Below are 52784 nucleotides of genomic sequence, written 5' to 3'. Positions count from 1 at the left end.
CTCGGCGATAGACCGCTGCTCGTCCAACACGAACGCGACCGCGCTGGCCTTGTACTCATCCGTGAAACTCCGGCGAGTCGATCCCACTGTACTGCCTCCCTTGTCCACGGCAGCTAACCCAACTGTCCACCAAACCGGGGACGGTCCAGGTGCCCGGACCTGAGCGAACACTCGTTGGTTGCTGGGACCCGAGCGAGCAGCGGACCAAGAATGTGGCGCTCCACCGGTGTGCGAGATGCGGGCGATGCCGTCGCGCAATGTGTGGGCATCGCCTGCCGTCCGGGGTGGATGTCGGTGCTCGGTTCTAGGGTTGTTTCATGAGCACGAAGGCGGCCCGGCAGATGCGAGCGAGGCGAGCGGAGATCGCCTCGCTCGCCTCCGAGGACGCGGTACTGGACCGGGTCCGCCAGGTCCGCAAGGTCCAGGCGGGCGCGGAGGCCGATCTGTTCTTCCTGGCGATCGAGATCGCCCAACGCAGCCCGGTCACCGAAGACTGCGGGGCGTGGTCCTGTCACACCGATCTGGCCCTGGGGGTCTCGTACTGTGATTCGGCGGCGAACTGGTTCGCGGCCGTGACCGGCTTCTCCACCGACGCCGCCCAGGCGATGCTCCTCGAAGCCCTCGAGGTCGCCGAACGCCTGCCGCTGCTGTACGGGCGCGTGCTCGATGGGCGCACCCGGGCGCACACGGCCCGGCTCGTGGCCGAACAGACCCTCGGCCTGAATGATGAGGCGGCCCGGTTCGTCGATGTCCAGGTCGCTGCCGCCGGGGCGATCCGGGGCCGATACGCCATCAAGGGTCTCGTGCGGGAGGCGATGATCACCCACATGCCCGACCAATACGCCGACCTGCAGCGGGCGCAGGCCGATCCGCGCCGGGCCGATGTCCACATCGGCACCGACGGCACCGGCCGCATCGACGCGATCGTGTCCACCTTCGCGGCCCTCGATCTGGAACAGAGCCTGGCCTTCGGGGCCGCCCAACTCAAGGCCGCCGGATCGGGTGAGGTCCTCGACGCCCGACGCTCCCTCACGTTCGAGGGCATCATCGCCGCCACCCACCACCCCGCACCGGCCCGGCAAGACGGCTTCGACCTCACCAACGGACAATCAGGCCAGCAGGCACAGGAGGCCCAGCAGACCCAGGGACCGGGGGTGCCGGACTGCATGGGCGGCACGGACGGCACAGTTGGCACCAGCAGTGCTGTGAGCGTGGCTGCGGCCGCTGCAGTCGATCTGACTCCCGATGAAGCCGCGGGCCAGTTCGACGGCTCGATCGTGCGCACAGCCGCGGGCCCCGCTGCCGGAACGGCGGTGGGCGAAGCTGCGGCGGCCGGAGCTGCGGCGGACCCGACCGGCGAGGCGCCTGCGACGGCTGCGGGCGGTGGTGTGTCCTGCGGGCCTGCGTGGTCGGGTCGGGGCGTGCCGCGGGCGAAGGTCGTCATGTACCTGCATATGAACGCCTCCGCGTTCTGGCCCGACGGCAGGCCACCCGACCGTCCCGACTGTCATTCTGGAAACCGACCACCCGATCGCCATCCCGGCGACCGGCCTCCTGGTCATCCCGATCGTGATCCCGGTGGCCCGCCCGACGATGGCTTCTGCGCGGGCCCGACCCACTCGGCCTATGTCGCGGGGCGGTTGTCCCGTGAACCCGTGCGCATCGAGGGGCCGGGGATCCCGCCCGGGCTCGTGATCAGCGCCGCCGAGATCGCGGCCATGTTCACCACACCCCACGGCCCGGCCATGCCCGACAGCGCGCCCGCTGACGGACCGCGCGGGCCTGGTGGTCCTGGCGGGCCGCGCGGGTCTGGTGGGCCGTGGGGGCCGCAGATATTCGTGCGTCCGGTCATCGACCTCGAGACCGAACACGAAGTCGCCGGCTATGCCGCCGGGGACGTGATCAAGGACCACCTCCACCTACGGGATCGAACCTGCGTGTTCCCCAATTGCGCCCGCCCGGCCCGGGCCTGCGATGCCGACCACATCGACTCCTGGAAGACCGATGCCCAGGGCGATCCGGTCGGCGGGCCGACCTGCACCTGCAACCTCGCCAGCCTGTGCCGCCGGCACCATCGCTGGAAGACCCACAACCACCCCGGACAGCCGCAGGGCCGCGGCTCCTGGTCCTACGTCATGCTCGGACCCGGAACCTACTACTGGAGCGGCCCCATGGGCCTACGGTTCCTACGCACCCCGACCGGCACGAGCGAGGTCACCGACCAGGCCTGGCACCGCCACGACCTCGCCGCACTCCAGGGCCCCCAGGGTCTCGAGACCCTCCCGGGACTCGAGGAGGTCCCGAGCCATGAAGCGTGCCCGGACTCCCGGGCCCGCCGCGACGACCTCGACGAGGCCTTCATGGACGCCCTCGACTACGAATACGGCAATGCCGACAGCGAGGTCGACCCCAGCGAAGCCGACCTCGAGGCCATCCTCGCCGACCGGCCCCCGCAGCCGCCGTCCAGGTAGCCGCCTGACGGAGGTCCCGCCCGGCCGCGCGAGCATCGGCGCGGCCGGGCGAACATCGGCGCGGCGAACATCGGCGCGGCGAACATCCGCGCGGCGCGCGAGCATCGGCACGCTGCGCGGGCACTGGTCCGGATGGGCTCGATCCAAGCCGCGATGGCCGCGGCCACGGCGTCGGCGACCGGTGGGCGTCACGCGGCGGCAGCGACAGGCCGATTGCGACACCGGCCCTGTTCGGCGCGGCGAGCTCCTAGGTCAGCCCTCGCCCGCGCGCCTCGTCGAGGGTGAGCCGCCGGGTGACCGCGCGGTCCCAGGGAACGGTCCAGCCGAGCTGATCGAAGACATAGTCGAGGAGATTCCCCGTGAATCCCCAGACCCAGCCGGTGGGCGCTCGAAATCCGGCGGATCGGTGCCCCATGAAGGTGATCGTTGCCCGGTTCGCCGGGTCGAGGAGCGCCGTGACCGGTACGCGTAGCGGCTCGAGCACCTCGGCGGTGTCGGTGTGCGGCAGGTGTCCAGGGTCGTCGCACCAGCCGACCACGGGCGTGACGATGTTGTCGCTCACCGGCACGGTCACGGTGCCAAGCCTGCCCACGATCTCGATCCCGGCGGCGGGAACGCCCGTCTCCTCCTCCCCCTCCCGCACCGCGGCCTCGAGGATGCTCTCCCCGGGGTCGATGCCGCCACCGGGCAGCGCGATCTGCCCGGGATGATGGAGGAGATGGGGTGAGCGCTGCACGAGGAACAAGTCGATGCCGGAGCCCGGCGGCGCCGCGCTCGGCGTGAACAGCGCGAGCACGGCCGCGCGCCGGAATCCGCGCGCCTCCGCCGGGTCGTAACGATGGGGCCCCTCGAGACCCGGGAGGTCACCCGCGCGGTAGCGTCCGACGAGCGAATCGAGGTCGGCCCGCCATGTCCGGGAGCCCGCCTCACCCACGGTGCTCGGGTTCTCGGGCATGGCGGGCCCGGCCGTCATTCGGGGCGCCCGGCACCCGTGGCGTGCAGATCGTCCTGGAACGGCGCGGTCTCGGGGCCGCCCGTGGTTCCCGCCGGCGGGCCGGGCGGCACGGGCGGGCCGGGCGGCTGCGCCGGCGCAGCAGCTCCCGGCGCCGCCGGAGGATCCGTCGGCCCCGACTGCTCGATCGGGCCCGGTTGCTCGATCGGGCCCGGTTGCTCGATCGGGCCTGGTTGCTCGATCGGGCCCGGCTGCGCGATGGGGCCCGACTGCTCCGGGGTGGCGGCCACGTGTCCGAAGCGGTGCAGCGTGCGGCTCACGGCCTGTTCCCGCAGGAACACGAGGAGCTCCCGCCGCCCGGACGTGAGCACCGGTCCCGAGAACAGGGTCACGTCGGCCACCTCGGAGTTCATCGCACGCGCGAGCCCGCCGAGCTCACGCTCCCCGAGCACGCGCACTCGGCCGGTCACCTCGCGAGTGCTCACGCGTCGGGCGAACTCCTCGCCGGTCTCCACGCGCCACACGTGACTGAGGCGGGCCGGGATCTCCGGGGTCGGAACACCGTCGGCGGTGCCCGGCCCGCTCGCGGGCGGCGGGTCCGAACGACCGGCGTGGCCGGGCCGGGCGTCCTCCGGAAGCGACTGTGCGATCGCCGGGGCGACGCTCACCTCGATCGGCACACCGACGCACGCCGCCGCGAGCATGATGCGCACGACCTGAGCGGGGGTGACGTCCGTGCCCGCACGCACGGTCGCACCGGGGACGGTGCGGTACCGCAGCACGTTGGACTCCGCGGCGAGCCCGCTCGGATCCCGGTCGATCGAGTAGTCGTCGCGGGCCGCACCGTCGGAACGGGCGGCGTTGTGCAGCACGGACTGGTCGACCGGGGAGACCCAGCCGGCCACGTCCTCGAGCATCGCCGCGACCCGCGGCCCGACCCGGCCGAGCACCTGCGGGTCGGCGGTCTGGCTCCACGTCCCCAGCTGGGCCACGTACGTCGGCCCGCCGGCCTTCGCGCCGGGCCCCACGGCCGATCGCTTCCAACCGCCGAAGGACTGCCGCTGCACGATCGCTCCGGTGATGTGCCGGTTGATATAGGCGTTGCCCACCTCGACGCGCTCGAGCCACGTTCCGATCTCGTCCGGGTCGAGGCTGTGCAGCCCGCCGGTGAGCCCGTAGGCCACCTGGTTCTGCCACTCGATCGCCTCGTCGAGATCCCGGGCGTGCATGACTCCGACGACCGGGCCGAAGCACTCGGTGTGATGGAACCACGAACCCGGCCGGACGCCGTCCTTGAGCCCGGGCGACCACAGCCGGCCCGACTCGTCCAGGCGCCGGGGCTCGACCCACCACGACTCGCCCTCCTCCAGGGAGGTGAGCGCGCGCTCGAGCTTGCCGCTCGGGGCCTCGATGACCGGGCCCATCCCGGCTCCGAGGTCCGTGGGCATCCCCACGCGCAGGGAGGAGACGGCGTCGATGAGCTGGCGGCGCAGCTGCGAGGACCGGCCCGCGGAACCGACGAGGATGAGCAGCGAGGCGGCCGAGCACTTCTGGCCGGCGTGCCCGAACCCGGAGCGCACGGCATCGGCGACCGCGAGGTCGTAGTCGGCGCTCGAGGTGACGATCAACGCGTTCTTGCCGCTCGTCTCCGCGTACACGCGCGGGCCGCCGGGGCGGTCGGCCCGCCACTCGCTGAACCGGCGAGCCGTCTCGTAGGCGCCCGTGAGGATCACCGCGTCGACGCCCTCGTGCGCCACGAGCGAGCGGCCGCGGTCGTCCTCGGCCACGCGGACGGCCTGCACGAGATCGCTCGGCTGCCCCGCGGCGGCGAGCGCCTCGTGGATCGCGGTCACGACCACCTGCCCGCAGGCGGGCACCTGCGGTGCGGGCTTGAGCACGACGGCGGCCCCGGCCGCGAGCGCGGCGAGCACTCCCCCGGCGGGGATGGCGACCGGGAAGTTCCACGGCGGGGTCACGAGCACGAGCGTATGGGCCGTGAACGTGAGTCCCTCGGCCGCGGCGAGCCCGGGCAGGTCCTCGGCGCGGTCGGCGTAGTAGCGGGCGAAGTCGATCGCCTCGCTCACCTCGGGGTCGGCCTCGGCGACGGTCTTGCCGCCCTCGGCGGCCATGGCGGTGACGAGCTCCCAGCGATGTGCCTCGAGCCGGTCGGCGATCGCACGCAGCACGGCGGCCCGGTCGGCGGCGGGCAGCGCGGACCAGGCGGCGCCGGCCTCCCGGCCCCGAGCCACGACCCGGTCGACCTCGGCCGTCGTCTCGAGCTGCGGGATCGTCACCTCCGGCGCCGGTTCCGCCACGGCTCGACGGGCACGCTGGCGCACCGGCGCGAGGGCGGGGTCGGAGTCGCTGGTGTTGGCGAACGCGGGGCCGGCCGGCGGGCGCTGCAGGGACCGTCGGGGGCGGTCCCCGGTGCCCTCGAGCGAGGAGGCCGCGAGCCGGAAGGCGACCTCCTGGTGGGTCATCGCCTCCGGGTCGGAGGTGAAGTGGGCGTGGAGGAAGTTCTCGGGCTCGGCGTTCTCCTCCAGCCGGCGCACGAGATAGGACACCGCGACGCCGAAGTCGGCCCTGGCCACGACCGGCGTGTAGAGCACGATCGGGTTGGGCACGCTCGCCTGCACGGCCCGCACCTGCGCCGGCGCCATCCCCTGCAGCATCTCCACGTCGAGGGCCGCGGCGATGCCCCGTTCCGCGGCGAGCAGGTGGGCGAAGGCCACGTGGTGGAGGTTGTGGGAGGCGACCCCGAGCCGCACGGCGTGCGCGTTCTCGGGCCGCAGCGCCCGCTCGATCAGGCGCAGGTAGTTCGCGTCCACCTCGCGTTTGCGCTCGTACGGCGCCTGCGCCCAGCCGTGCAGCTCGGCCTCGACCTTCTCCATGGCGAGGTTGGCGCCCTTGACCAGGCGCACCTTGATCGGAGCCCCGCCGGCGTCGTACCGGGCCAGGGCGAACCCGATGAGCCGGTCCATCGCCTCGACCGAATCGGGCAGGTAGGCCTGGAGGGCGATCCCCGCCTGCAACGACATGAACTCCGGCTCGGCGAGGAGGTGCTCGAACACCTCGACGGTCAGGGCCAGGTCCCGGTACTCCTCCATGTCGAGGTTGACGAACTTCTGCGGATCCGAGGCCTGGGCCGCCCGCAGCAGCGGCCGGAGCCGCTCGATGACGCGCTCACGGGCACCGGCGGTGTCCCACGTGCTGATCTGGGAGACGAGGGAGGAGACCTTGACCGAGACGTAGTCCACGTCGTCCCGCCCGAGTAGCTCGATCGTGCGGTTGGTGCGGGAGGCCGCCTCCGCCTCGCCGTGCACCTCCTCCCCGAGCAGGTTGAGGTTGAGCCGCTGGCCGCTCTGGGAGCCGAGCGCGAGGTGATTCGCGAGCGCCGGGTCGGCGGAGTCGACCACGAGGTGGCCCACGAGGTGGCGCAGCCGCGTCCGCGCCGCCGGGATGACCAGGCGCGGCGCCATCCCGGCGAGCGCCGATCCCGCGCCGAGCAGGACCCGGTCCGCCGCGGACAGGAAGGCCGCACTCCCCCGCAGCTGCGCGAGCGCGCGCCCCGCGGCGAGCGGATCCTCGGGGCGGGCCACCCGGTCCACGAACCGGACCGCCAGGTCGAGCCCGGCCGGATCCGCCACGAGCGTGGCGAGCTGGCCGGACGTGCGGCGCTCCCGCGCGGACTGCGGGCCGGAACTCGCGCTCGCCCATTCCCGGGCAAGCTGGATCGCGGGGTCGATGAGCTGGTCCACGATGTTCAACGGTGCCCTCCTGATTGATGGCCGCCCGGTGACTCTCCCCGATGCGGGTGGCTCGAGACCGCCGAGGTGGATCGGTGCCGGCCGCGACGGTCTCACCGTCTAATGTAAGTGCTACCGAACATGAAAGGGGAGAAGCATGGCCGACCCGACCGATACTCGAGCGCCCGTCGGCGAAGCGCACGGCCCCGGCGCGCTACCGGTGCTCTCGCCGCGGCCGGGTGACCCGCTCCTCGAGGCCTCGGCGGGCGCCGTCCGCACGCGGATCGCGCGGATGCGCTCGGCGTATCCGGAGGCGAGCACCGGTGACCTGCGCTACATGCTCACCCAGCGGTACCTGTTCGCCGCAGCGGCGTCCGGCGGGCTGACCGGGGCGGCGGCCGCGGCGCCACGGTTGCGCGGCGCCGGCGCGCTCGCGCTCACCGCCGGGCACGTGGGGTCCTTCGTCGGCGCCTCCGCCGCGTTCGTGCTCGCCGTCGCTGAGCTCGAGGGGATGCCTGTGGACGACGTCGCTCGCCGCCGCGCGCTCGTGCTCGCCGCGCTCCTGGGCCGGGAGAGCGGGACGTTCCTCTCCGAGGAACTGCGGGTGACGCCGCCGACCTGGGGACGCACCCTCCTGCTCGACCTGCCGGTGACCACGGTCGCGCGGGTGAACAAGCGGCTGTACGGGCGGGTGCTGCGGCACAGCATCACCCGCGTCGGTGCCGTGACCGCGGGCCGCCTCCTGCCGTACGGGGTCGGGGCCGTGGTCGGCTACACGGGGAGCCGGGCGCTCGGGCGCATCGTCGTCGACGGCGTCGAGGAGGCCTTCGCCTAGCATGGGCGCCATGGCGGACACCCAATACGAAGCGCTGCTCTCCCACGTGCTGACCACCGGAACGCCGAAGTCCGACCGCACCGGCACCGGCACCCGCTCGATCTTCGGCCACCAGTTGCGCTACGACCTCGCGGCCGGGTTCCCGCTCGTCACCACGAAGCGGGTGCACCTGAAGTCGATCGTGGGTGAGCTGCTGTGGTTCCTGCGGGGCGAGTCGAACATCGGCTACCTGCAGGCGCACGGGGTGCGGATCTGGAACGAGTGGGCCGACGAGGCGGGCGAGCTCGGACCCGTGTACGGGGTGCAGTGGCGTTCGTGGCCCACCCCGGGCGGCGGGCACATCGACCAGATCTCCCGCGTGCTCGACCAGTTGCGCACGAACCCGGACTCGCGCCGGATGCTCGTCTCCGCCTGGAACGTGGCCGACCTCGATGCGATGGCGCTGCAGCCCTGCCACGTGCTCTTCCAGTTCTACGTCGCCGGCGGCAAGCTCTCCTGCCAGCTGTACCAGCGCAGCGCCGACCTCTTCCTCGGGGTGCCGTTCAACATCGCCTCCTACGCGCTGCTCACCCACATGGTCGCCGCGCAGGTCGGGCTCGAGGTCGGCGACTTCATCTGGACCGGTGGCGACTGTCACATCTACGACAACCACGACGCCCAGGTGCGCGAACAGCTGAGCCGCGCCCCCTACCCGTTCCCGCGGCTCGAACTCGGCCACGCGCCGTCCCTGTTCGACTACACGTTCGAGGACGTGCACGTGTCCGGCTACGAGCACCACCCGGCGATCAAGGCCCCGGTGGCGGTGTGATGCTCGGCATGATCTGGGCGCAGGCCCACGACCGGGTCATCGGCGCAGGCGGCGACCTTCCCTGGCACGTGCCCGAGGACCTCGCGCACTTCAAGGCGACCACCGGCTCCGACCCGGTGATCCACGGGCGCACCTCGTTCGAGGCGCTCCCGGCGAAGTTCCGGCCGCTGCCCGGCCGCCGCAACATCGTGCTCACCACCCGACCCGACTACGACGCGTGCGGCGCCGAGGTCGTCGGCTCCCTCGCCGAGGCGCTCGCCCTCGTCGCCGGCCGGGACGCGTGGATCTGCGGCGGCGGCCAGGTCTACGCCGATGCCCTGCCGTACGCCGACCGGCTCGTGGTCACCGAACTCGACCTGCGTGTGGACGGCGACGCGCACGCCCCGCGGATCGGTCCCGAATGGCACGTGGTCGCCCGCGGCGAGTGGCGCACCTCCCGCACGGGCGTCTCCTTCCGTATCAGCGAGTACCGGCGCCGCTGACCCGGGAAGACGACATCGTCGCGCCCCTCTCGCTGCACTCGAAGCGACGTGCGTCGTCGACCTGTGCCGGGCCGAGTTCGTAGCGGTCGGCCAATGCCTCACGACTCGTGCCCGGGTCTGGCGCATCTGCGTGGGACACCCGATCCCTCAATGCGTTCAGGCCCGGAGATCCGTGGATCTCCGGGCCTGAACCTTGGTGGCGGGGGGAGGATTTGAACCTCCGACCTCCGGGTTATGAGCCCGGCGAGCTACCGAACTGCTCCACCCCGCGTCGGTATGGCTCTACTGTACGGGCTGGCGACACTCCATGCAAATCGGCGTGATTCCGCGGCGAACGCCCCGGTCGGCGGGGCCGGCACGGGCCCATCGAGGGCATGGCGGGCATCAAGGGCATCAAGGGCAGCGAGGGCACGGAGTGATCGGAGTGATCGGAGTCCGCCCGCGAGACGTTGAGGGCGGATCCAGGTTCATGCGTTAGCGTCGGGGCGTTCCGTGCCCACGCCACGTGACTGGCTCGCCCAGACCGGGCGACCCATCCCCGGTCCCCCACCCAGGAGTCCCTCCATGCGGATCACACGTTCCCTCCTCGCGGCCTCGGTCGCCGCCGTCATCGTGCTGGCCGGCTGCAGCCCCGAGGCCGACGGCGGCGAATCCCCGGAGGCCTCCGAGAGCGCCTCCGCCGGCGCCACGGACGGCAGCGGCGAGAACGCGCTGCCCGAGGCCGACCTCGACGGCATCCCGGACGTCGTGGCCCAGGTGAACGACACCGAGATCTCCAGCGACGACTTCGTGCCCGCCTTCGAGGCCCGCCTCCAGCAGGCCGCGCAGCAGGGCGGCGAGATCGACCAGGACCTGCTCAAGCTGCAGGTCGCCGACCTGCTCGTGGACAACGAGCTGCTCATGCAGGCCTCCGCCGACATCGAGGTGACCGACGCCGACATCGACAGCACCCTCGCGGAGCTCGCCGCCCAGTTCGGCATGGGCTCCGCCGACGAGGTGATCGCCGCCTTCACCGAGCAGGGCATGACCGAGCAGGAGATCCGCGACGAGGCCTCCTCCCAGTTCCGGGTCGGTTCCTACCTCGAGTCCGAGGTCTCCGTGCCCGAGCCGACCGAGGAGGAGCTGCGGGAGCTCTACGACGCCGTGGTGGCGCAGATGGGCGAGAGCACGGAGGAGATCCCCACGTTCGAGGAGACCCGCGAGCAGCTGGCGAGCCAGGCGACGAGCGAGAAGCAGAACACGGCGATCGAGGGAGTCCTCGCGAAGCTGCGCGACGCCGCGGACGTGACGATCAACCTGTGACGCTCCTGCGATAGGCGCGCTGCGCCGTCCCCACGCGAACGCCCACCGGACCACTCGGTCCGGTGGGCGTCGACGTATCCGCTCGCGGCGGTCGGCTAGTCGGTGGCGCGCTCGTCCACATCCTGACGTTCCGCGACGTGGTCGGCGTACTCGGGATGATGGCGCACGTAGGCGGCCACGTAGGAGCAGGCCGGCACGATCACCCCGCCGACGGCGACCGCCTGGTCGAGGGCGTACCGCACGAGCCGGCCCGCCAGGCCCTGCCCGCCGTGGGCCGGCTCGACGACCGTGTGGTCGAAGACCCAGCGGTCCGTGCCGGGATCGCGGTGGTAGGCCGCGACCCCGACGTCCTCGCCCTCGACGGCGACGACGAACCGCGACCGCTGCGGGTCGTGGCGCACGGTCACGCCGTCGCTCATCCCTGCGAGTCCTCGCTCGGCTGGTCCGTCGGCTGGTCGGTCGGCTGCTCGTCGCCCGCGGGCGGAGTCGTGCCGGTGAGCTCGGCCTCGGCGGCGAGCGCATCCTGCAGGGCCTGGTCCAGTGCCTCCTGAGCGGTGCCGTAGGCGGCCCAGTCCCCCGCGGACATCGCCGAGCTGGAATCCTCCATGGCCACCCGGGCGCGCTCGAGCGCGGCCGTGAGCCGGGCCTGGGCATCGAGGGTGCCGGTGTCGCCACCGGAGGACCCCTCGCCCGAACCCTCGCCGGTGCCCTCACCCGAGCCCTCGCCGTCCGGCTGGGCATCGGGGGTGGTCACGCCCGAGTCGCCGCCGAAGACCTGGTCGAGGGCCTCGTTCAGGGTCGAGGCGTACCCGATCGCGTCACCGAAGGAGACGAGCACCTTGCGCATGAGCGGGAACTGGGTCCCGCCCGAGGCCTGCACGTACACGGGCTGCACGTACAGCAGGCCGCCGCCCACAGGCAGGGTCAGGAGGTTGCCGTGGATGACCTCGGAACCTCCCCGGGCGAGGATGTTCAGCTCGTTCGCGGCCGGTGCGTAGGAGTCGAAGTTGTTCTGGACCTGCCCCGGACCGGCGACGGTCTGATCGCGTGGGAGCTCGAGCAGGCGCAGTTGCCCGTAGTCCTCGTCGATCTTGCCCGGCTCGGATCCGGGTTCGGCGTTCACCGCGAGGAACCCGCTGAGCACGTTCCGGTCCGAGGTGTCGAGGATGAACGAGCTCGTGAGCGAGAACTTCGCGCTGTCCTGGCTGGGCATCCGCAGCGAGAGGTAGTACGGGGGCTGCTTGACCTCCTGGGTGCCGCTGGCGACCGGGTCGTTCGGCACCCGCCAGAAGTCGCCTCCGGAGTAGAAGGAGCTCGCGTCCGTCACGTGGTAGCGGGTGAGGAGCTCGCGCTGCACCTTGAACATGTCCAGCGGGTAGCGCAGGTGACTCATGAGGCTCCCGGAGATCTCCGAGATGGGCTCGAGCGAGTTCGGGAAGATCTCGTTCCACGTCTGCAGCACCGGGTCCTCGGTGTCCCAGGCGTACAGGGTGACCGACCCGTCGAAGGCGTTGACCACGGCCTTGACCGAGTTGCGGATGTAGTTGACCTCGTTCGGCTGGGTCGCCTCGACGACCCCCATCCCGGGCCGGCCGTCGGCGGTGAGGGAGTCGGTCACGGCCGAGGAGAGCTGCTGCCGGGCCGAGTACGGGTACTCGTTCGAGGTGGTGTAGCCGTCGACGACCCAGACGACCTGGTCGATCTCGCCCTCGTCGCCCGCGACGACCGCCGGGTACACCTTCCCGTCGAGGGTGAGGTAGGGCGCGACCGCCGCGACCCGCGCGACCGGGTCACGCTCGTAGAGGATCTGGGACTCGGGGGTCACGCGGTCGGAGAACAGGATCTCCGGCGAGCCCATCCGCGCCGCGAACAGCGCCTGATTCCAGATGTTGCCCACCGACGGTCCGCCGTCCCCAGTGTAGGTGCTGAGCACCTGACCGTTCGGGGCGTCGTCGTCCGGGTAGTCGAGCTCCCACGGGTCCGTGCCCTCGGGCGCGCCGACGATCGAGTACTCGGGCGCCTCCGGGGAGAAGTAGATGCGGGGCTGGTACTTGGGCAGGTCGCCCTTCGAGGGGATGCCCCCCTCGAAGAACTTCGGGGAACCGTCGTCGGTCACCGTGTTGCCGTAGGCGGCGACGACGCCGAAGCCGTGGGTGAACACGGTGTGGTCGTTCACCCAGCTGCGCTCGCTGCCGGAGGAGAGGTCGAGCTCGCGCACGGCGATGACCGTGTCGGTCTTGCCCTGAGTCTCCCCGTTCAGGTCGTAGCGGTCGACGGCCAGCTCCTCGGGGAACTGGTAGTACTGCTTGTTCTGCTGCAGCTGCCGGAACGTCGCGGACACGATGGTCGGGTCGAGGAGGCGGATCGAGGCGGTCGACTCGGCGTCCTCGCGCAGCTGCCCCTTCTCGGTCTCCGTGCTCGCCGCATAGGGCTGGGTGTCCAGGTCGTCGAGTCCGTAGGCGTCCCTCGTGGCGTCGATGTTGCGCTGGATGAACTCGCTCTCGAGCACCTGCGCGTTCGGGTCCACCCGCACGCTCTGGATCACGGCCGGGTAGATTCCGCCGACGACGACCGCCGAGGCGACCATGAGCGCCACGCCGATCGCCGGCAGCTTCCAGCTGCCGCGGGCGCTCGTGTAGAAGAACAGCACCGCCACGAGCACGCCGACGACGGCGAGGATCGCCTTCGCGGGCAGCACGGCGTTGACGTCGGTGAACGAGGCGCCGTCGAAGCGGTCGCCCTGCTTGGCGAGCAGCGAATACCGGTCGAGCCAGTAGTTCACGGCGATGAGGAGCGTGAACACCCCGGCGAGGACCGCGACGTGGATCCGCGCGGCCCGCGAGATCCGCTCGCCCCGGTTGCCGCTCACCTGCAGGCCCCCGTAGAGGTAGTGGGTGAACACGGCGACGAGCGCACAGAAGAACGTGATCGTCATGAGGAAGGTGATGGCCATCCGCACGGCGGGCAGCGTGAACAGGAAGAACGACAGGTCGATCCCGAACTGGGGATCCTTCTCACCGAAGGGCTGGCCGTTGAGCGCCACGAGCACGGTCTTCCACTGGCCGCTGATCGCGGATCCGGCGAACAGGCCCGCCACGATCGGCGCCGCCACGAACACGAGCCGGCGCACCGGATCGAACGCCTCCCGGTACCGGTCCAGGTCGTTCTGCTGCGTGGTCACCGGCACGTACATCGGCCGGTTCTTGTAGGCCAGGTGCAGGTTGAGCCAGATGAGCGCGCCGCCGATCCCGCCGGCCACGAGGAACAGCAGGCTCCGGGTGATCCACTCCGTGCGCAGCACCTCGGTGAAGCCGAGCTGACCGAACCACAGCCATTCGGTCCAGAAGCGCGCGAGCACGAAGAACACGATCACGAGCCCGACGATGATCCCGATCGTCGGCAGCAGCGGGCCGCGAGGGCGGGTTCGGGCGGGGGCGGGGTGGGGAGCGTTACTCACGGACGGGGCACCTCAAGACCTCGGGAAGGGACGCGGGGGAACACGGCTGGGCGGGACGTCTTCCAGGTCGCAGTTTCGCACAGTTATCTGAACCTGGTTCCATGGAGCCATGACTACCAGTCCCGAACACCCCGCCGACGCCTCGACCGAGCACGCCGAGGCCACCGACGAGAACGGACGGCGACGCGCACTGGCGAGCGCCGTCGTCGACCTGGAGCGCCACGCGGCCGCCGCCGGCTGGGACGGGCCGGTCACGGTGTGCGCCCTCGTCAACACCGCGGCGGCGCTGGCCCAGAACCCCGGACTCGCCGACGAGATCCCGCCCGAGGCGCTCACCGCGGCCGGGCTGGACGGCCACCACCTGCTCACGATCGAGCAGGACGGCCTGCCCGAGGCCGCCAACCTCGAGGAACTGCTCGCCCAGCTCGCCTGGCCGGACTCCGTCGACGGTGCGGCCGTCGTCGTCGAGCGGATCGTCGTTCCGCCGGAGGCGGAGGCGGATCTGCCCGCGGACCCCTCCCAGCAGCTCGAGACCCTCCTGGCCCATCCCGGCCGCGAGGACGTGCGGATCGCGGTCGGGGTGCTCCGCAGCGGGGAGACGTGGTGCGCGCTGCGCTCACGCGCGCACGACGCCGACGACCAGGTGGCCGGCTCCCCCGACGCCGTACCCGGGCTCGTGGCGGCCCTGACCGCGACGCTCGCGTAGCGGAACTGCCGGAACCACGGGGACTAGCGGGAGCAGCCCGGCAGTTCCCGCCCGTCGCCCGCGGCGATCGCCTCGACGGCGTCACGCGCCTCGGCGGCCGTGCTCACGGCGGCGACGTGCAGGCCGTCCGGGACGTTCCCCACGACCTCGGCGCAGTTCGCCACCGGCGCCAGGAAGAATTCGGCGCCGTCCCGGTGCGCACCCCACAGCTTCTGCACGATGCCACCGATGGGGCCGACCCGCCCGGTGAGGGAGATCGTGCCCGTTCCGGCCACGACGTGCCCACCGGTCAGGTCCCCGGGCGTGAGTCGATCGATGATGCCGAGCGTGAACATGGTGCCGGCCGAGGGGCCGCCGACGTCCTCCACGTCGACCGTCACCTGCACGGGCAGATCGAACTCCGGCTGGAGATAGACCCCGAGTGTGCTGCCGCCGTAGCCGTCGTCTCCGGTCATGACGACCAGGTCCGTGGCCACCCCGTCGCGCTCGACGGTCAGCGTGACCGGGGTGCCGGGAGGTGTGGCCGCGAGCGTGTCGGCGAGGTCCGCATACGTGTCGATCGCGGTCGTCGACTGTCCCCGGGGGGTGATCGCCGTGAGCACGTCGCCCTGCTCGACGATGCCCTGGGCACCGGTTCCGTGCACGGCGCCGGTCACCGTGAGCACGGCCGGCACGTCGTAGCCGAGCGCGGTCAGGGCGACGACGGTCGCGTCCTCCTGCGACCGGCGCATCTGGGCCTGCCCCTGCTCGGCGACCTCCTCCCGCGTCTGCTCCGGGGAGTAGACGGCCTCGCGCGGCAGCACGGTCGAGTGCCCGGAGATCCAGCCCCGCAGCACCCCGGCCGGCAGCACGGGGTAGCCGGGCCCGCCGAGCGCCACGACCGTCGTCAACCGCAGCTGGCTGTCCGGGTCCTCGACCGGATACGTCGGCGCCCCCTCGATGGTGATGAGCTGGACATCGCGGTACTCGCCGAGGGTGTCGATCGTGGGGCCGGGGGATTCGACGGCGTAGGGCGCCGCCGAGAAGAGCATGGCGCCGAGGCCGATGAGGAACACCGCACCGCTCGCGACGGTCGTGACTGCACGCGGCGTGATCCCCTCACGCCACCCCCGGGTCTGCATCGGGTGCTGCTCCTCCTGTTGCTGCGCCATGAGCGAAACGGCCTGGGTGCACCCTACTCTGCCGTGCCGGCGCACCGTACGGTGTGACCATGAGCCAGGAACCCCAGCCGCACGATCAGCCTCGCGACCAGTGGCGCAAGATGCTCGAATCCATGCTGGGGCCCGAGGGCGCGCAGGAGGCGCTCGAGGCGCTCGAGGCCAGCGGGGTGGACCTGGAACAGCTCGCGGCCTCCGGCGTCCTCGACAACCCGGCCCAGGTGCAGGCCGCGATCGCCCAGATGCAGCAGGTGCTCAGCGCCGACGACGGCGGCCGCACCCGGTGGCGCTTCGCCCACGATGTCGCCCGGCAGGTCGCCCACACCGGCGGCGACCCGATGGTCACGGCCGCGGAGGCCGCCAAGGCGCGCTCGATCATGTCGACGGCGGATCTGTGGCTCGACGTGGCCACCGAGTTGCCCCCGGCGCCGGGTGCGGTCCGGGCGGTCTCGCGGGCGGAGTGGGTCGAGGCCGCGCTGCCGGCCCTGCGCACCGTGGCCGAGCCCGTGGGCACGAGCGTGGCGGCCGCGCTGTCCACCACCCTCGCCCAGCAGTTCGGCGACGAGATCGCCCCGCCGACCGCGCTGCCGATGGGCGGCATGGACCTGCCGGCGATGATGACCGGGCTGGGCGAGCTGAGCTTCGCGATGCAGGTCGGCCAGGCCGCCGGCACGCTGGCCCGGGAGGTCTTCGGCGCCACCGACACGGGCCTTCCGCTCGCGGACGAGGGTCGCCTGTTCGTGCCGGCCAACGTCGCCGAATTCGCCCACGGGCTCGACGCCCCCGAGGACGAGGTCTGGCACTTCCTCGCCGTCCGGGAGACGGCCCACGCCCGCCTCTTCGCCCATGTGCCGTGGCTGCGTTCGCACCTGTACGGGGCGGTCGAGGCGTACGCCCGCGGCATCGAGATCGACCTCGGCCAGCTCGAGGAGAGCCTGCGCGACATCGATCCCACGAATGTCGATCAGCTCCGTGACGCGCTCTCCGGGGGGATCTTCGCCCAGCACCGCACCGAGGCGCAGTCCCGGGCGCTCGAGCGCCTCGAGACCGCGCTCGCGCTCGTCGAGGGTTGGGTGGAGGAGGTCACCGCCCAGGCCGTCGCCCCGCACCTGCCGCACGCCGTGCCGCTGCGGGAGATGCTGCGGCGCCGCCGCGCCGCCGGCGGGCCCGCCGAGGACACGTTCCGCACCCTCGTCGGCCTCGAGCTGCGGCCGCGGCGGGCGCGGGAGGCCGCGCGGCTGTGGCAGCTGCTCGCCGCCGACCGCGGCGTCGAGGCACGCGACGAGGCCTGGTCGCAGCTCGACCTCATGCCCACCGCCGCGGACCTGGACGATCCGGCGGCCTTCGTCCGGGGCGGCGCCGCGAGCGAGGTGAGCGGCGACCTCGAGACCGAGCTCGCGAAGATCCTCGGCCGGGATCCGAAGGCCGGCGACTCCCCGGACACTCCCGACACGCCGGACACTCCCGACACCCCGGACTCGGCCGAGTCCGGCGACCCGGGGCCGCAGGCGCCCTGAGCCGGCCCCTCTGGTCGACCGCCAATCGACCGCTAATCGACGTGGTCGGTCGGCTCCCCGTCGCCGTCGCCGCGGCTCTGGCTGTGCGACACCCCCTCGAGGAAGCCGCGGGCGCGCTCGGTGCGCGGGTATTCGTCGACGATCCGCCAGAACCGCTCGGAGTGGTCGGAGACCACGAGGTGGGCGAGTTCGTGTACGAGCACGTAGTCGAGCACCCAGGCGGGCATGCCCTGGACCCGGCGGGAGATCCGGATCACCCCGGTCAGTGGCGTGCACGACCCCCAGCGGGTGTTCTGGTTGTCCACCCACGTGACCGCGGCCGGCACCACCCCCTCGGGCAGGTACTCCTCGGCGAGTTCCAGCGCCCGGGCCAGGAGTCGGTCGGCGGAGACGCGCCGACGGGCCTCGCCGCGCCGAACGCGCTCGGCCATGCGCTCGATCCACTGGTCCTCCTCCCGCCGGGTGAAGCGGGCCGGGATCGCCACGACGAGCACGCCGGACTCCCGGAAGGCCGAGACGGTGCGCCGCCGGCGCGCGCTGCGGCGCACCTCCACCGGCCCGATCCCATCGAGCTCCCTGATCGTCGACGTGCGCCCGTCCATGTCAATACTGTGGCAGGTCTCACCCGCGGTCGCGACTTGTCCACAGGTTCGCCCATCCCGTGGTCGGCCCCGCCCCGACGATGCACAGTGGAGGCCGGACCTTCGAGGAGGGGGCGACGATGCGATGGCGACCGGGTCTCACGGTGTACTGGCGGGCGCCGGGCGAGTCCCAGGTGGGGATCGAGGGCGCCCACATCCTGACGGGCCTGAGCCCCGGTGAGCAGGAGCTCCTCGACCTCCTCGCCGCGGGCGCGACCGAGCCGCTCGAGGTCGTCGCCGCCCGCCGCGGGTGGACGGGCCGCCAGGTCGCCGCACTCGTGACCCGGCTGCCGTCCTGGGCGCTGATCGAGGACGGCGCCCCCGTGGTCGCCTCTCCCCCGGCCGCGGCCTGGTCGCGCTGGGAGGCCGCGGGCGTCGAGCGCCCGCGTGACCGTGCCGGCGTGTGCCTGCAGGTCGACGGCCTCGACGCCCTCGGACTGAGGATCGCCTGCCTGCTCGCCGAGGGCGGGATCGGGCGGCTGGTGCTCGCGGACGAGGAGCCGGTGCGGCCGAGCGACGTGCGGCCCGGCGGGTATCGCGGCAGCGAGGTGGGCGGGCCGCGCGCGCCGGCGGCCCTCGCGCTGCTGCGGCGGCTCTTCCCCCACCTCCCGCTCGCGTCGGCGGACGCCGCGGGCACGCCCTGCGGCGACGAGGGGGCCGCGGACCTCGTCGTGATGATCGACCACGGCGTGAGCGATCCGCTGCGGTACCGGCGGTACCTGCACACGGACCTGCCGCACCTGGCGGTGGTCGTGCGGGAGCTGGACGTGTGCGTGGGGCCGCTCGTGCGTCCGGGACACGGCCCCTGCCTGCGATGCATCGAGCTCACCCGCACCGATGCCGACGATCGATGGCCGGTGCTGGCCACGCAGCTGCGCGGGAGCGGCTCGCCGGTGCCGCTGGAGTCGGCCTCGGCCGCGCTCGCAGCGGCGCTGGCCGCGCATCAGGCGCTCGCCTTCGCGGACGCCCGCCCGGTGGCGCTCGCCGCTACGTCGTACCTGGTCGATGCGATCCATCCGGTTCCCCGGTTCCGGACCTGGCCGGTCCACCCGGCCTGCGGCTGTGCCCCGGAGTCGCTCGACTCCGGGGCACAGCGGGCCGGTCACCGAGGAGGCTGAGGAGATCGAGGACCGGTATAGCAGCCCGAGATCATCGCGGCCTCCCACGCGGCCCCGCCGAACGCCTGCGGGATCGTGTGATGGGCCAGGTGCTGCTCGGTGAGCGGATCGAATCGGCCGGGGTGACGCCGGCGGCGCCAGTTCACGGGCTTCATGCCGCCTCCGTATCGGTCGGTGTCGGGTTCTTGCGTGGCCGGCCCCGTCCGCGCTTTCGGGCGACGACACGCCCGTCGACGAACGCCTCGCCGCCCCAGACGCCCCACGGTTCCGCGCGGGAGATCGCACCGTCGAGGCATTCGGAGCGGATGGGGCAGGCCGCGCACAGCGCCTTGGCGGCTTCGACGTCGGCGGTCCGCTCGGCGAACCACAGGTCGATGTCCGCCGCGCGTTGGCAGGGCAGATCGAATGCCTCGGAGGCCGGGACCTCCGGCAGCGACATGCCGGGTCGGCCGGGTCGCTCCGGTCGGGTGAATCGGGTGGGTTGGATGTCCTGATCGGACAGTGTCATGGACGAAGACACGGGAATGCTCCTGCAGCACTCGTGATGGTCAGCCGGTCGGTCGGCCGTCGCACTCCGTGGTGGAGGTGCGGGCCGGACGAGGCGCCGCCTCCACCACAGCGGTGGTCAGCGGAGTCTCAACGCGTGGCGGCGATGCCTGCGGCGCGGCACCCGATCGAGAGGGGCAGCCGCAGCCGGAGATCGCTCGACGTGGCTCGAATCTTCATCTGGGGCTCACCTCCTTCATGATCGGGACCGGATGGTTGGCTAGACCGTGGTCCATTGCTGTCAGGGACGTGCGTCACCCTACGGACCCGACGCGGACCTGTCGAGTTGTTTTCCGATCGTTTCTCGAATCGGTCCGACGTGCCTCAGCCGCGCAGGGGGTCCTCACCGCGGACGACCGCGAGGATCTGGGGACCGTAGGCGTCCAGTTTCGTGGGGCCGATGCCGCGCAGGATCGCGAGCTGGCGCAGCTCCTTGGGCTGGGCGGAGGCGATGGCGGCCAGGGTGGTGTCGTGCAGCACCGTGAACGCGGGCTTGTCGAGCCGGCTCGCCACCGACACCCGCCATTCGCGCAGCCGCGCCAACAGCTCCTCGTCGATGTCCTCGTCCTGCTCGATCTCGCGGCGACGCCGCGTGGTCGCCCGGGCCCGGCGCTGCTCGGCGGGCCAGATTCCGTCGAGGAACCTCGAGCGCTTGCGGGTGCCCCGGCCGCCGTTCGAGCGGGACCGCGAGTAGGAGAACTCCAGGTGCTCGCGGGCACGGGTGACGCCCACGTACAACAGCCGCCGCTCCTCCTCGATCGCGGCGGGCGTGTCCGCGAACGAGATCGGCAGCAGCCCGTCGGTCACGCCGACGAGGAACACGGCGTCCCACTCCAGCCCCTTCGAGGCGTGCAGCGAGGCGAGGGTGACACCCTGCACGGTCGGCGCGTGCTGGGCGTTCGCCCGTTCGAGCAGCTCGTCGACGTATCCGGCCATGTCGACGCCCCGAGCCTGGAACAGGTCGTCTGCGAGGGTGGCCAGGGCGTTGAGGGATTCCCACCGGTCACGCAGCGAGCCGCGGTTCGGCGGCGGTTCGGGCGTCCAGCCGGCGCCGGTGAGAACGTCTCGCACGTGCTGCGGCAGGGACAGCTCCGTGGTGGCCCGCACGGCCCCGCGCAGCAGCACGATCGCCTCGGTCACCTCCCGGCGGGAGAAGAACCGCTGCCCGCCGTGCACCTGGTAGCCGATCCCCGCCTCGCTCAGCGCCTGCTCGATCCCCTCGGACTGGCCGTTCGTTCGATAGAGCACGGCGATCTCGGCCAACGGCACACCGGCGGCTCGGAGCCGCCCGATCCGGGACGCGACGCCGCGGGCCTCGGCGGCGTCGTCGTCGTAGGAGGTGTAGGCGGCCGGCGGGCCCGGCTCGCGCTGGGCCACGAGTTCGACGGCGCCCGCGGCACGGTGGTGGCCCGCCGCGGCGAGCACCTGGTTCGCCACGCCGACGACCTGCGGGGTGGAGCGGTAGTCGCGCACGAGCCGGACGACGTGCGCGTCCGGGTAGGTGCGAGTGAACTCGGTCAGATACCGCGGGGAGGCGCCCGTGAAGGAGTAGATGGTCTGGGAGACGTCCCCGACCACGCAGACCTCCTCGCGGCCGCCGAGCCACAGGCCGAGGAGCTGGTGCTGCAGCGGGGAGACGTCCTGGTACTCGTCGACGACGAAATGGCGATACTGGCTGCGGACCTGCGCGGCGACGTCCTCGTGCTCGGCCAGGATGCCGACCGTGAGCAGCAGCACGTCCTCGAAGTCGATCACGTTGCGTTCGGTCTTCACGTCCTCGTAGACCGAGAGCAGTCGGGCGATGGTCGTGGGGTCGAAGCCGGCCACGCCGCCGCGGCCGGAGCGCGTGGCCGCGGCCGCGTAGTCGTCCGGGCCGAGCATCGAGACCTTGGCCCATTCGATCTCACCGGCGAGGTCGCGGATGGTCAGCCGGTCGACCTTCATCCCCAGGCGCCCGCCGGCCTCGGAGATCAGGGTGGCCTTGTGCTCGACCAGCCGCGGAAGCGGGCCGCCGACGACCTTGGGCCAGAAATAGGACAGTTGCCGCAGCGCCGCCGCGTGGAACGTGCGGGCCTGCACCCCGGGGACGCCGAGCCCCCGCAGCCGCGAGCGCAGCTCGGCCGCCGCCCGGGCGGTGAAAGTGACCGCGAGCACCTGGTTGGGCCGGTATCTGCCGGCCGCGACGCCGTGGGCGATCCGGTAGGTGATCGCCCGGGTCTTGCCCGTGCCGGCGCCCGCGAGCACACACAGGGGGCCGGTGAGCTGGGAGGCGACGGCACGCTGATCGGCATCCAGGGCGGCGAGGAGTTCGTCGGCGGACGGGGGCGAGGGGGGAGGAACAGACATCGAGGCGATTGTCTCAGGGGCGGCCGACATCGCCCTCGGCCGGCGACCGGACGACCGGAAGATCGTCGCCGAACCAGTCCCGGATGAGGGAGTGGGCGATCGAGGTGGCGGTCGGGAGGGTCAGCTCGCCCCGGTGGACGCGGTCCCGAAGGCCGCCCCGGTCGACGAACTCGGCGGCGGTGAGTTCCCGACCGTCGGGCACCGGTTCGGTGGTCAGGGCACGGCCGCGGAAACCGACCATGAGCGAGGCCGGGAAGGGCCACGGCTGCGACCCCTCGTAGGCCACGTCGCCGACGACGACCGCGGTCTCCTCGAGCACCTCCCGGCGCACGGCGGCCTCGAGGGACTCCCCGGGTTCGACGTAGCCCGCGGGCACCGAGTATCGGGTCGCGGGCCAGAGGGCGTTGTGGGCGAGCAGGAGTCGGTCCGCGTCGTCGACGATCGTCATGATGACCGCCGGGTCGGTGCGCGGGTAGTGCTCGGATCCGTCCTCCGGGCAGCGCTGCACCCATCCCCCTGGGTCGAGGTGGTGCGGGCACCGCACCGGGGGCAGCGGGTGTGGGTCAGGTGCCAGTTGTGCAGCGCGATCGCGGCGGTCGCGGCGCCGGCGTCGCGCGCCGACAGGAGGGAGCCGACGTCGCGCAGGGAGAGCCATCGTCCCGCCCGGGCGACGGCTTGGTCACCGTCGTCATCGTCGTCATCACGGGTGCCAACCGATCCACCGGAGGAGGCGACCTCGGCCACGAGGGGGCCGTCGCCGTCCTGGCCGAGGTAGTACCGGATTCCCGGCGCCGGCGCCCGCTCCCCCGCGCCGACGGCGGTGAACACGAGCCGGTCCGCCGCGGGGTCGACGAGCACGCGGCCCGAGTCCACGTGCAGGATCCGCCCACGCGGATCCGCGAGGGCGGCGCGGAGCGCGCGCGGGTCGGCGCGGGTCGTGGTGTCGCGATCGAGGGTCGTTCGGGAGAGCGGGAGGTCATCGGTGCGCACTCCCCTACCGTAGCCACGGCCGTGACCGGGGCGGGCAGATCCTCGACGCGCCCGCGCCATGATGGCACCTTCGGTGCGGGTGTCCTACCGTGTGTCCGTGCCCTCCATGCCGCGTTCCCCGCTCGCCCTGGCAGCCCTGGCCACCGTGGCCGTGCCCGGATTGCGGCCGGTCGCGGCGCGCGCACCGCACACGGCCGGAGCGGACTTCGACGTCGCCGGCGTGCTCGATGCCGACGGCGGCCGGTGGATCGTCCGGGCACCGCGCAGCGACGCCGCGGGTGCGGCGATGGAGGGTGAGGTCGCCCTTCTCGCGGCCCTCGCCGCGGCTCGGGACGACGGGCGGCTGGCCGTCGACGTGCCGCGCCCGAGCGGCTTCGCGCCCCTGCCCGAGCACGGGCGCGCGATGGTCTATCCCGAGATCCTCGGCGACGAGCTCCGGGTCGACCGGCTCGGGGCGGGGCCGGGGATGTCCGCCCAGGTGGCCCGCGCGATCGCCTCCCTGCACGAACTCCCGGTGGCCCTCGTCGCGGATGCCGGCCTGCCCGCCTACACCGCCGAGGAGTACCGGCGCCGGCGGCTCTCCGAGCTCGACGAGGCGGCCGCGACCGGGCACATCCCGACGCGCCTGCTCGGCCGGTGGGAGAGCGCCCTCGAGGACGTGCGGCTCTGGCGCTTCAGTCCGACCCCGGTCCACGGCGACCTCGCGGCCGAGCACGTGCTCGTGCGGGAGGCGCGGGTCGTGGGCATCATCGACTGGTCCGATGCGCGGGTCGCCGATCCGGCCGACGACCTCGCCTGGCTCCTGGCCGCGGCCCCGGAGCAGGCGCTCGACTCGATCCTCGAGGCGTACGCGCTGGCCCGCACCGAGGGCGCCGACGAACAGCTCCTGCCCCGCGCTGTGCTCGCGAGCGAGCTGGCCCTCGTTCGCTGGCTCATGCACGGCGTGCGGGTCGGCGACGACGAGGTCGTGGCCGACGCCGTCGCGATGCTCGCCGATCTCGACGCCGCGACGGCCGGCGCCGCCCCGATCTCCGGCCTGAGCCGGCGACACGCCGACCCCGCGCAGCCCGTGCAGCCGGACGAGCAGCTCGGTGATCCGGATGTGGCCGCCGAGCCGGCGGCGGTGCCCGGGCCGAAGACTGCGTCCGAACCGGAGGCGCTCACCGCGGAGATTCCGGTGCGCGCGGGGGACGACACCCCGACGACCGAGTTCGAGTTGCCCCCCGCCTCGGCGGACGAGCCCGAACCGGAGCCCCCGGCCGGGCCTCAGTCCCCGGCCTGAACCGGCTCACCGAGCCGGGCGAGGACCTCGAGGATCGCGTCCTCCCCGAGGTCGGAGCCGGCCACCGTGCGGTTCGCCGCCACGTAGTGGTAGGAGGCGCGCACCCGGTCCAGGGGCAGGTCGTGGGCGCGTGCCCACGCGAGTCGGTACAGCGCCAGCTGCAGGTCGCGTGCCTCCTGCTCCTCGGCCGTGCGGGCCGGCGCGCCCGTCTTCCAGTCGACGATGTGGTCGGCGCCGTCCTCGTCGCGGAACACCGCATCGATCCGGCACCGGATGATCCGGCCCCCGATCGGCGTGTGCAGGTCGGCCTCGACCCGGATCGGGCTGCGCGCGGCCCAGGCGGAGGCGTGGAAGGCCGTGATGAGCTCCTCGACATCGGACTCGCCCGCGGTCTCGTCGTCCGCCCCGGGCAGCACCTCCCAGTCGAGCAGGGTCGAGGCACCGAAATAGCGCTCGACCCACGCGTGGAAGGTCGTGCCCCGGCGGGCGTGGGTGCTCGGCTCCATCGGCACGGGCCGGCGCCGATTCCGCTCGAACGTCTCGGCGTCCTGGGCGAGGCGCACCACGGCCGAGGCGCTCAGGTGGCCGGCGCCGGTCGCGGCCGGCGGTGCGGCGGCGTCCCGTTCGGCCAGCAGCAGCTCGGCCTCGTCGCGCCACGCGTCGATGAGCGGATCGGCCGCCGGCGCCTCGCCCGCGAGGAGCCGCTGCCAGTAGTCGCGGGACGGCCCCGGGCCGGGCCAGCGTGCCTCGGCCCCCGCGGACGTCGCAGGGTCGCCCTCGTGGACCGAGGCCACCGGCCACGGTCCCCCCGTGTCGGCGCCCGCACGCACCGCCTCCCCCAGGAACAGCGAGGGCGTGTTCGCCTCCTTGCGCCCGCTCCAGAAGGAGCCGGTGAGCAGCAGGTGATCGCGGGCCCGGGTGAGCGCGACGTATGCCAGTCGGCGGTCCTCACGCACGAGGCGGTCCCCCTCGGCATGGAGGAAGTCCGCCCAGACCCCGGCCAGCTCGCCGTGGGTGAGCGCCTGTTCGTGGTCGAACGCGGGCAGGTGGTCGACGTCGCCGCGCAGTTCGTACGGCAGCAGCGAGGCGTGGGTCAGCCAGCCCTTCGAGAGCCGGTCGCCCTGCCGGTTCGGTGCGGTCTTGGGGAAGTCGCCCTCGTTGAGCCCGGCCACGACGACCGCATCCCATTCGAGCCCCTTGGAGGCGTGGATCGTCATCACCTGAACGGCCCTCGGGTCGGGTTCGATCTCGGCGGTCGCAAGCCCCTTCTCCTCCTCGTACGCGACGTCGAGCCACGCGAGGAAGGCCGCCAGCGTGCTGCCGCCGCCCACGTGCATGGAGGCTCCGGCGAACCGCTGGAAGTCCGCGGCGACGGCGACGAACTCGTCGAGGTGGGTCCGCGGGTTCCGCGTGCCGGCGGCGGCGTGGGCGAGCACCTCGATGTCCAGGCCCAGAAGCCGTTCGGTCGCGAGCACCAGTTCCGGCAGTGGGAGCTGGGCCAGCGAGCGGATCGCCCGGAGCACACCGGCGAGGTCGCCCAGCCGATCACGGGCGGGGTCGGAGAGGTCGTGCCCCGCCGGAGAGACCCATCCGGGTGGGGGCGGGTGCTCGATCGCCTCGACGATGCTCGCCTGCTCGGCCTCCTCCCGGTCGGTGTGCTCGCGCGCTCGATCGACCTGCCTGCGCGACCAGTGCGACAGCGCCATGAGGTCACGCGCGCCGATCCCGACGCCGGGCCCGGTGAGCAGCCGCATGAGCACGTCGCCGCGGCTGGGATCGTGGGCGACCTGCAGGGCCGCCCACAGGTCGTTCACCTCGGGGGTGTCGAGGAGCCCGCCGAGGCCGCCGACCTGGAACGGGATCCCGGCGGCGGCGAGGGTCCGGGTGATCTCCGGGAAGAAGGCGCGCTTGCGGCACAGGATGGCCGCGGTCGGCGGGGCCGAGCCGCCGGCTCGCCCCCACCCGAGGCCGGTGAGGAAGCGGGTGATCGTCTCGGCCTCGTCGGCGGCCGTCTCGGGGTAGCGGGCGTGGACCTCCCCGGCGGGGGCGTCCGGCCGGGGCCGCAGCGCGGGCACGACGGCCGCGAGCTCGGGTGACGCCTCCTCGGAGCGCAGCGGCGCGGCCACCTTGTTCGCCACGGCGAGGACGGCCTCGGCGTTGCGCCACGCGGTGCTCAGGGTGGCGATGTCGGCGGCAGCCCCGTCCGCCCGGGGGAACGCGCGCGGGAAGTCGAGCAGCGTGCCCGCGGCCGCCCCCCGCCAACCGTAGATCGCCTGGTTCGGGTCGCCGACGGCGGTCACGGGATGACCGCGGCCGGTCTCGACCTCCCCGGAGAACAGCGCCCGCAGGAGTTGCACCTGCGCGATCGAGGTGTCCTGGTACTCGTCGAGCAGCACGACCCGATAGTGGTCGCGTTCCGCCCGACCGACGGCCCCGACGCGCTGGGCGATGGTCGCCGCCGTGCGCACCTGGTCGCCGAAGTCCACGACGTTACGCTCGTGCTTGAGTCGCTGATACGCCTCGACCATGGCGAGGATCTCGATCCGTTCCCCGAGCGAGGCGATCAGGTGGCGGATCTCGGCGCGGGGAGCGCGCTGACGGCCGGCGGCCTCCTTACCCGACAGGTCGGTGGCGAGGGTGCGCAGATACGCCGTCGCCTCCCGGGTGGTGAGCCCGTGTTCGGCGAGTTCACCCGAGAGCGCCGTGACCGCGGCGACGAGGGTTCCCGGCGCGGCGCCGCTGCTCAGCGGCTCCGCCCAGGTCTGCACGACCTCGGCCGCGAGCTGAAAGGTGCCCGCCTCCCCGATGAGGGTGGTGTCGGGGTCGATCCCCGCCCGGAGCGCGTGATCGGTCACGATCCCGGCGGCGTAGGAGTTGTAGGTGGAGATGCGCGGCTGGTCGTCCAGGTCCAGCTCCGGGTCCAGGTCCCGCACGGAGCGCAGCCGCCGCCGCACCCGGTCGGCGAGTTCGGCCGCGGCCTTGCGGGTGAACGTGAGGCCGAGGATCTGCTCGGGCGCGACGAGTCCGTTGGCCACGAGGTAGACGACCCTCGAGGCCATGGTCGCGGTCTTGCCGGAGCCGGCTCCGGCGATGACCAGCTGCGGTTCGAGGGGAGCCTCGATCACCGCCTGCTGTTCGGGCGTGGGCGGGTGCTCCCCGAGCGCGACCGCCAGCTCGAACGCGTTCCAGCGCACCATCAGGCCTCCTCCGTCGTGCCGGGGCGGCCCAGCCGGGCGCCCGCGTCCTGCACGGGGCAGGAGCGGCGCACCGGGCACGACCGGCACGTGTCGTTCACGCGGGCCGTGAACTCGCCGCCCGCCATCGTCTCGGCCACGCCCTCGACCATCTCCCGCGCCCAGCCGGGGTCGACCGCATCGGCGAGCGGGCCCTGTTCGCGCACGGACGCGCTCTTGTGGGTGCTGCCCACGTAGACCAGGGAGGCGCCGGCGGCGGGCCGGTCCGCGTCGAAGGCGCCGGCGTCCACGGCGAGCTGGTATGCGCCGAGCTGGGGATGGTGGGGCACCTCGTCCGCCGGGACCACCACCTTGCCCGTCTTGAGATCGACGATGTGCGGGCCGTCCGCGCGGTGCTCGATCCGGTCGACCCGCCCCCGCAGCACCGTGGCGGGCTCCGTCGGCAGCCGCACCTCGAAGGCCCGCTCGGTCTCGACCTCGTATCCGTGCGAGGCGACGTACCCGGCGAGCTTGTGCATCATCACCTCGGCGCGGGCGCGCTCGCGGCGTGCGAGGGCCGTCTCGGGCAGTCCGAGCTCGGGCCATCGCCGCTCGAGTTCGGCGAGGAGCTCGGACTCCGCCGCGCGGGGCAGGTCGGCGGCGATGTCGTGCACGAGGTCGCCGACGTGCTGGGCGTTGCTGCTGCGCGCCTGCCCGCCCGCGGCGGTGAGGAACCACCGCAGCGGGCACGTCACCGCGGTCTCGATCGCCGACGGCGAGACCGTCACGTGCGCATCGGGCTCGCCCGTCACGACGAGCGGGAGGTCGCTGCTCCAGGGCACGAGGCCCGGCCAGCGGGCCGGATCGGCCTCGCGCACCTGTGCCCGGGCCAGGTCGCGCAGCAGTCCGCCCGCCGCCCGGGCCCGCGCGCTCGGCACCCCCGTGGTGGCCCCGACGGCGCCCTCGGCGGGGCGGGCGGCGGCCCGGAGCCGGCCCACGAGGCCGCGCAGATCGAGCGGCGGCTCGACCCGCGTGATCGGCGGGGCGTCGCCCGCCGGCAGGAGGGTGTCGAGGAAGCCGGAGGGGCGGGTGTCGGTGTCGAGCACGCAGGTGAGCAGGAGCCGGGAACGGGCACGCGAGCAGGCGCTGACGAACGTGCGCAGCTCGTCGTCGCGGACCTGCCTGCGGGCGAGGCGCCACCGGTCGACGTCGGCGGTGGCCGTCTCGGGTCCGTGCCGCTGCGAGGCGATATCAGCCAGGTGCGCGGCCCCGAGCACGGTGTCCCGGATGCGCAGGTCGGGCCAGACCTCGTCCTGGACGCCCGCGACGATCACGACCTCCCACTCCCCGCCGGCGGCCGAGGCGGCCGTGTGCACGGCGACGGTGCGGCCCTGGGTCGCGCGGGCCGCGAGCGTGTCCGCGGGGAAGTCCTGGCCGGCGAGGTGGTGCAGGAAGGCCGAGGGCCCGGCCCCGGCGGTGCGGTCGGTGAACTGCTCCGCCGCCGTGAACAGCGCGACCATCGCGTCGAGGTCGGCGTCGGCGCGGTCGGCCCCGGCCCCGCCGGCGAGCGCCCGCTCCTGCCACGTGTCGGCCAGGTCGAGGGCCTGCCACATGCGCCACAGCACCATCTCGGTGCCGAGCCCGCCGGCGTGGGCGGCCCGGCCCGCGGCGAGCATGGCGGCCATCGCCGCCGGGGCCGCGCGCACCGTGGGCGGCAGCCCGGCGAGCAGGTCCGGATCGGCGAGGGCGGCGGCGAGGAGGTCGGCCGAGTCGGTGGCGCCGGCCGCGCGCAGCTCCCGTCGCAGGCGGCGCAGCCCGACCGGGTCGACGCCCCCGATCACGGAGGTGAGCAGGCCGATCGCCTCGGGCCCGGTGAGACTCGGTTCCTCCCGGGTGACGACTTCGAGCGCCAGCAGGAACGGCAGCACCGCGGCCTCCTCCCGGAGCGGCCGGTCGGGCGCCTGGGTCTGCAGCGGGATCCCCGCCAGCCGCAGCTGCCGGCGCACGGGGACGAGCTGCTGATGGCCGCGCACGATGACGGCCAGCCGTGACCACGGCACGCCCTCGAGCAGGTGCGCCTCCCGCAGCCGGCGCGCGATATAGGCGTGCTCCTGCGCCGGGGATCCCAGCACGCGCAGCTCCACCGCACCGCCCGCTCGCTCGACGCCGGCTGTCGCCCCGGCCTCGGCGCCATCCGCGGCATCGCCGGTATCGCCAGTATCGGCGGTATCGGCGGTATCGGCGGTATCGGCGGCATCGCCGGGGGGCCCGACGGGAGGCCGGCGCCGAGCGGGCACGGCGATCGGGGGAAGCGGCAGGCTCAGCCGATGCACGAACCCGGCGAGTTCACCGCCGTGCCGGTGCCGGGTGGCGAGCAGGTGGGTGCGCGCCCCGAGGGCCCCCTCCCCCGAACCGACCGGCCGGGTGGCGGTGTGCACGAGGGCGGGCACGGCGCCGCGAAACGACTGCACGGCCACATCCGGTTCGGCGAAGGCGGCGACCCGCGCGCCGGTGCCGTCCAGCTCGCCCAGGAGCCGCGCGGTGGCCAGGGTGGCGTCCTGGTAGTCGTCGTGGACCACGAACTCGAGGTCGCCGAGGGGATCTCCGGCTCGGGCGAGGACCTGCACCGCCTGGTCGAGGATCGTGGACGCGTCGTAGCGGGCCCCCCGATCGGGGGTCAGCTCTCCGAGGACGGTCACGTCGGTGTACTCCGCGAGCACCCGCCCGGCCGCGACCCATTCGGGGCGGTCGTGCCGGTGGCCCCATTCCTGCAGGGACGGCCCGTCGAGCCCCGCCTCGGCGGCGCGCATGAGCAGGTCTCGCAGTTCGTCGCGGAAGGCCCGCAGCCGCTGCATCTGCGGGGTGATCGCATCGGGCCAGCCGACCCGCGCCCCCTCCCCCGACAGGTGCCCCTCGATCAGGTCGCCGAGGATCTGATCCTGATCGGGACCCGTGAGCAGGGTCGGCGCGGGCCGGCCCGCCCGCTGGGCGGCGAGCCGCAGGATCGTGAAGGCGAGCGACGCCGGCGTGCGCACGAGGGTGCGCGAGGTCGTGCGGCCCAGCCGGGCGGAGACCTCCTCGCCGATGAGGGCGGCCGCCCGTCTCGAGGGCACGAGCAGCACGGCCCGGTCGGGGTCGTTCGCACGGCACCAGTCGAGGAACACCTCGACCGCCGTGGTCGTCTTCCCCGATCCGGGCGGGCCGAGCACCACGTGGTTCCCGCCCGCGAGCACCGCGTCGTGCACCTCCTGCTGGGCGGCGTCCAGCCGGAGGCCGGATCTCGGGGGGGCGAGCTGCGTGGTCATGTGGACATCACAGCAGACCCCGCCGACACGGGCTCGACGGCACGGCAGCACCGTCGCTATGGCTCACGGGCGGCTCACGGGCGGGGCCAGCCGTTCGGCTCGCAGCCTCCCAGGGTGATGGTCTGCTGCACCATGACCGGCGCGAGGACCCCGGCGGCGGGGCAGGTGCGGTGCTGGTGGCCGAGCAGGTGCCCGACCTCGTGGTTGACCAGGTACCGGCGGTACTCGGTGATCGAACCGCCACCGTCGGCGAAGGGCTCGGCCCCGTCGATCCACCGCTGCGCGTTGAGCGCGGCGTGCCCGTAGCGGCCGCACGAGTACAGGCTGTTCGTGGCGAGTGGGGCGCACAGGTCGTCGACGGTCCCCGGACTCGCCACGAGCACCCGCAGGTCGGGGTCCTCGCCGTCGGTGCGGGCGAAGCTGAGCGAGCCGTCCCCACCCCAGGAACGGTCGTCATTGAGCGTGTCCATGACGAAGTCGCCGAAGTCGGACAGGAGCATCGGCAGGCCCCACTCCATCTCGATGCGCACGGTGCGCACCTCCCGGTCCGGGTGCGGCGCGGGCTCACTGCCCGGAAGCACGACGAGCTCGCCGTCGAGCCGGTCCGGCACGTCGTGGGTGAGCACTCCCGCGAGCTCGTCCGGGGTCGGCGGCGGGGGCGTCGTCGGGCTTGGGGACGGCGTCCGCTCGCCCGCGCTCGCCCGTGCCGTGGGCGAGCGGGTCGGCTCGGGCGTACCGGTGGGCTCGGGCGTTCCGGTGGGCTCGGAGGTCGCCGTGGGCTCGGCCGCCGTGCCGGCAGTGTCGGACGTGCCGGCCGTGTCGGCAGTATCGGCAGTATCGCCCGTGTCGGTGTCGGAATCACGCCCGAACGCGAACCACGCGAGCACCACCGCGAGGACGACCGCGAGGGCGACCACGAGGATCGTGCGGGGGGTCCGTCGAGTCGGCATGACTTCCATCGTGCCATCAGTTCGGGGGCAGCACCGCCGCGGGCCTACGATGGGGACTCGTGCGCCGAGCGGCGCACGGATTCGAAGGAGCCGAGGCAGCCATTCCTGCCGGCCAGGAAGCGATGAAGGTGGAGAGCGTGCGGATCACTATCGGAGTGCAGAACGTCGCCCGGGAGCTCAACGTCGAACTCGACGACTCGACCGGCGGCGCCACCGACCCGGCGGCCGTCGCGGCGCAGGTGAGCGAGGCGGTCGCCACGGAGGACGGTGTGCTCGACCTCACCGACGCGAAGGGGAACCGCATCATCGTTCCGGCGCGCTCCCTCGCGTACGTGCACGTCGGGGTCGACGAGCAGCGGTTCATCGGCTTCAGCGCCTGAGGCCGTCCAGCCCGCATCCGGGCCGAATCCGGGCCGCATCCGGGCGACACCCGGCCAGACAGACCGCCCGGGTCACGCCGCACCGGTGGCGGTGGGCCGGGCCACACTTACCCGCCGTCCGGGCTATTTCGGTGCGCCCGCGCTACAGTGGACCCGTACGGGTTGCCCGGTCGCAACGGTCGAACACGTCGCCACTATGAACTCCCGCCTCCCCCGGTCCCGTCCGGACGGCGCGGAGAGCTCGGTTCCCTTCTCGATTCTTCGCTCGCTCCTGGAGCACATGAAGCACACGGAGCACACGGAGAATTCCGCGGAGCAGGAGCCGGCAGGAAATCTCGCGATCGGCTGCCGGCAGCAGCACGCGTCCGACCGGGCGCGTCCCAGCGTTCCGAGGGACTATGACCGATACCGATCTGCAGGCGAGCGAGCCTGCCACCACCACCGTCGCCGATGACATCCTCGCGCGCCTCGACGAGGCCGCCGTGACCGAGTCCGTCGACGTCACGACCGATTCCGACGCCGTCGAGATCAGCCAGGACGGCGACCTGCCCGAGCGGTCGTTCGCCGACTTCGGCGTGAGCGAGCCGATCGTCACGGCGCTCTCCGAGGTGGGCATCACCCACCCCTTCCCGATCCAGGCGCTCACCCTGCCGGTGGCGCTCGCCGGCCACGACATCATCGGCCAGGCCAAGACCGGCACCGGCAAGACCCTCGGCTTCGGCATCCCGCTGCTCGAGCGGGTCGTCGGCCCCGGCGAGGAGGGCTGGGACGACCTGCCGGACGCCGGCAAGCCGCAGGCGCTCATCATCGTGCCGACCCGCGAGCTCGCGGTCCAGGTCGCCGGCGACCTCGTCACCGCCGCCCGCAAGCGGCCCGTGCGCGTCGCACAGGTCTACGGCGGTCGTTCCTACGAGCCGCAGATCGAGGCGCTCACCCGCGGGGTCGAGGTCGTCGTCGGCACTCCCGGCCGGATGATCGACCTGCTCAAGCAGCGTTACCTCGTGCTCAATCAGGTGCAGGTGCTCGTGCTCGACGAGGCCGACGAGATGCTCGACCTCGGCTTCCTGCCGGACGTGGAGACCCTGCTCTCGCGCACCCCGGCGAACCGGCACACGATGCTGTTCTCCGCCACGATGCCCGGGGCGGTCATCGCGATGGCCCGGCGCTACATGACCCGGCCCACGCACATCCGCGCCCAGGATCCCGAGGGCTCCGGGGCGGCCGTCGACCTGGTGAGCCAGTTCGTCTACCGCGCCCACGCGATGGACAAGACCGAGATGCTCTCGCGCATCCTCCAGGCCGAGGGCCGGGGTCTGACGATCGTGTTCACCCGCACCAAGCGCACCGCGGCCAAGGTCGCGGACGAACTCGTCGACCGCGGCTTCGCGGCGGCACCGCTGCACGGCGATCTGGGCCAGGGAGCCCGCGAGCAGGCGCTGCGCGCGTTCCGCCACGGCAAGGTGGACGTGCTCGTGGCCACCGACGTCGCGGCCCGCGGCATCGACGTCGACGACGTCACCCACGTCGTCAACTTCCAGTGCCCCGAGGACGACAAGACCTACCTGCACCGGATCGGGCGGACCGCCCGCGCCGGCAACACGGGCACCGCGGTCACGTTCGTCGACTGGGACGACGTGCCTCGCTGGACCCTCATCGACAAGGCCATCGGCCTGAACAAGGGCGAGCCGGTCGAGACCTACTCGTCCTCACCCCACCTGTACACCGACCTGTCGATCCCGGAGGGCACGAAGGGCCGGCTCCCGCGGCAGGCCCGCACCCGCGCCGGGCTCGAGGCCGAGGTCCTCGAGGATCTGGGCGAGACCGGCGGCGGGGCGAAGGGCGCCGGCGGCCGGGGACGCCAGGACCGAGGCGGGCAGTCCGGCCGTCAGGGCGGCCGCTCCGGTCGCCAGGGCGGCCAGTCGGGTCACCAGGGTGGTCAGTCGGGTCGCCAGGGTGGTCAGGGTGGTCAGGGTGGTCAGGGTGGTCAGGGCGGTCAAGCCCAGCGCCGGCAGGCCCCCGGCGAGGGCCAGGGCCGCTCCCGGCGCCGTCGTCGCACACGCGGCGGCAAGCCCGTCGCCGACTCGGGCAGCTGAGACCCACTCCTCCGCGGGTTCCCCGCAACCACACCGAAGCACACCGGATCACACCGGTCCCCGCCCGGGGCGCCCATGCGGCGCTCCGGGCGTCGCTCGTTCCGGGCCGTGCTCGGTCCGGGACCCGCTCAGGCGAGGGTCGCGTCGAACCACTCGCTCACGGGTGCACCACGCCGAGACGCCCCTGGGCCGTGATCGCGGCGAGGACCTCCGGCGAGGTGGTGTTCTCACCGAGCCGGTTCGGTTTGCCCGCCCCGTGGTAGTCGCTCGATCCGGTCCGCAGCAGGCCGTGGCGACCCGCGAGGGCCACGAGTTCGGCCCGCTCGGCGGGAGTGTGGTCGCGGTGGTCCACCTCGAGTCCGGCGAGCCCGGCCTCGACCATCCGCGCGATGACGGCGTCGCTCACCACCCGCCCGCGGCCGCTGGCGCGCGGGTGGGCCATGACCGGCACCCCGCCCGCCGCCCGCACCGCGGCGACGGCGGCGACGGCCTCGGGCGCCGTGTAGCGCACGTAGTAGGGGCTGTGGGGGCTGAGCAGCCCCGCGAACGCCGCGGTACGATCGGGCACGATGCCCAGTCGCACGAGTGCGTCCGCTATGTGGGGCCGCCCGATCGTCGCCCCCGGCGCGGCCTCGGCGAGCACGTCGTCCCAGGAGATCGGCAGGTCCCGGCCGAGTCGGGCGACCATGTCCGCGGCGCGGGTGGCCCGATGGCTGCGGGAGTCGGCGAAGACGCCCGCGAGCGCCGGGTCGGCCGGGTCGTGGAGGTAGGAGAGCAGGTGCACGCTGATGCCCCCGGCGGTGCAGGAGATCTCGGTCCCCCGCACGAGGCTCACCCCGGAGCCGGGCACGGCGGCCTCGGCCTCGGCCCACCCCGCGGTCGTGTCGTGATCGGTCAGCCCCACCACCGTCAGCCCCGCCCGCGCGGCCGCCGCCATGAGCTCGGCCGGGCTCTCGGTGCCGTCCGAGGCGCGCGTGTGGGTATGCAGGTCGATCACTCCGTCAGGGTAGGGCACCGGTTCGCCCGGCGTGGCGCTCGGGATGAGACGATGGGGGCATGTCTGGCGAACACAGCGAGGACGATCCGTCGGCCGATCGCGGTGGCAACCGCTCCCAGCGCCCCGAATCGGCGGCGTTCCGGGAGTTCATCGCGGCCGACTGGGCGCCGCCGGCGAGCACGGTGAGCACAGCCGCGGGCCCGGACGAGGTCGCGGCCTACGCCGCCGCGCGCCGGCGCCGCCTGTCCGAGCAGTTCCCCGGCGAGCGGCTCGTGCTCCCGGCGGGTGGGCTCAAGGTGCGCTCGAACGACACGGACTACCGCTTCCGGCCGCATTCCGCGTTCGCGCACATGACCGGGCTGGGCACGGACGAGGAGCCCGACGCCGTGCTCGTGCTCCATCCCCAGCCGGCCGAGGCGGGCGAGCCGGCCACGGAACACGAGGCGGTGCTGTACTTCCGCCCCCTCGCCTCCCGGGAGAGCGAGGAGTTCTGGGCCGATGCCCGCTACGGGGAGTTCTGGGTGGGCGCCCGCCCGACGTTGGCGGAGCTCGAGACCCGCCTGGGCCTGCCGTGCCGGCACATCGACGAGCTCGCCGACGCCGTCGGAAAGGACGCCGGCGAGGTGACCGTCCGCGTCGTCCCCGGGGCGGACGAGGCGGTGAGCGCGCTCGTCGAACGCATCCGCGTGCAGAACGGCGTGACCTCCGACAGCGAGCACGGCGCGGACGCCGTCCTGGCCGAGTCGCTCTCGGAGCTGCGTCTGACCAAGGACGAGTGGGAGATCGGGCAGCTGCGGGCCGCGGTGGCGGCCTCGGTCGCGGGCTTCGAACAGATCGTGCGGGCGCTGCCCCGTGCCGCCGGGCACCCGCGCGGCGAACGGGTGATCGAGGGCGCCTTCGCCGCCGTCGCGCGGGCGGAGGGCAACGGCACGGGCTACGAGACGATCGCGGCGGCGGGCAACAACGCCACCACCCTCCACTGGATCCGCAACGACGGCCCGGTGCGCGCGGGCGAGCTCGTGCTCGTCGACGCCGGCGTCGAGGCGGACTCGCTCTACACCGCCGACATCACCCGCACGCTCCCGGTGAGCGGGGAGTTCTCCGGCGTGCAGCGCCGCGTCTACCAGGCGGTGCTCGATGCGGCCGACGCCGCGTTCGCCGTCGCCCGCCCCGGGGTGAGGTTCCGCGAGATCCACTCGACCGCGATGGGCGTGCTCGCCGCCCGGCTCGAGGAGTGGGGGCTGCTGCCGGTCGGCGCCGAGGCGGCCCTCGCGCCGCGCGGCCAGCAGCATCGGCGCTGGATGCCGCACGGCACGAGCCACCACCTGGGCCTCGACGTGCACGACTGTGCCCAGGCCCGCCGGGAGATGTACCTCGACGCGGAGCTCGCCCCGGGCATGGTGTTCACGATCGAGCCGGGCCTGTACTTCAAGGAGGACGACCGGGCGATCCCGGCCGAGTACCGCGGGATCGGCGTCCGGATCGAGGACGACGTGCTCGTGACCGGCGACGGCGTGGTCAACCTGAGCGGAGCGCTGCCGCGCCGGCCCGACGACGTCGAGGCGTGGATGGCCTCGCTCCGGCGCGGGTGAGCGCGCCCCCGGCGCACCCGGCGGCCCTCGTGCGGGCGCGGGCGGCGGTTCGAACGACGTGGCCCGCCTGGTCCGTCGGTGCGCTCATCGCCGCGATCCACACGGTGTGGTCGTGGCGGCAGTGGGCCCGCTTCGACTCCCCGAGCTGGGATCTGGGCATCTTCACGCAGCTGATCCAGGACTATTCGCGCCTCGAGGCCCCGATCGTGCCCATCAAGGGCGAGGGCTATTTCCTGCTGGGCGATCACTTCCACCCGCTGCTCGTCGTGCTCGCGCCGTTCTACCGGATGTTCCCGTCGGGCTTCACGCTGCTCGTCGCCCAGAACGTGCTGCTCGGGATCTCGGCCGGGATCCTCACGTGGCTCGGCGTGCGACTGCTCGGTCGCTGGTCCGGGATCGCGATCGGTCTCGCCTACGGCGCGTCGTGGGGCCTGCAGACGGCGGTCGCGAGCCAATTCCACGAGGTCGCCCTCGCGATGCCGCTCCTCGCCGCCTCCCTCACGGCCCTCGTGCTCCGGCGGCACCGGGCGGCCGCCCTGTGGGCGCTGCCGCTGCTCGGGGTCAAGGAGGACCTGGGGCTCACGGTGGCCGCCATCGGGGTGGTCATCGCCCTCCAGGGGGGTCGCCGGCTCGGGGCGGCGCTGGCCGCCGGCGGTGTCGCCGCCTTCGTGCTCGTCACCTCGGTCGTGCTGCCCGCGCTCAACCCCGACGGGGTCTGGGCCTATGCCGAGGATTCCGTCCTCTCGCGGCTGCTGAGCGACCCGGCGGCCACGCTGGCCGGGTTGACGGACGGCGCCGGCACGAAGGCGGGGATGGTCACGCTGTCGCTGGCGATCACGGCCTTCCTCGCACTGCGCTCGCCGATCATCCTCGTCGCGGTGCCGACGTTCGCGTGGCGGCTCACCTCGGACGTCCCCTACCACTGGGGAACCGATTGGCACTATTCCGCCCCGCTCATGATCATCGCGATGGTCGCCCTCGTCGACGGACTGCACCGGCTCGCCGAGCGCACCGAGGCGAGGAGGCGGGCGGGCGGGGCACCGGTCCCCGCCACCGGCCCGGGCGGGAGGTTCCTCGCGCTGCGCGCCCCCGTGCGGGTGCGGGAGGTCGCGACCGGGGTCCTGCTCTTCGCGATCGTGGCGAGTTCCCAGTTCCCGTGGTCGCGACTGGTCGAGCCGGAGTTCTACCGACCGAGCCCGACCGCCGCCGGCGCCCGCGGCGCCCTGGCCACCGTGACTCCCGGCGACCGTGTCGTGACCGACATCACACTCATGGCCTACCTCGTGCCGACGGCCCGCGTCTACTGGCTCGGTCACGACAACCCCGTACCCGACCTGATCGTGCTCGACCGCCATTCGGGCGTCTGGGGCGGCGAGCCTCCCCGGGATGCCGCGGAATGGGGCGAGGATCGGTTCGACGGGTCGACGTTCACCCAGATCTACGACCGGGACGGCTTCCTCGTCGCGGAGCGCGACGGGTGATCGCGGCCGCCCCGAGAAGGGCCGGTTCCATGCCCACCGACCCCATGCAGGTTTGTGCTCACTAGACATTCTTATGTGTCATCTACAATCATGGGTGCCATGACTCAGACTCCAGACACGACAACGACGGTCAGCGGCGCCCACATGGAGGCCGAGCTGATGAGCCAGCCCGACACCTGGGCCCGGGCCGTGGAACTCGCCTCCGACCATGCCGACCTCTTCCCCACCGCCGGACAGCGCGTCGCCGCGATCGGCTGCGGCACCTCCTGGTTCATGGCCCAGAGTTACGCCGCGCTGCGCGAGCGCGCCGGCCTCGGGGAGACCGACGCCTTCGTCGGCTCCGAGCCGCTGCTCGAGCGCGACTACGACCTCGTCGTCGCGATCTCGCGCTCCGGCACCACCTCCGAGATCATCACCGCGATGTCCGCCATCGCCGGCCGTATCCCCGTGCTGGCGATCGTCGGCGCGGCCGACACCCCGATCGGGCGCGCCGCCGACCGGGTCATCGAGACGCCGTTCGCGGACGAGACCTCCGTGGTGCAGACGCGGTTCGCGACGACCGCGCTGACCCTGCTGCGCGCCTCCCTCGGGGAGGACCTCGGCGCGGCGATCGCGGACGCCCGCACCGCCACGACCGCCCCGCTGCCCGAGGCGGCCGTCACCGCCGAGCAGACCACCTTCGTGGGCCTGGGCTGGACCATCGGGCTCGCCCACGAGGCGGCGCTGAAGAACCGCGAGGCCTCCCAGTCCTGGACCGAGTCCTACCCCGCCATGGACTACCGGCACGGCCCCATCGCCATCGCCGCCCCCGGCCGGGTCACCTGGAGCTTCGGCGCCGCCCCCGAGGGTCTCGCCGCCCAGGTGAGCGCCACCGGAGCCACCTTCGTCGAGCATGCCGAACTCGACCCGCTCGCCGATCTCGTCATCGCCCAGCGGGTGGCGCTGGCCCGTGCCCGGGCCGCCGGCCTCGACCCCGACCACCCCCGCGGCCTCACCCGGTCCGTGGTCCTGGACGGCTGAGACCGCCTTGCCCGCCCCCGCGCACTCACCGGCCGCCGCCACCCCGACCGGGGCGGCCGGTGACGTGACCCCGCCGCCGGTCGCCGCCCGCACCGGCGGATTCACGTTGCCCGGACCGGTCGCGGCCTTCGACGTCGGCGGCACCGACATCAAGGCGGGCCTCGTGCACCCGGACGGCTCCATCAGCCACCGCTCGACCACCCCGACCCCGCGCGATCCCGCCCGTCCGGCCGCCGCCGTCGTCGATCGGACGACGCAGCTCGCCGCCGCGATGCCGGGGGCGGTCGCGCTCGGGGTCGTCGTGCCGGGCCTCGTCGACGACGTCCGCGGCGTCGGCGTCTACTCGGCGAACCTCGGCTGGCGCGACGCCCCGTTCGGCGAGCTCCTCGCGGCCGCCACCGACCTGCCGGTCGGATTCAACCACGACGTCACCGCGGCGGCGATCGCCGAGACCACCTTCGGGGCCGCCGCCGGCATCGCCGACGCCGCGGTCGTGGCGATCGGCACGGGCATCGCCGCCGGCCTCATCGTCGACGGCCGCCCGCACCGCGCCCGCGGCTATGCGGGCGAGCTCGGGCACACGGTCGTCGATCCGAGCGGTCCGCTCTGCCCGTGCGGCGCCCGTGGCTGCCTCGAGGCGATCGCCTCGGCCGCCGCCCTCGCCCGCCGCTACACCGAGGTGAGCGGCCGCCCCGCCGCCGGGGCGAGGGAGGTGCTCGCCGCCCGCGCGGCCGGCGACGAGACCGCCGCCCGCATCTGGCAGGAGGGGATCCGGGCACTCGCCGCCGGCCTGCGACAGCTCTCGGCGCTGCTCGCCCCCGAGATCGTCGTCATCGGCGGCGGCCTCATGCGCGCCGGCGACGACCTCTTCACCCCGCTGCGCCGCGAGGCCGAACGCACGTTCACGGTCCATCCCGTGCCGCCGATCGTCGCCGCCACGACCGGACCCGACGCCGGACTCCTCGGCTCGGCCCTCATCGGAGCCGGCGCCCTCACCGGGGACGCCGCATGATCCTCACCTTCACCGCCAATCCGGCCCTCGACGTCACGTACTCCGTGCCGACCTTCCGGCTCGGCTCCTCGCACCGGGTCGACCCGCCGCAGGTGCGCGCGGGCGGCAAGGGCGTCAACGTCGCCCGCGTGCTGCACGAGCAGGGCCGGACCACCTGTGTCATCGCGCCCGCGGGCGGTGGACCGGGCGTGCGGTTCCGGACCGACCTGGACGCGGCCGGTCTGCGCCACCACCTCGTCGAGGTCGCCGCCGACACCCGCACCACCCTCGCCCTCGTGGGCGAGGACACGACGAACATCAACGAGTCCGGCTCGCCGCTGAGCCCGGCCGAGTGGGCCGCGCTGTCCGGGGCGGTCGCCGCCGAACTGGGCGCGCCGGCCGGCCCGGGGGTCGTGCTCGTCTGCTCCGGCTCCACGCCGCCGCACACGCCGCTCGACCTGTTCCCGGGCCTCGTCGAGGCCGCCCACGCCGCCGGGGCGACCGCGATCGTCGACACCTCGGGCCCCCATCTGCTCGCCGCCGCCGACGCCGGGGCCGACGTGCTCAAGCCGAACGACGAGGAGATCCTCGCCGCCCTCGGGGGCACGGACCCGATCGTCGCGGCCCGGCGGCTCGCGGCCCGATCGGGCGGGCTCGTGCTCCTGTCGATGGGACCCGACGGTCTCGCCGCGGTCCGCGACGACGGACCCTGCCTGCACGCCCGCCCCGGACGCCGCCTGCGCGGCAATACGACCGGCGCCGGGGACGCGGCCGTCGCCGCCACCGCCGCCGCGATCGCGGCCGACCCGGACGCGCTCACCACCGGCCTCGACGAGCTCCTGCGCCAGGCGGTCGCCTGGTCCGGCGCCGCGGTCCTCGCCCCGCTCGCGGGGAGCATCACCGACCCCACCCCCCTCCTGCCCGGTATCTCTATCACGGAGTTCTGACATGCCCCTCGTCACCACCGCCGAGTTGTTCACCCGCGCCCGGAACCGGGGGCAGGGCCTGCCCGCGTTCAACGTGCTGCACCTGGAGACCGTCGAGGCGATCGCGGCCGGCGCCGAGCGCACCGGGACGGGCGTCGTGCTGCAGATCTCCCAGAACTGCGTGCGCTACCACGGCGGCCTCGCCCCCCTGGCCGCGGCGAGCCGCGCGGTCGCCGAGTCCTCGAGCGCCCCGCTCTCCCTCCACCTCGACCACGCGGAGGATCTCGACCTCGTGCGCGAGGCCCTCGACCTCGGCTTCTCCTCGGTCATGTACGACGGCGCCACGCTCGACTACCCCGAGAACGTCGCCCGCACGGTCACCGCGGTCTCGGCCGCGCACGCGGTCGGGGCGATCGTCGAGGCGGAACTCGGCGAGATCGGGGGCAAGGACGGCGCCCACGCGCCCGGCGTACGCACGGACCCCGCCGAGGCGGCCCGGTTCGCGGCCGACACGGGTGTCGACGCCCTCGCCGTCGCCGTCGGCAGCTCCCACGCCATGCTCGAACGCACGGCGGAACTCGACACCGACCTCATCGCGGCCATCGCCGCGGCCGTTCCGGTGCCGCTCGTGCTCCACGGGTCCTCGGGGGTGCCGGACGCGTCGATCCAGGCGGGTATCCGGTCCGGTATGGTCAAAGTGAACATTTCCACGCAGTTGAACAAGATGTTCACCGCCGGGGTTCGGGAACGGCTCGGGGCGCAGCCCGACCTGGTCGATTCCCGCAAGTACCTGGGCGCCGGGCGGGACCGCCTTGCGGACGAGGTGGCCCGGCTCGTCGATGTGCTGACCATGGTGACCACGGCTTGAATTGGAGCTGAATAGATGAATCGAGAAGATCGTCTCATTGCGATCCTCGACCTGCTGGGCGAGAGCGGAAGCCTCGGGGTCGGCGACCTCGTCGACACCTTCGGCGTCTCCCCCGCCACGGCCCGCCGGGATCTCGACGTGCTCGCCGATCGGCAGCTCCTCAACCGCACCCACGGCGGGGCGAGCGCGCAGTCCGTCGCCTACGACCTGCCGCTGCGCTACAAGCGCGGGCAGGCCGCCGAGGCGAAGACGGCGATCGCGATCGCGGCCTCGGAGCTCGTCCGGCCGGGGGCCCGGATCGGCCTGACCGGCGGCACGACGTGCACGGCCATCGCCACCCAGCTGAGCCGGCGCAGCGATCTCGAGGACGCCCGCCCAACCGTCGTGACGAACGCGATCAACATCGCCGCCCAGCTCGTGCTGCGCCCGCACATCAAGGTCGTCATGGTCGGCGGGGCGGTGAACCCGCGCTCCTACGAGCTCGCCGGGCCCCTCGCCGAACCGATCCTGCGGCAGATCCGGCTCGACATCGCCTTCGTCGGCATCAACGCCCTCGACCTCAAGGACGGCCCGTTCGTGCACGACGAGAAGGAGGCGCGGGTCAACGCGCTCCTGGCGGGCCGGGCCGGCGAGGCGTGGATGGTCGCCGACTCCTCCAAGCTCGGCAACCAGGCCTTCGCGGCCGTCGGTCCGCTGAGCGACTTCCGCGGCCTCATCACCGACGACGGCATCGCCGATGCCGAGCGCGACGCCCTCCGGGAGCGGGGGCTCGAGGTGCGGATCGTCCATCCCTGAGGGAGTCGTGATGTGGGCCACGGACGAGGCCGCGGGCCCGCCCTAGACTGGCGCCATGACCAGCGTGACCGTCGAGACCATCCGCAGTGCGCTCGAGGGGGTCCTCGACCCCGAGATCCGCCGACCCATCACCGAACTCGACATGGTGCGCGGCGTCGAGCTCTCCCCGACCGGCGCCGCTCGCATCACGATCGCCCTGACCACGGCGGGCTGCCCGCTGCGCGACACGATCACGCGCGACGTCACGAACGCGGCCCTCGGCGCGGGCGCGACCGAGGTCCACGTCGAGATGACGGTCATGACCCCCGAGGAGCGCACCGACCTGCGCACGAAGCTGCGCGGCGGGGTCGCCGAGCCGGTCATCCCGTTCAACGAGCCGGGCAACCTCACCCGCGTGCTCGCCGTCGCCTCCGGCAAGGGGGGTGTGGGCAAGTCCTCGGTCACGGCGAACCTCGCGGCGGCCATGGCGGCCGACGGTCTCAAGGTCGGGGTGCTCGACGCCGACGTCTACGGCTTCTCCATCCCCCGGATGCTCGGCGTCACGATGTCCCCGACGAAGGTCGACGACATGATCCTGCCGCCGCTCGCGGGCGACATCAAGGTCATCTCGATCGGGATGTTCACCCAGCCCGGCCGCCCGGTCGTGTGGCGCGGCCCCATGCTCCACCGCGCGCTCCAGCAGTTCCTCGCGGACGTCTTCTGGGGCGACCTCGACGTGCTCCTGCTCGACCTTCCGCCCGGCACCGGCGACATCGCCATCTCGGTGGCGCAGATGCTGCCCGGCGCGGAGCTGCTCATCGTGACCACTCCCCAGCTCACGGCCGCCGAGGTCGCCGAACGGGCCGGGATCATGGCCCGCCAGACCCAGCAGCGCATTGCCGGGGTCATCGAGAACATGTCGTGGCTCGAGCAGCCCGACGGCTCCCGGCTCGAGGTCTTCGGCTCCGGCGGCGGGCAGCGCGTCGCCGACCGGCTCTCGGAGATCCTCGAGACCGACGTGCCCCTCCTCGGGCAGGTCCCCCTCGAGGTGGCCCTCCGCGAGGGCAGCGACTCCGGCGTGCCCGTGGTCACGAGCGGATCGACCGCCGGCGACATCCTCACCGAGATCTCCCGCAGCCTCACCCACCGGGCCCGCGGACTCGCCGGCCGCAATCTCGCCGTCACGCCCCTGTAGCCGGGTCGCCTGTAGTCGGGTCGCCTGCAGTCAGGTCGCCTGCACAGTCGGGTCGCCTGCAGTCAGGTCGCCTCGGAGTCGAACGGCGCGGGCGGGAGGTCGCTCAGGTCGAGGCCGGCCGGCTCAGCGGGCACCGCGGGCACCGTGGGCGCCGTGGGCTCCGCGGGCTCGGCGAGGAGCGCCGTCGCGACCCCGCCGCCCGCCGGGGCCGTCTCCACTGCGGCGCCCCCCGCTGCGACAGCGGAGCCTCCCGGGGCCGCGCCCACGGCCGGCTCGGGCGGCGGGAGCGGCGCGGACGGTGCCGATGCCGCAGCGGCCTCGCCTGCGTCCGCATGCGTCCCCGGGCCGGTCACCGCGGCGGCTCCGGCGGCTCCGGCAGCCACGGCGGCTCCGGCGGCCCCGGTACCCGCGGCCCGAGCGGCCTCCGTCGCCGCCACGTGCTGGGCGGCCGCGGCCCGGGCCGCGCGCCGCTTCTCGGCCTCGGGGTCGGGCTGCGCGTCGGCGCTCTTGCTCGACGGCAGCACGTCGTCCAGGAGCGCGTCGCGGACGATCCGGCGGGGGTCGTACTGGCGCGGATCGAATTTGGAGAAGTCGAGGTCGGCGATGTCGTCGCCGAGCTCCTCCCGGAGCGCGGAGGTCGCGCCCGTGGCCATGTTCTTGAGGTTCTTCACCAGCCGTGCCAGCTGCTCGGCGTAGTGGGGAAGCCGTTCCGGTCCGATGACGACAACGGCTAGGACGAGGAGGATGAGAATCTCGTCACCGCTGATGTTCATGCGCGTCAGTCTAAGCGATGCGTGCCCGGCTCGGGCGCGCTGCCACCGCCGGGGGCCCCGGTGGCGCTACCATCGCCCCTGACGGCTCAGCCACGACACGGGAGGCCTACCATCGCTGCCGACAAGATCCAGAGTTGGGCCTACACCGAGGAGTTCGCGCTCGAGGATTCCGACGCGCTCGCCGCGGCGCACGCCCGGTCCGCCGAATTCGGCCTCGACCCGGTCTCCGCGGGCACGGGTGCGACGCTGCGACTCATCGCCGCCCTCCTCGACGCCCGGGCCGTGGCCGAGGTCGGCACGGGCACCGGCGTCTCGGGGCTGTGGCTCCTCGGAGGCATGAATCCCGAGGGCGTCCTCACCACGATCGACGCCGAGATGGAGCATCAGCGCGCCGCGAAGGAGGCGTTCGCCGCCGCGGGCGTCAAGTCCACCCGAACCCGCACGATCTCCGGGCGGGCGCTCGAGGTGCTCCCCCGGCTCGCCGACGCCGCCTACGATCTCGTGGTCATCGACTGCGACCCCGACCGCGCGGGCGACTATTGCGAGCAGGGCCTGCGGATGCTCCGCCCCGGCGGGGCGATCGCCGTGGTCAACGCCCTCTGGCACGATCGGGTCGCCGACCCGGCCCGCCGAGACGAGTCGACCGTGGCCATGCGCGAACTCGGCAGGCAGTTCCGTGCGGACGAGCGCCTCGTCACGGGACTCCTCCCGGTCGGCGGGGGCCTCCTGACCGCCGTGCGTCAGTAGTCGCGCAGGAACCGCAGCAGGGTGCGCGCGCCGAATCCGGTCGCGCCCTCGGTGAGGATGCCCGTGGTTCGCGCCGCCCGCCCCGGGCCGGCGATGTCGAGGTGCGCCCAGGGCACGTCCCCGGCGAAGTGGCGTAGGAACAGGGCGGCCGTGATCGAGCCGCCGCCCACGTGCCGGTCCCGGCTGATGTGGCTCAGGTCGGCCACCGGGGAGGTGAGCGCGGCGGCGTAGTCGTCCACGAGCGGCATGCGCCACAGCGCCTCGCCCGTCTGCTCGCCCGCGCTCTCGAGGCCGTGCGCGAGTCGGTCGGCGGTGGCGTACAGGGCGCCGTGCTCCTTGCCGAGGCCGAGGCTCGCCGCCCCCGTGAGGGTGGCGACGTCGATCATCGCCTCGGGCTCGTAGTGTGCGCGCGCCCAGGCCATGCCGTCGGCGAGCACCATCCGGCCCTCGGCGTCGGTGTTCCCGATCTCGACCGTGGTGCCGTCGGCGATCGTCACGATGTCACCGGGGCGGTAGGAGCCGCCGGAGAACGCGTTCTCGGCCATGGGCAGCACGCCCACGACCGAGGTGGCCACGCCGGCCTCGGCCGCGCCGAGGACCGCGGCGAGCACCGCCGCCGCCCCCGCCATGTCGGTCTTCATCGGGACCATCGCGGCCCGGGGCTTGATGCTGATGCCGCCGGTGTCGTAGGTGATCCCCTTGCCCACGAGCACGATCCGGCCCGGCTCGGCGCCGGCGGGGGTGTATTCGACCACGACGAGCCGCGGCGGCGTGGCCGAGCCGTTCCCGACGGCCGCGAGGCCGCCGAGCCCGTGCTCGCGTATCCACTGCTCGTCGTGCACGCGCACCCGCGTGGTGGCGGCACTCCCCCCGGAGCGCCGCCCGAGGGCCTCGACCGCGTCGACCGCCTGCTCGGCGAACCACTGCGGGTTCTTGACGTTGCTCGGCGTCGCGGCCCACCGGCGGGCGACGACGGTCGCCTCGGCCGAGCAGAGCCCGCCGGCGAGCGCGTCCGGGTCCACGCCGACGAGCCGGAACTGGTCGGCGGGCCCCGTCGGGCCCGGGCCCGCGCCGCGGAACGGGTGCCGGTAGGAGGCGAGCACGAGCCCCTCGACCAGGGCCGTGGCCGCCGGGTCCGTCAGCCCGGCCAGGTCGGCGATCGCCACCACCTGGCCCGGGCGCGCCGCCCGGGCGATGGCCGCGCCCGCCCGCCGCGCGTCGACGGCGGAGCCGTCCCCGACTCCGGCGAAGAGGAGCAGGGGCGGAAACTGGGCCCAGCGGTCGTCGTCCGCAATCACGGGCAGGGGCAGTGAGACCGCCTGCCCGGCCGCGCCCGTGACCTCGAGCCGCGCGAGCGTGCCCGCCAGGTCGAGGCCGAAACCGGCCGCGAGATCGGCACCCGCGCCGGACCCCGGCAGGAGCTCCGGCGCGTCCTCGCCGGGCGCGACGAGCAGCACGAGCGCGTCGACGCCGTCGAGGGCGCCGAACGCGTCCGTCGCACTCAGCAGCGGCAGAGCCGCCGTCATCAGGGTGCGACCGCGCTGAGCGCCTCGCTGAGTTCGGATGCCTCCGTGGCGTTCAGCTCGACCACGAGTCGCCCTCCACCTTCAAGCGGTACGCGCATGATGATGCCGCGCCCTTCCTTGGTCACTTCAAGGGGTCCGTCACCGGTCCGGGGCTTCATGGCCGCCATGTGCTCATCCCTGTCTGTCGAGTTGGTCGTGGCCGACCGGACGGCGGCTCGGGGCCTCCTGCCGGTCGCGTGTCCACGGGACGGTCCCTATTCTATGTCAGCGCCGGGCCCGGTCTGCTCTTCGGCCGGGCGAGGCCCGGGATTCCGCGGCATTCCCGCTGCCGCGGCGCTGGGTGCGGGGGCCCGCTCGGCGGGCGGCGGTTCGAGCGAGAGCCCGACCCGGCCCCGGCCGGCCGCGATCGCGCCGACGACGACGGCCGCCGCCATGACGGCGAAGGCGGCCATGACCCACGCGTCGGCGCTCATCCCTCGACCGGCTCCCCCCGCTGCTGCGCGACGGCCTGCTGCTCGCGCAGCACGGCGTCGGCGTTGGCGATATAGGCCACGGCCTCGACCGGATCGTCGGTCATGTGCATGAGGTCGACGTCGGTCGGCCCGATCGCCCCCCGACCGCCGGGAGCCGAACGCAGCCAGTCGAGCAGGCCTCCCCAGTACTCGCTGCCCATGAGCACGATCGGGAACCGGCGCACCTTGCCGGTCTGCACGAGGGTGAGCGCCTCGAAGAGCTCGTCCAGGGTGCCGAAGCCGCCGGGGAGCACGATGAACCCCTGGGCGTACTTGACGAACATCGTCTTGCGGGCGAAGAAGTAGCGGAAGTTCACTCCCAGGTCGACGTAGGGGTTCATCCCCTGCTCGAACGGCAGCTCGATCCCGAGGCCGACCGACGTGCCGCCCGAGGCCTTCGCGCCCTTGTTCGCGGCCTCCATGACGCCCGGCCCGCCGCCGGTGATGACCGCATAGCCCGCCGCGACGAGTTCGCGGGCCACCCGACCGCCGAGCTCGTACTCGGGGGAGCCGTCGTGGAACCGGGCCGAGCCGAAGACGCTCACCGCCGGGCCGAGGTCGGCGAGGGCGCCGAAGCCCTCGATGAACTCGGCCTGGATGCGCATGACCCGCCACGGGTCCGAGTGGAGCCAGTCCGGCTCCTCGTCCGCCGGCTCGAGGAGCCGTTCGTCGGTCGTCTTCTCGGGGATGAGCTTGCCGCTCAGCCGAACGGGGCCGCGCTGGTGGTAGTAGGCGGGATCGTGCGTCATGGAGGGTCCTCGGTTCAGGCGTGGGTGTCGTGCAGGATGCGGGCCGCTTCGGCCAACGACCCCGACAGGGATGGATAGACGGTGAAGGCGCTGGCCACCTGGTCGACCGTCAGCTGGTTCGTGACGGCGAGCGTGATCGGGTAGATGAGTTCGGAGGCGCTCGGGGCGACGACCACCCCGCCGAGCACGAGCCCCGAGGCGCGGTGGGCGAACAGCTTGATGAACCCCTCGCGGATGCCCTGCATCTTCGCCCGCGGGTTGCGGGCGAGGGGCACCATCGCGACCTGGCCGCGGACCCGGCCGGAGGTGATGTCGGACTCGCTGATCCCGACCGTGGCGATCTCGGGGGCGGTGAAGATGTTGGCGCTCGCGTGGGCGAGGTCGAGGGGCGCCACCGCGTCGCCGAGGGCGTGCCACATCGCGATCCGGCCCTGCATGGCGGCCACGGAGGCGAGGGCGTGCACGCCGGTGCAGTCCCCCGCGGCGTAGATGCCGCGGGCGGTCGTGCGGGAGACCCGGTCGACGTCGATGTGCCCGGCCTCGGTCGTGCGCACCCCGGCCTCGTCGAGCCCGAGGTCCTCGGTGTTCGGCACGGACCCGACGGCGACCAGGCAATGGGATCCGGCCACGACCCGGCCGTCCGCGAGTTCGACCTCGACCCCGTCGCCGGCCCCCGAAGTCACCCGGCGCACGGCGGCGGCCCGGGACCGGGAGAGCACGGTCATTCCGCGGCGACGGAACGCCCCCTCGATCACCTCGGCCGCATCCTGGTCCTCCCCGGGGAGCACCCGGTCGCGGGAGGAGACGAGGGTGACCTTCGCGCCGAGTCCCGTGTAGGCGCCGGCGAACTCGGCCCCCGTGACCCCCGATCCGACGACGATCAGGTGTTCGGGCAGCTCCGTCAGGCCGTACACCTGGGTCCACGTGAGGATCCGTTCGCCGTCCGGCTCGGCGGTGGGCAGCACGCGGGGCCGGGCCCCGGTCGAGAGCAGCACGACGTCGGCCTCGATCACCCGCCCGTCCGCCACGACCTCGCCGTTGGCGTCGAGGCGGCCGTGGGCGTCGACGATCGCGACCCCCTCGCGTTCGAGGCGGGTGCGGATGTCCCTCGACTGGGCCGCCGCGAGCGTGAGCACCCGCGAGTCCATGCGGGCGAAGTCCACGGTCAATTCGCCCTCGTGCCCGCACGCGGCCTCGAGGCCGAGCTCGTGCGCGCTCTCGGTCATCGTCGCCTGTTCGGCGGTCGCGATGAGCGCCTTCGAGGGGACGACGTCGGTGAGCACCGCCGAGCCGCCGATCCCCTGCCGCTCGACCACGGTCACCTCGGCGCCGAGCTGCGCCGCGACGAGGGCCGCCTCGTACCCGCCCGGTCCCCCGCCCACGATCGCGACCCGGGCGTGGTCGCGGAACCCGCGCCGCCCCCCGCGTTCCGCCGTTCGGGTGGCCGTCGGTGCCGGTGCGGCGGCCGGTGCGGTGGCCGGTGGATTCGGGGTGATGGGGATCGGTGCGGTGGCGGAGAGCGGAGTGGTCACGGCTGCCATTGTGCCGTGCATCGACCGATGCTCACGATATCTTCGGTGGATGACTCCCGCCGCCGAGCCCGACGAGGCCGCCTCCCCCCGCCGACTCGCCCAGGACGCGGCCCGCGTGATCCTCGACGCCGCCGGACTCGACCGGGTCGACATCGCGCTCGTGCTCGGCTCCGGCTGGGGCGGGGCCGCGGACGTGCTGGGCGAGACCGTCGCCGAGCTGCCGGCCGGCGAGGTTCCCGGCTTCGCCGCCTCGGGCGTGCCGGGCCACAGCGGCACCCTGCGGGTCGTGCGCTTCGCGGCCGGCGCGGACGGGTCGCCCAGGCACGCGCTCGTGCTCGGCGCCCGCACCCACTTCTACGAGGGCCGCGGGGTGCGGGCCGTCGCGCACGGCGTGCGGTGCGCGGCCGCGGCCGGCGCGCACACGGTCGTGCTGACCAACGGCTGCGGCGGCCTCGACCCCGAGTGGGCGCCCGGCACCCCGGTGCTCATCAGCGACCACCTCAACCTCACGGCGGCCTCCCCGCTCGAGGGGGCGACGTTCGTCGACCTGACCGACCTGTACTCGTCGCGGCTGCGCCGGGCCGCCCGCGCGATCGACCCGACCCTCGCCGAGGGCGTGTACCTGCAGATGCGCGGCCCCCACTACGAGACCCCGGCGGAGGTGCGGATGGCCCGCACGCTCGGGGCCGACCTCGTGGGCATGAGCACCGCGCTCGAGGCGATCGCGGCCCGGGAGGCCGGGCTGGAGATCCTCGGCCTCTCCCTCGTGACGAACCTCGCCGCCGGGATCTCGCCCACCCCGCTCGCCCACGACGACGTCGTGGCCGCCGGCCGGGCCGCGGCACCCCGGCTCGCCGGGCTGCTGGCCGAGATCGTCCGCACCATCGCCTGAAGCCACCCGCCCACGACCATCACGACGCCGAAGGAGAGACATGCCCACGCCGACCGAACTCCACGAACGCGTACGAGCCTGGATCGACGACGATCCGGACCCGGGCACGGCGGCCGAGCTGACCGACGTCCTCACGCGTGCCCGGGCGGGCGACGCGGGCGCCGAGGCGGATCTCGCGGACCGGTTCGCCGGCCTCCTGCAGTTCGGCACGGCCGGCCTGCGCGGGCGGCTCGGGGGCGGTCCGGCGCGGATGAACCGGGCCGTCGTGATCCGGGCCGCGGCCGGGCTCTCGGCCCACCTGTGGCGCGTGCTCGGGGCGGCGCCGACCGTGGTCATCGGATTCGACGCCCGCCACGGCTCCGCGGTGTTCGCCCGGGACACCGCCGAGATCGTCGCGGCGGCGGGCGGGCGGGCGCTGCTGTTCGATGCGACCTGTCCGACGCCGCTGCTCGCGTTCGCGGTGCGGCAGCTGGAGGCCGATGCGGGGGTCATGGTCACCGCCTCGCACAATCCGCCGCGCGACAACGGCTACAAGGTCTACCTCGGGGGGCGGGCGAGCGACGTGGCCGGGCGCGGGGTGCAGATCGTTCCGCCCGCGGACGCCGAGATCGCCGCGGCCATCGCGGCGGTGCCCTCGGTCGCCGCCGTGGACCGCAGCGAGGAATCAGCCCGCGCGAACGGCGGGAGCATCTCGATCGTCGGCCCGGAGCTCGTGGACGCCTACGTGGCCGCGGCGATCGGGAGCGGCGGGGACGCCGCGGCGACCCCGGCCGGGCTGCGGATCGTGCTCACCCCGATGCACGGGGTGGGCGGGGCGGTGGCCACGCGGGTGCTCGCGGAGGCCGGCTTCGAGAACGTAACGCTCGTGGCCGAGCAGGCCGAGCCCGACCCGGACTTTCCCACCGTGGCCTTCCCGAACCCGGAGGAGCCCGGCGCCCTCGACCTGGCCATCGCGACCGCCCGGGCCGCGGGCGCGGACCTGATCATCGCGAACGATCCCGACGCCGACCGGGTCTCGATCGCCGTCCCCGCCGGCGACGGGTGGCGCCAGCTCACCGGTGACGAGGTGGGCGCCCTCCTGGGCGAGTACCTCGGATCCCGCACCGAGACGGGGGTGTTCGCGAACTCGATCGTCTCCTCCCGCCTGCTCGAGCGGATCGCGGCCGACCACGGCCTCGAGCATCGCACCACCCTCACCGGCTTCAAGTGGATCAGCCGCACCCCGGGGCTGGTCTACGGCTACGAGGAGGCGCTCGGCTACTGCGTCGACCCCGACCGGGTGCGGGACAAGGACGGCATCACCGCCGGCCTCGCGATCGCCCGGCTCGCCGAGGAGTCCGCCCGGGCGGGCCGGACCCTCGCGGACCTGCTCGACGACCTCGCGCGCCGGCACGGCCTCTACGCGACCGCTCCCCTGTCGGTGCGGATGGCCGACCTCGCCGACATTCCGGCGGCGATGACCCGGCTGCGGGGACAGGGGCCGGCGACCCTCGCCGGTTCGCCCGTGACCTCGGCCATCGACCTGGCGGGCGGCGGCGACCTGCCGCCCACCGACGGCCTCGTCTACCTGACCGAGTCGGGCGACCGGGTGGTCGTGCGCCCCTCGGGAACCGAGCCGAAGATCAAGTGCTACCTCGAGGTGGTGCTCCCGGTCACCGGTGAGGTCGCCCCCGTCCGCGAGCGCGCGGCCGAGCGGTTGGCACGGTTGAGCACGGACATCGCGGCGGCGGCCGGGATCGGCTGAGCCTGGATCCACCGTTCGGGTCGTGGTGATGGTGTGAGGTCCGGGTTCTGGCGGGTCGGGTCGTGTGGGCATGGCGGGGCCGCCGGTCTGCCCGGCTTTTCCACTTGTGTTCCGGTCGTGCCCGTGGGGGCCGGTGGTCAGGTCCTCGGGGCTGGGGGTGGCCCGCAGGCAGCGACATAGAGCGCTTCCCAGGGGCCTTGATGGGCCC

The 52784-nt window shown here is 73.6% G+C and carries 43 protein-coding genes, 1 tRNA gene and 1 pseudogene; 23 read left to right on the top strand and 22 right to left on the bottom strand.

Translation table 11 applies throughout. The annotated features are described in order from the left end of the window. Positions 1-317: 317 nt before the first annotated feature. Positions 318-2471 carry an HNH endonuclease signature motif containing protein gene (locus GCG21_RS14005; RefSeq protein WP_152910291.1) on the top strand — a complete coding sequence of 718 codons (2154 nt, stop codon included), beginning with the start codon at positions 318-320 and terminating at the stop codon, positions 2469-2471. Positions 2472-2718: 247 nt separating this feature from the next. Here GCG21_RS14005 and GCG21_RS14000 read toward each other — a convergent pair whose 3' ends face one another. Beyond that, complete coding sequence (locus GCG21_RS14000; protein ID WP_152910290.1) at positions 2719-3444, bottom strand: CoA pyrophosphatase; 726 nt, start codon at positions 3442-3444, stop codon at positions 2719-2721. Between the two features lie 18 nt (positions 3445-3462). Between GCG21_RS14000 and GCG21_RS17360 the strand changes: the two genes are divergently transcribed. Further along, positions 3463-3951, top strand: coding sequence for a hypothetical protein (locus GCG21_RS17360; RefSeq protein ID WP_370517531.1), 489 nt, complete (start codon positions 3463-3465; stop codon positions 3949-3951). Positions 3952-4436: 485 nt separating this feature from the next. Here the strand turns inward: GCG21_RS17360 and GCG21_RS13990 are convergent. Beyond that, a pseudogene (locus tag GCG21_RS13990) lies at positions 4437-6902 on the bottom strand (bifunctional proline dehydrogenase/L-glutamate gamma-semialdehyde dehydrogenase); the annotation flags it as partial. A gap of 424 nt (positions 6903-7326) precedes the next feature. Between GCG21_RS13990 and GCG21_RS13985 the strand changes: the two are divergent. From GCG21_RS13985 to GCG21_RS13975, 3 genes are read left to right on the top strand one after another with little or no spacing between them, the layout of a single operon-like run. Beyond that, complete coding sequence (locus GCG21_RS13985; RefSeq protein WP_152910289.1) at positions 7327-8004, top strand: hypothetical protein; 678 nt, start codon at positions 7327-7329, stop codon at positions 8002-8004. A 10-nt stretch (positions 8005-8014) separates the two neighbouring features. Further along, positions 8015-8812 (top strand): thymidylate synthase, encoded by a 798-nt coding sequence (locus GCG21_RS13980; RefSeq protein WP_152910288.1) that lies wholly within the window; start codon positions 8015-8017, stop codon positions 8810-8812. Between the two features lie 8 nt (positions 8813-8820). Continuing rightward, positions 8821-9294, top strand: a complete 474-nt coding sequence (locus tag GCG21_RS13975) for a dihydrofolate reductase (RefSeq protein WP_370460123.1) — start codon at positions 8821-8823, stop codon at positions 9292-9294. 194 nt (positions 9295-9488) lie between these two features. Here GCG21_RS13975 and GCG21_RS13970 read toward each other — a convergent pair. Then, a tRNA-Met gene (locus GCG21_RS13970) sits at positions 9489-9565 on the bottom strand. 293 nt (positions 9566-9858) lie between these two features. Between GCG21_RS13970 and GCG21_RS13965 the strand changes: the two genes are divergently transcribed. After that, complete coding sequence (locus tag GCG21_RS13965; protein ID WP_152910286.1) at positions 9859-10596, top strand: SurA N-terminal domain-containing protein; 738 nt, start codon at positions 9859-9861, stop codon at positions 10594-10596. Between the two features lie 95 nt (positions 10597-10691). Here GCG21_RS13965 and GCG21_RS13960 read toward each other — a convergent pair whose 3' ends face one another. Beyond that, the gene (locus GCG21_RS13960) at positions 10692-11015 is read right to left on the bottom strand and encodes a GNAT family N-acetyltransferase (protein ID WP_152910285.1); all 324 of its coding nucleotides are present in this window, start codon (positions 11013-11015) and stop codon (positions 10692-10694) included. Next, on the bottom strand, positions 11012-14053 hold the full coding sequence (locus tag GCG21_RS13955; protein ID WP_370517529.1) for a UPF0182 family protein: 3042 nt from the start codon (positions 14051-14053) through the stop codon (positions 11012-11014). The genes GCG21_RS13960 and GCG21_RS13955 overlap by 4 nt, the downstream gene beginning before the upstream one ends. Before the next feature lie 109 nt (positions 14054-14162). Here GCG21_RS13955 and GCG21_RS13950 point away from each other — a divergent pair, with 109 nt between their 5' ends. Continuing rightward, positions 14163-14759 (top strand): PPA1309 family protein, encoded by a 597-nt coding sequence (locus tag GCG21_RS13950; RefSeq protein WP_227993861.1) that lies wholly within the window; start codon positions 14163-14165, stop codon positions 14757-14759. A 23-nt stretch (positions 14760-14782) separates the two neighbouring features. Here the strand turns inward: GCG21_RS13950 and GCG21_RS13945 are convergent, their stop codons facing one another. Then, a complete protein-coding gene (locus GCG21_RS13945; RefSeq protein WP_152910284.1) occupies positions 14783-15910 on the bottom strand; it encodes a PDZ domain-containing protein in 1128 nt (375 codons plus the stop codon). Between the two features lie 59 nt (positions 15911-15969). Between GCG21_RS13945 and GCG21_RS13940 the strand changes: the two genes are divergently transcribed. After that, complete coding sequence (locus GCG21_RS13940) at positions 15970-17433, top strand: zinc-dependent metalloprotease (protein ID WP_152910283.1); 1464 nt, start codon at positions 15970-15972, stop codon at positions 17431-17433. Positions 17434-17465: 32 nt separating this feature from the next. Here the strand turns inward: GCG21_RS13940 and GCG21_RS13935 are convergent, their stop codons facing one another. Beyond that, complete coding sequence (locus GCG21_RS13935) at positions 17466-18035, bottom strand: M48 family metallopeptidase (protein WP_152910282.1); 570 nt, start codon at positions 18033-18035, stop codon at positions 17466-17468. 119 nt (positions 18036-18154) lie between these two features. On the opposite strand from GCG21_RS13935, the gene GCG21_RS13930 reads away from it, so the two are divergent. After that, positions 18155-19192: a ThiF family adenylyltransferase gene (locus GCG21_RS13930; protein ID WP_194165113.1), complete on the top strand. Its 1038-nt coding sequence runs from the start codon at positions 18155-18157 to the stop codon at positions 19190-19192. Here the strand turns inward: GCG21_RS13930 and GCG21_RS16385 are convergent. The 5 genes from GCG21_RS16385 to GCG21_RS16805 form a co-directional block, all read right to left on the bottom strand. After that, positions 19177-19347, bottom strand: coding sequence for a hypothetical protein (locus tag GCG21_RS16385; RefSeq protein WP_194165112.1), 171 nt, complete (start codon positions 19345-19347; stop codon positions 19177-19179). The two genes, GCG21_RS13930 and GCG21_RS16385, sit on opposite strands and share 16 nt — an antisense overlap. Beyond that, entirely contained in the window at positions 19344-19700 is a 357-nt protein-coding gene (locus GCG21_RS13925) for a WhiB family transcriptional regulator (RefSeq protein ID WP_370517528.1), read from the bottom strand. Before GCG21_RS13925 ends, GCG21_RS16385 begins: the two co-directional genes overlap by 4 nt. Positions 19701-20062: 362 nt before the next feature. Continuing rightward, positions 20063-22084: an ATP-dependent helicase gene (locus tag GCG21_RS13920; RefSeq protein WP_194165111.1), complete on the bottom strand. Its 2022-nt coding sequence runs from the start codon at positions 22082-22084 to the stop codon at positions 20063-20065. 13 nt (positions 22085-22097) lie between these two features. Continuing rightward, a complete protein-coding gene (locus GCG21_RS16810; RefSeq protein ID WP_227993855.1) occupies positions 22098-22532 on the bottom strand; it encodes an NAD(+) diphosphatase in 435 nt (144 codons plus the stop codon). Then, positions 22529-23074: an NUDIX-like domain-containing protein gene (locus GCG21_RS16805; RefSeq protein ID WP_370517527.1), complete on the bottom strand. Its 546-nt coding sequence runs from the start codon at positions 23072-23074 to the stop codon at positions 22529-22531. The genes GCG21_RS16810 and GCG21_RS16805 overlap by 4 nt, the downstream gene beginning before the upstream one ends. Before the next feature lie 106 nt (positions 23075-23180). On the opposite strand from GCG21_RS16805, the gene GCG21_RS13910 reads away from it, so the two are divergent. Next, the gene (locus GCG21_RS13910; protein ID WP_152910297.1) at positions 23181-24356 is read left to right on the top strand and encodes a phosphotransferase; all 1176 of its coding nucleotides are present in this window, start codon (positions 23181-23183) and stop codon (positions 24354-24356) included. On the opposite strand, the gene GCG21_RS13905 is transcribed toward GCG21_RS13910, so the two are convergent. The 3 genes from GCG21_RS13905 to GCG21_RS13895 all read right to left on the bottom strand — a co-directional run bounded on the left by GCG21_RS13905 (position 24341) and on the right by GCG21_RS13895 (position 31784). Then, positions 24341-27553: an ATP-dependent DNA helicase gene (locus tag GCG21_RS13905; protein ID WP_152910279.1), complete on the bottom strand. Its 3213-nt coding sequence runs from the start codon at positions 27551-27553 to the stop codon at positions 24341-24343. The genes GCG21_RS13910 and GCG21_RS13905 overlap by 16 nt on opposite strands. Further along, positions 27553-30834: a UrvD/REP family ATP-dependent DNA helicase gene (locus GCG21_RS13900; RefSeq protein WP_152910278.1), complete on the bottom strand. Its 3282-nt coding sequence runs from the start codon at positions 30832-30834 to the stop codon at positions 27553-27555. The genes GCG21_RS13905 and GCG21_RS13900 overlap by 1 nt, the downstream gene beginning before the upstream one ends. Positions 30835-30908: 74 nt before the next feature. Continuing rightward, positions 30909-31784 (bottom strand): DUF3152 domain-containing protein, encoded by an 876-nt coding sequence (locus tag GCG21_RS13895; RefSeq protein WP_152910277.1) that lies wholly within the window; start codon positions 31782-31784, stop codon positions 30909-30911. Positions 31785-31921: 137 nt separating this feature from the next. Between GCG21_RS13895 and GCG21_RS13890 the strand changes: the two genes are divergently transcribed. Together GCG21_RS13890 and GCG21_RS13885 are read left to right on the top strand one after the other, a co-directional pair. Continuing rightward, entirely contained in the window at positions 31922-32164 is a 243-nt protein-coding gene (locus GCG21_RS13890) for a DUF3107 domain-containing protein (protein WP_153878671.1), read from the top strand. Positions 32165-32562: 398 nt separating this feature from the next. Next, entirely contained in the window at positions 32563-34257 is a 1695-nt protein-coding gene (locus tag GCG21_RS13885) for a DEAD/DEAH box helicase (protein ID WP_152910275.1), read from the top strand. A gap of 157 nt (positions 34258-34414) precedes the next feature. On the opposite strand, the gene GCG21_RS13880 is transcribed toward GCG21_RS13885, so the two are convergent. After that, a complete protein-coding gene (locus GCG21_RS13880) occupies positions 34415-35254 on the bottom strand; it encodes a PHP domain-containing protein (RefSeq protein WP_370517526.1) in 840 nt (279 codons plus the stop codon). Between the two features lie 59 nt (positions 35255-35313). Here GCG21_RS13880 and GCG21_RS13875 point away from each other — a divergent pair, with 59 nt between their 5' ends. The 8 genes from GCG21_RS13875 to GCG21_RS13840 all read left to right on the top strand — a co-directional run bounded on the left by GCG21_RS13875 (position 35314) and on the right by GCG21_RS13840 (position 44101). Next, on the top strand, positions 35314-36846 hold the full coding sequence (locus GCG21_RS13875; protein ID WP_152910274.1) for an aminopeptidase P family protein: 1533 nt from the start codon (positions 35314-35316) through the stop codon (positions 36844-36846). Beyond that, positions 36843-38327 (top strand): DUF2079 domain-containing protein, encoded by a 1485-nt coding sequence (locus GCG21_RS13870; RefSeq protein WP_152910273.1) that lies wholly within the window; start codon positions 36843-36845, stop codon positions 38325-38327. The genes GCG21_RS13875 and GCG21_RS13870 overlap by 4 nt, the downstream gene beginning before the upstream one ends. Positions 38328-38426: 99 nt before the next feature. Beyond that, a complete protein-coding gene (locus GCG21_RS13865; protein WP_227993850.1) occupies positions 38427-39347 on the top strand; it encodes an SIS domain-containing protein in 921 nt (306 codons plus the stop codon). Positions 39348-39354: 7 nt separating this feature from the next. Next, positions 39355-40359, top strand: coding sequence for an ROK family protein (locus GCG21_RS13860; protein WP_227993849.1), 1005 nt, complete (start codon positions 39355-39357; stop codon positions 40357-40359). Then, positions 40356-41285: a 1-phosphofructokinase family hexose kinase gene (locus GCG21_RS13855; protein ID WP_152910272.1), complete on the top strand. Its 930-nt coding sequence runs from the start codon at positions 40356-40358 to the stop codon at positions 41283-41285. The genes GCG21_RS13860 and GCG21_RS13855 overlap by 4 nt, the downstream gene beginning before the upstream one ends. A 1-nt stretch (position 41286) precedes the next feature. After that, entirely contained in the window at positions 41287-42132 is an 846-nt protein-coding gene (locus GCG21_RS13850; RefSeq protein ID WP_152910271.1) for a class II fructose-bisphosphate aldolase, read from the top strand. A gap of 15 nt (positions 42133-42147) precedes the next feature. Then, positions 42148-42927, top strand: coding sequence for a DeoR/GlpR family DNA-binding transcription regulator (locus GCG21_RS13845; protein WP_152910270.1), 780 nt, complete (start codon positions 42148-42150; stop codon positions 42925-42927). A 55-nt stretch (positions 42928-42982) separates the two neighbouring features. Next, positions 42983-44101 carry an Mrp/NBP35 family ATP-binding protein gene (locus GCG21_RS13840; RefSeq protein WP_152910269.1) on the top strand — a complete coding sequence of 373 codons (1119 nt, stop codon included), beginning with the start codon at positions 42983-42985 and terminating at the stop codon, positions 44099-44101. Between the two features lie 62 nt (positions 44102-44163). Here GCG21_RS13840 and GCG21_RS16380 read toward each other — a convergent pair whose 3' ends face one another. After that, a complete protein-coding gene (locus GCG21_RS16380) occupies positions 44164-44874 on the bottom strand; it encodes a hypothetical protein (protein ID WP_194165110.1) in 711 nt (236 codons plus the stop codon). 60 nt (positions 44875-44934) lie between these two features. On the opposite strand from GCG21_RS16380, the gene GCG21_RS13830 reads away from it, so the two are divergent. Continuing rightward, positions 44935-45621 (top strand): O-methyltransferase, encoded by a 687-nt coding sequence (locus GCG21_RS13830; RefSeq protein ID WP_370460124.1) that lies wholly within the window; start codon positions 44935-44937, stop codon positions 45619-45621. Here GCG21_RS13830 and GCG21_RS13825 read toward each other — a convergent pair. The 5 genes from GCG21_RS13825 to GCG21_RS13805 form a co-directional block, all read right to left on the bottom strand. Beyond that, positions 45615-47147, bottom strand: coding sequence for a M17 family metallopeptidase (locus GCG21_RS13825; RefSeq protein WP_152910268.1), 1533 nt, complete (start codon positions 47145-47147; stop codon positions 45615-45617). The two genes, GCG21_RS13830 and GCG21_RS13825, sit on opposite strands and share 7 nt — an antisense overlap. After that, the gene (locus GCG21_RS13820; RefSeq protein WP_152910267.1) at positions 47147-47314 is read right to left on the bottom strand and encodes a DUF3117 domain-containing protein; all 168 of its coding nucleotides are present in this window, start codon (positions 47312-47314) and stop codon (positions 47147-47149) included. The genes GCG21_RS13825 and GCG21_RS13820 overlap by 1 nt, the downstream gene beginning before the upstream one ends. An 87-nt stretch (positions 47315-47401) precedes the next feature. Then, positions 47402-47620 carry a hypothetical protein gene (locus GCG21_RS13815; protein ID WP_152910266.1) on the bottom strand — a complete coding sequence of 73 codons (219 nt, stop codon included), beginning with the start codon at positions 47618-47620 and terminating at the stop codon, positions 47402-47404. Then, entirely contained in the window at positions 47617-48408 is a 792-nt protein-coding gene (locus tag GCG21_RS13810; protein ID WP_152910265.1) for a TIGR00730 family Rossman fold protein, read from the bottom strand. Before GCG21_RS13810 ends, GCG21_RS13815 begins: the two co-directional genes overlap by 4 nt. Before the next feature lie 14 nt (positions 48409-48422). Next, on the bottom strand, positions 48423-49790 hold the full coding sequence (locus GCG21_RS13805) for an NAD(P)H-quinone dehydrogenase (protein ID WP_370517530.1): 1368 nt from the start codon (positions 49788-49790) through the stop codon (positions 48423-48425). Positions 49791-49989: 199 nt separating this feature from the next. On the opposite strand from GCG21_RS13805, the gene GCG21_RS13800 reads away from it, so the two are divergent. Next, positions 49990-50832, top strand: a complete 843-nt coding sequence (locus tag GCG21_RS13800) for a purine-nucleoside phosphorylase (RefSeq protein WP_152910264.1) — start codon at positions 49990-49992, stop codon at positions 50830-50832. Between the two features lie 40 nt (positions 50833-50872). Further along, positions 50873-52576, top strand: coding sequence for a phospho-sugar mutase (locus tag GCG21_RS13795; protein ID WP_152910263.1), 1704 nt, complete (start codon positions 50873-50875; stop codon positions 52574-52576). The last annotated feature ends 208 nt before the right edge of the window (positions 52577-52784 follow it).

The organism is Pseudactinotalea sp. HY160 (genome assembly GCF_009372055.1).
Taxonomy (GTDB): domain Bacteria; phylum Actinomycetota; class Actinomycetes; order Actinomycetales; family Beutenbergiaceae; genus HY158.
This window is presented reverse-complemented; position numbering and strand designations above follow the sequence as displayed.

Bases quoted from the DNA above. Each gene is read 5' to 3' on its own strand.
- GCG21_RS13935 (WP_152910282.1), bottom strand. From the start codon at position 18,035: ATGGACGGGCGCACGTCGACGATCAGGGAGCTCGATGGGATCGGGCCG.
- GCG21_RS13900 (WP_152910278.1), bottom strand. From the start codon at position 30,834: ATGACCACGCAGCTCGCCCCCCCGAGATCCGGCCTCCGGCTGGACGCC.
- GCG21_RS13840 (WP_152910269.1), top strand. From the start codon at position 42,983: ATGACCAGCGTGACCGTCGAGACCATCCGCAGTGCGCTCGAGGGGGTC.
- GCG21_RS14005 (WP_152910291.1), top strand. From the start codon at position 318: ATGAGCACGAAGGCGGCCCGGCAGATGCGAGCGAGGCGAGCGGAGATC.
- GCG21_RS13980 (WP_152910288.1), top strand. From the start codon at position 8,015: ATGGCGGACACCCAATACGAAGCGCTGCTCTCCCACGTGCTGACCACC.
- GCG21_RS13845 (WP_152910270.1), top strand. From the start codon at position 42,148: ATGAATCGAGAAGATCGTCTCATTGCGATCCTCGACCTGCTGGGCGAG.
- GCG21_RS13905 (WP_152910279.1), bottom strand. From the start codon at position 27,553: ATGGTGCGCTGGAACGCGTTCGAGCTGGCGGTCGCGCTCGGGGAGCAC.
- GCG21_RS13960 (WP_152910285.1), bottom strand. From the start codon at position 11,015: ATGAGCGACGGCGTGACCGTGCGCCACGACCCGCAGCGGTCGCGGTTC.
- GCG21_RS13895 (WP_152910277.1), bottom strand. From the start codon at position 31,784: ATGCCGACTCGACGGACCCCCCGCACGATCCTCGTGGTCGCCCTCGCG.
- GCG21_RS13965 (WP_152910286.1), top strand. From the start codon at position 9,859: ATGCGGATCACACGTTCCCTCCTCGCGGCCTCGGTCGCCGCCGTCATC.
- GCG21_RS13920 (WP_194165111.1), bottom strand. From the start codon at position 22,084: ATGTCTGTTCCTCCCCCCTCGCCCCCGTCCGCCGACGAACTCCTCGCC.
- GCG21_RS13950 (WP_227993861.1), top strand. From the start codon at position 14,163: ATGACTACCAGTCCCGAACACCCCGCCGACGCCTCGACCGAGCACGCC.
- GCG21_RS13875 (WP_152910274.1), top strand. From the start codon at position 35,314: ATGTCTGGCGAACACAGCGAGGACGATCCGTCGGCCGATCGCGGTGGC.
- GCG21_RS13795 (WP_152910263.1), top strand. From the start codon at position 50,873: ATGCCCACGCCGACCGAACTCCACGAACGCGTACGAGCCTGGATCGAC.
- GCG21_RS13975 (WP_370460123.1), top strand. From the start codon at position 8,821: ATGATCTGGGCGCAGGCCCACGACCGGGTCATCGGCGCAGGCGGCGAC.
- GCG21_RS13820 (WP_152910267.1), bottom strand. From the start codon at position 47,314: ATGGCGGCCATGAAGCCCCGGACCGGTGACGGACCCCTTGAAGTGACC.
- GCG21_RS13985 (WP_152910289.1), top strand. From the start codon at position 7,327: ATGGCCGACCCGACCGATACTCGAGCGCCCGTCGGCGAAGCGCACGGC.
- GCG21_RS16380 (WP_194165110.1), bottom strand. From the start codon at position 44,874: ATGAACATCAGCGGTGACGAGATTCTCATCCTCCTCGTCCTAGCCGTT.
- GCG21_RS13865 (WP_227993850.1), top strand. From the start codon at position 38,427: ATGACTCAGACTCCAGACACGACAACGACGGTCAGCGGCGCCCACATG.
- GCG21_RS16385 (WP_194165112.1), bottom strand. From the start codon at position 19,347: ATGAAGCCCGTGAACTGGCGCCGCCGGCGTCACCCCGGCCGATTCGAT.
- GCG21_RS13910 (WP_152910297.1), top strand. From the start codon at position 23,181: ATGCCGCGTTCCCCGCTCGCCCTGGCAGCCCTGGCCACCGTGGCCGTG.
- GCG21_RS13800 (WP_152910264.1), top strand. From the start codon at position 49,990: ATGACTCCCGCCGCCGAGCCCGACGAGGCCGCCTCCCCCCGCCGACTC.
- GCG21_RS13810 (WP_152910265.1), bottom strand. From the start codon at position 48,408: ATGACGCACGATCCCGCCTACTACCACCAGCGCGGCCCCGTTCGGCTG.
- GCG21_RS13945 (WP_152910284.1), bottom strand. From the start codon at position 15,910: ATGGCGCAGCAACAGGAGGAGCAGCACCCGATGCAGACCCGGGGGTGG.
- GCG21_RS13850 (WP_152910271.1), top strand. From the start codon at position 41,287: ATGCCCCTCGTCACCACCGCCGAGTTGTTCACCCGCGCCCGGAACCGG.
- GCG21_RS13925 (WP_370517528.1), bottom strand. From the start codon at position 19,700: ATGACACTGTCCGATCAGGACATCCAACCCACCCGATTCACCCGACCG.
- GCG21_RS13885 (WP_152910275.1), top strand. From the start codon at position 32,563: ATGACCGATACCGATCTGCAGGCGAGCGAGCCTGCCACCACCACCGTC.
- GCG21_RS13815 (WP_152910266.1), bottom strand. From the start codon at position 47,620: ATGAGCGCCGACGCGTGGGTCATGGCCGCCTTCGCCGTCATGGCGGCG.
- GCG21_RS13940 (WP_152910283.1), top strand. From the start codon at position 15,970: ATGAGCCAGGAACCCCAGCCGCACGATCAGCCTCGCGACCAGTGGCGC.
- GCG21_RS14000 (WP_152910290.1), bottom strand. From the start codon at position 3,444: ATGACGGCCGGGCCCGCCATGCCCGAGAACCCGAGCACCGTGGGTGAG.
- GCG21_RS13825 (WP_152910268.1), bottom strand. From the start codon at position 47,147: ATGACGGCGGCTCTGCCGCTGCTGAGTGCGACGGACGCGTTCGGCGCC.
- GCG21_RS16810 (WP_227993855.1), bottom strand. From the start codon at position 22,532: ATGACGATCGTCGACGACGCGGACCGACTCCTGCTCGCCCACAACGCC.
- GCG21_RS13855 (WP_152910272.1), top strand. From the start codon at position 40,356: ATGATCCTCACCTTCACCGCCAATCCGGCCCTCGACGTCACGTACTCC.
- GCG21_RS13930 (WP_194165113.1), top strand. From the start codon at position 18,155: ATGCGATGGCGACCGGGTCTCACGGTGTACTGGCGGGCGCCGGGCGAG.